We start from the raw sequence: 57114 nt of genomic DNA, 5'->3' as shown, positions 1-57114 counted from the left end.
AACGGAACAAAGTGAAACGGATGCGTCTGATCGCAACCGAGGCCTGCCGCCGCGCCAAGAATTCCCGCGAATTCATCCGACAGGTCAAACGCGAAACCGGGCTGACGCTTGAAATCATCCAACCCGAAGAAGAAGCCCGTTTGGCGGTGATTTCCTGCGCCCCGCTGGTGTCCACCAAGACCGAACAGCTGTTGGTTGTCGATATTGGCGGCGGTTCGACCGAGCTGGTCTGGATCGACATTTCGTCTGTCCCTCGCCGTGACCGCCCGGCTGCGATCATGCGTTTGCATAACGGATTTCACACGGTCGACAGCCCTTTTCCGGCTGCAAAAGTCGTGGACTGGATCAGCGTGCCGCTGGGTGTTGCCACGTTGCGGGATCAGTTCAATGACGTCGAAAACGACGCCGCGCGGTTTGCGTTAATGAGCTGGTTTTTCGAAGAAAACCTGGCCGATTTCGCACCTTACAAAGATGAACAAACCCGTGAAGGTTTTCAGATCGTCGGCACCAGCGGAACTGTCACTACGGTTGCGGCATCGCATCTGGGGCTCAAGCGGTATGACCGGACCAAAGTTGACGGGCTGCGTATGACCAGTGACCAGATTGACAAAGTGATACGCGGGTATTTAGAACTCGGCCCTCATGGGCGCCGCCGGGATCCTCGGATTGGGGAAGACCGGCAGGCCCTGATCATGTCCGGCTCGGCCATTTTGCAGGCATTGTTGCGCTGTTGGCCCACTGATCGCCTTTCCGTGGCAGATCGGGGGCTGCGCGAGGGCCTGCTTTATGCACAGATGAGCGCGGACGGGGTACTGGAAGACGGACCGTTCTGATGGCGAAGACACCAACTGGCAAAAACAACTCGGGGCGCGGGCAACGTGACCTGAAGGTAAAGGTAAAAACCGCTCGTGGTCGCAAGCTGAGTTCGACCCGCTGGCTCGAACGGCAATTGAACGACCCGTATGTCAAGCGCGCCCAGACCGAAGGATACCGTGGGCGGGCCGCGTATAAGATCATGGAACTTGACGACAAGTTCCGCTTTCTCGTACCCGGAGCACGGGTTGTTGATCTGGGATGCGCACCCGGTGGCTGGTGCCAGGTTGCAGTCAAACGGGTAAACGCGCTTGGTGAAAAATCGGGGAAACGGATCGGAACGGTGCTGGGCATCGACTTACAGGAAGTCGAACCGGTTGCGGGTGCCGATACCCATGTGCTGGACTTCATGGAGGATGACGCCGACCAGAAGGTCAAGGACTGGCTGGGTGGCAAGGCGGATGTTGTAATGTCGGACATGGCCGCAGCGTCCTCGGGTCACAAGCAGACCGACCATCTGCGGATCATCGCGCTGTGTGAAACTGCGGCCCATTTCGCCTTTGACGTGCTGGAAGAAGGTGGCACATTTGTAGCCAAGGTTCTTGCTGGCGGCGCCGAGGGCGATTTGCAAAAACTTCTGAAGCAGAAATTTCAGAAAGTGGCGCATGTGAAACCGCCCGCATCCCGTTCGGACAGCTCCGAGAAATTCGTTATAGCAACCGGGTTTCGCGGCTGAACTTAATCTTCCAAACGGATACGGTTTCCGGTCAGACGTTGTTCACGCAACGACGTGGCCGCCATACCCTGCAACATCAGAGTATCCCCGTGCGAAACATATACAGGCTCGCGATTGCGCAGCTCTTCAATGCGCTGCGCCAGCGTAGCAGGGTTCGGCCCGGTTGCTTTCTGTCTTGTTGACTCAGTGGACATGCATCACCTCAAAACAACAGTTCTGAAATGCTGTTAGCGTAAAATCTTGCCGTGAAGATGGAACAAATCGGGCAAGCCTGTGCCGGATCAGGGGCCCAGTTGTTGCAACAATTGCAGCAAGGCCGGGTCATCGGGCAACCTGATCAAGGCTTCGCGTAAGGCGATACGTGCGGCTTCCGGGCCGCTGTTGATCTGAGCCAGCTGTACCACCATGGGCCACGCTTCGGCGCGCTGAGGGTCCAGCGCGACAACCTCGCGAAAGGCCCGTTCGGCGGCCGGGGCGTTGCGCAGCGTCAACGCCATGCCCCCCAGAACCAGATGCGTTTCAGGGGCATCCAGCCTGTTCGAGATCGCCGCCTGCCACTCGGCCATACCCTGCCCGGCCAGACCCTGTTGCTGAGGCGTCAGAGCTTGAGGAGGGATACTCAGATACTCCTTGGCGGCGGCAATGCGAACGTTGCGAAAAGGATCAGACAAAAGTGGCTCTAACCTTTGCGCACGATCCGTAGGGCTCGCCTGACGCTGCAAGGCTGCTGCATTTGCGCGTATCAGCGGATCGTCTTCCTGCAACAGTGGCGCTGTGCGCGCGGCAACTTCGGGCGAGCCAAAAGGTTGCAGCAAATACGCCGCTGTTGCGCGCACGATAGCGGGTTGCGAGGGATCCGTTGCGACAGAAATCAAACCCTCTGGCGTATTCAACTGACCATCGGCAGCAGCTTTGAATACCGTACCAAAATGTGCGCCCCGATTGGCTGTGTCAGGAAACCACCCTTTGATCCGGCTGGCAGCCCAGACCTGATCCTTATTCTGGTGGCAATCAGTGCAGGCATCAGCCCCTAATCCCAAATCCGGTCGCGGCACGCGAAAGCTGTGATCCCGGCGACCGTCCACTCCCATATAAGTGCGTTCGATCATGTGGCAGCTTTTGCACTGGGCACCCGCGCTATCCATAACGTGATGATGGTGACTGGGGGTATCGTATTCCTGTTTCGCTAGCGTCGGGAATTCAGGGTTTGCGGCCGTGGAATGACATTGCGTGCAAATACCGTTGCCTTCGGCCTTCAACTGCGCGCTGTGTGGCTCGTGGCAGTTCATACACCCGACCCCTCGGGCATACATTTTGGATTGCAGGAATGAGCCGTAAACGTAGACCTCATCAAGTATTTGCCCGTCCGGATGATACGAACCGGGCCGCAACACAGCCAGGTTATAGGCATCATGATACGGGGTTCCCGGCAAAGGATTTCCGTTGCCGTGCGCCTCGCGCCGCGAATGACATCCGGCGCATTGCTGGATCTCGGCCTCGGTCTGGCCCTTGCCCCAGCTCATCGAAAAGCCTCTATCACTCAGACCCCCGGCAACGCCCTGCCCTTTGGTCCAATCGATATGTGCCGACCCCGGTCCATGGCAAGCTTCGCAGCCAACTCCAATCTCAGCCTGTCGGGAAGAGTATGTTCTGGATTGCGCGTCGTAGTTCTTTTCAAACCCTGTGGCGTGACATTCGGCGCAGCGCGCGTTCCAGTTCTTGTAAGGGCCCGTCCAGTGCAGCCCGTCTTCTGGCGGCAGATCCTGATCGGGGTATAAGTGATACCAGCGCTTCTGCTCGGTATCCCAGACCACATCAAAACTTTGCAACCGCCCCGGTTCGGTTTCAAACAGAAATTGTTGCAGAGGCGTAATCCCAACGACGGAATGCACATCATATGCCGTCGTCGCACCGTCTTTTTCAGTTACACGAGCTGTGAACCTGTCTGCCTGTTTAGTAAATTCAACCGTCATCCCGTTCTGCACGAACCGGGTTCCATCGAAATCGGCGACCAGATGGCCGTCGCCAACTTCCGTCCAGGCCAAGGCATGATGAGACGAAGCCCATGCCTCGGCCTCGCGTTGATGGCAGTCCGAACATTGATCCGACCCGACATATTCCAGTGACTGCGCCTGCCCTTCACTTGCGAGGGTTAAGCAAGCCGCCAGAATGGCAAATCTCATGCCATATCTCCTTCAGCGGCGTTCCGAAGGTCGATTAATGCGCCGTTGTATTCAGCGCCAAGGATCAGCATCGCAGAACACAGATACAGGAAGATCAGCGCAGCCATTGCCCCGGCCAAACCCGCATATGTGGCACTGTAGGTGGCGAACTGGCTGATATAGACTGAAAATGCCCATCCGCCAGCTGCCCACAAAACCAATGTCAGTATGACGCCGGGCAGGATCTGGGTCAGGCTGTGCCTGCGGGTTGGCAGGATTAGATGAGCCAGCAGGACGGTGCCTGCCGGAACGGCCACGGTAAACGTCCACCGCAGGCGATCTACGGACAGCCAGTCCGCTACCGGAGCTTCGGTATGCTCTGCCACCAGTTTCGTGTAGACCGGCAAGACCACCTCGACCGTTGCAATAACAAGGATTGCCGAACCGCCAAGGATAACCAGAACCAGACACAAAAGCCGGGTCTTCCAAAAAGGCCAACTGTCCTGATCGTGATAGGCCTGATTCATCGCAGCGCGAACTGCGGCAACCCCGTTGGAGGCAAAGTAGATCGCAAGTAAGCCACCCAGCGTAATCACACCCGACCCTGCCCCGGCCAGAACGGCACGCAATTCGGCCACGATAGGGTCCGCAACATCCTTGGGCCATGCCCCGAACAGCAGATCAATCAACTCATCAGTGACATAGTCCTGCGACAATGCCCCGGCCAGCGCCACGGTGAACAACACAAAGGGAAACAGGGCCATCATCAGCGACATGGCGACGTGGCTGCTCATGACAGGTCCGTTTTTCCTGACGAACCGGCGAAGTGCCAGCCACAGTGCCTGAAGCGGGCGGCCAAACGGGGGAATCGTGGGCTTTGTCATCCTGCAACCCTAACCTGCCGAAATAAAACACAGAACCCGTCATCGGTATCAAAGTGACAAATGCCGATCTGCAAACGGCTGACTGCATTGCTAAAAACGGATTGCAGGTGCAGGATTGGAAAAAGCGGGGCGATCACCAGCCTGCGTAAGAACAGATAAACAGGATACTGAATGATCCCGGATCAGGAAGATTTCACGGCTCGCCCCAGGCTAAAACTGTCTGTTGTCCGCGACACCTGCATTATCGCGACGCTGATAGTGTTGGGGCTTTATGCTGGGGCGAACTTCCTGATCCCGCTTGCCATGGCGCTGCTGGTCAACGTTCTGATCATTGCGCTGAGCGACCGCGTCGTCGCGCTAACCCGCGCTCCAGTCTGGCTGGCAAATATCGCTGGTGTGACCATCGTTCTGGCGGGTTTGTTCATGATCATGTACGTGCTGGGCAGTCAGGCAACGCAGTTTGCACGGTCCGTCAGCACATACGAAAACCAGTTCGACGGGGCGGTTGAGCGCATAACCGGTCTTGTCGGCAACGACGTCACCACTTTCATCCGCGACAATCTGGTCAGCATCGACATGACCTATGTCGCACGCCTGTTGCTGGGCAGCGCTACGTCCCTACTGAACCAGTTCTTTCTGATCAGCCTCTATGTCGCGTTCCTGATGGCCGAGCGTCTGGCCTTTCGCAAGAAAATTCAACTTGCGGCTGGCGACCCCCAAACCGGCGCAGATTTTGCGACCATGCTTGATGCCATATCGATCAGCCTGCAACGATATGTTGGGGTAAAGACACTAATCAGCCTGATCACAGCGGGCATCAGTTATTTTGTATTCAGGGCCCTTGGTTTGGAATATGCGGAAACCTGGGCCGTTTTGACCTTTGCTTTGAACTTCATTCCTTCGATCGGGTCGATCATAGCGGTGTTTTTCCCAGCCATGATCGCGCTTGTTCAGTTTGATACGATCGTACCGTTTCTGATCATCTTGTTTGGGTGCGGCACCCTTCAATTCCTGATCGGTAACTTCCTTGATCCGGCCATGCTGGGCCGTTCGCTGAACATGTCGACATTCCTTGTCATTCTGGCGTTGACCTTTTGGACAACTGTCTGGGGCCTGATCGGTGCTTTCCTCAGCGTACCGCTGACGGTCTGCATCCTGATCGTGTTCAGCCACATCCCCGCTTTGCGCCCGGTTGCAATCCTGATGTCTCTGGACGGCCAATTGGGCGAGGAGGACAGTCAGGCGCGTGCGAAAAACTGAACCGCGGCGTGGCGTAGGCTTAAGTTCGTCGGGTGCCGTACGCAGCGGCCAGCCTGTCCGCGTATGTTGGACCGCATGCCGGTGTCGCTACCCGAAACCTCAGGTCTGACAACTGGCTATCAATGCGCCCCGATCCAGCAGTCGAACCCGGCCATACCCCAGTTCGATTAACCCCAAATCCACAAGCCGGTGAAGGTTCCTGTGCAAAGTCGGCTGCGATACAGCAATCATCGCCGCCAGATCGTCTTGGGAAACATCAATCCAGCCCTCGGTTTTCGAGGTTCCTTCGTCCAAGTGAAGCAACCGCAAAACCAGCCGCTTTTCCGTTCCCGTCACGGCCAGATTTGCCATGATGCGCAAAGCGGTCCGCATATTCTCATGCGTTAACGCATAGAAATCCCGGATGTAGTCAGGATTGTTCTGAATCAACCGCGAGATGCTCAGGTTAGGGAAAAACAAGGCTTGAGTGGCTTGCGTCGTGACAACACTGACCAGACGCAGTGCACCTGCAAACAATGCAAGATCGCCAATCCAGAACCCAGCGCCATCGCGGTGCAAAACAAACTCCTGACCGTCATCCGCGGGGGCCGTTATCTGCACACCACCGCTGAGAATCGCGTAGATTCCATTTGCCGGATCACCGTAGTGGTACAGCGTCTCTCCTGCTTCTACCGATTTCGCTATGCCAAGGGCTGCCAAATCGGCCTGAAACTCTGAAGAGCGTTCACTGAACCATCCGGTGTTTCTTAATAGCGTCAGATTATTCATTTTGTTTCACATTTGTACTTTGAGATATAATCATATGATGAGTTTCCGACGCAAGAACTGACCTATGCTGGAAACGTTCGATTCCCGGAATCTGATATTTTCGACATGGGAATCAACACATTGCTGCCGTGTTGTTCATGCGTTTGAACGCCGGAGATTTTATTTTCCAAGGGTCACAAAGATCCTATCAGATCAGGAGCAAACCATGTTACCTCCATGTTCGCCATCCGGCACCTGGCGCAGTAACTTGCGCCGACTTGCCGTGGTAACCGCCACATTGACACTGGCCATACCCGCCTGGGCGCAGGACCAGAAACCGAATATCCTTGTGATCTGGGGCGACGATGTCGGCCAGTCCAACATCTCGGCCTACACGCGGGGTCTGATGGGGTATCAGACACCCAATATCGACCGTATTGCCGAAGAAGGCATGATGTTCACGGATTACTACGGTGAACAGTCGTGCACGGCTGGGCGATCATCTTTCATCATGGGGCAATCCGTTTTCCGTACGGGCCTGTCCAAAGTTGGCCTGCCGGGCGCTGAGGAAGGCATGCAGATCGAAGACCCGACCATTGCGGGCCTTCTGAAAGCGGAAGGCTACGCCACGGGTCAGTTCGGAAAAAACCACCTGGGCGACCGGGATGAACATCTGCCGACAAACCACGGTTTTGACGAATTTTTTGGCAACCTCTACCATCTCAACGCCGAGGAAGAGCCGGAAAACATCGACTATCCCAATGATGCTGTTCTGCCCGATGGCAGAACCTTCCGACAGGCTTTTGGCCCGCGCGGTGTAATCAAGTCGACAGCGGGTGGCGAGATCGAGGATACCGGCCCGCTGACCAAGAAGCGTATGGAAACGGTCGACGATGAAACCGCGGCGGCTGCGATTGAATTCATCCGCAAACAAGAGGAAAGCGGCACGCCGTGGTTCGTCTGGTGGTCAGGCACCCGGATGCATTTCCGCACGCATGTTTCCGAAGAGAAATGGGCAAAGGCCAATGAAATCGTCGGCAAGCAGGTAGATGAGTATACGGCTGGCATGATCGAACATGATATGCATATTGGCGACTTCCTGACTGCGCTGGATGAGCTGGGCATCGCCGACAAGACCATCGTGTTTTACTCGACCGACAATGGTCCGCACATGAATACCTGGCCAGATGCCGCGATGACCCCGTTCTGGGGTGAAAAGAATACCCAATGGGAGGGCGCATGGCGCGTACCTGCCATGGTTCGGTGGCCCGGCAAGATTACCGAAGGTGCTGTGTCGAACGAGATCGTGCATCATATGGATTGGTTGCCGACATTCCTGGCTGCAGCTGGCAACGAAACCGTGAAAGAAGATCTTCTGGAAGGTGTCACCGTGGCCGAAGTTGGCGGCGGGCGCGACTATCGCGTGCATCTGGATGGCTACAACATCTTGCCGTTGCTGACCGGCGAAACAGACAAGAGTCCGCGCAGGGAAATCTTCTATTTCACGGACGATGGTGACCTTGCGGCACTGCGCTTCGGTGATTGGAAAATCACCTTCCTGGAACAGAAGGCATGGGCAACTTTGCGCGCCTGGATGGAGCCACTGACCCCTCTGCGCGTGCCATTGATCACCAACTTGCGACGCGACCCGTACGAGCGTGGCTACCGCACATCGAACACCTACTATGACTGGATGCTCGACCGTGCCTACATGCTGGTACCTGCGCAGGCCTATGTCGCGCAGTTCCTTGAAACCTTCAAGGAATACCCACCCCGACAGGAAGCGGCGAGCTTCAGCCTCGACAAGGTGATGGAGAAGTTGACGTCACCTCCGGGCGCACCGTGAACCTGACTGTTTGATCCAAGACACAGCAAAGCCGGAGTCCCGATACCGGGGCCCCGGCCCTTCTCATTAGCGGTTGAAAATTGAGGAATAATCCGTGCGTCTGTTTTTGATATTGTGCAGTGTGCTAGGAGCGACGGTCGCCATCGCTGACCCCTTGCCGTCATGGAACAATTTAGAATCCAAAGCGAAAATCGTTTCGTTTGTTGACGAGGTAACCGACCCTGCCTCAGCTCATTACGTGACGCCTGATGATCGGATCGCCGTATTCGACAATGACGGAACGCTTTGGGCCGAACAGCCGGTGTATTTTCAGTTCCTTTTCGCCATGGATCGTCTGGCCGATCTGGCCAAGCGGGACCCGTCGATCCTGACAACTCCTGCTCTGGAAGCTGCTGCAAAGGGTGATCTAGCGACCGTTCTTGAAGGCGGGCATGAGGCGCTGATCGAAGTTGTCAACGCATCGCATTCTGGCACCAGCGTCGAAGACTTTCAGGCAGCTGTTGCGCAGTGGCTGGAAACCGAACGCCACCCCAACACCGGCCTTCGTTATGACCAGATGACCTATCAGCCGATGGTCGAGTTGCTGCGTTATCTACGTGACGAAGGTTTCAAGACCTACATCGTATCCGGCGGCGGCATTCATTTCATGCGCGTCTTTGCCGAGGATGCATATGGTATCCCGCCGGAACAGATATTGGGGAGCTTTGCTGACAGCACCTATAAGGTGATCGACGGCAACCCGACGATCATCAAGGCACCGGGGTTAGCCTTCATCGACGACAAGGAAGGCAAGCCGATCAACATCGAGCGCACGATTGGCAGACGCCCGATTCTGGCCGCAGGCAACTCAGACGGAGATTTCGCTATGCTGGATTGGACAACGTCGGGTGACGGCCCGCGTTTGGGAATTCTGATCCATCACACGGACGCCGAACGCGAATGGGCCTATGACCGCGAAAGCCCGATAGGAAAGCTGGCAGACGGGCTGGATCAGGGTCCTGACAAGGGATGGATCATTGTCGATATGGCGCAAGACTGGTCACGCATCTACACTGGGGAAAACTAAACGGCCCGAAAGATGTAAGACCCCATGTGGACAGCGCTGGTATCTATCTTTGTATTCACGTTGTACGTGGCTGCATTTGTGTTCTCGATCCGAGCAGCACAAACCGCGCGAACACCGCAAGGTGCAGTTGGGTGGGTGGTCTTTCTGGTATCAGCACCTTTCCTGGCGGTGCCGTTGTATCTTTTTCTGGGACACCATCGCTTTCACGGGTATCGCATCGCGCGCCAGAAAAGTGAGCGGGTCGTTGAAGGGATCAAAACCTTTGCCGATTACTCAAGGCCCGATCCCTCGTCTATGTCGATCAATCCGCGCCCGTTCGAGTTTCTTGCGCATCTTCCTGTGTCCAGCGGAAACGGTGCCCGGCTACTGGTTGATGGGCAAGCCACATTCGACGCCATTTTCGACGCCATCGACAAGGCCAAGAACTATATCCTCATTCAGTTCTACATCATCAGAGACGACGCACTGGGCCGCAAACTGCAATCCAAGCTGATCGAGGCGACGAAACGTGGGGTTCACGTCCGTTTCATGACCGATGCAGTCGGCAGTTACGGATTGCCGCGCGCGTATCTGGATACCATGCGTGAAGCCGGAATTGATGTAGCCGACCCGCGTCAGCAACGCGGCCCGAATTTCCGGTTTCAGCTGAATTACCGAAACCATCGTAAAACTGTCATTATCGATGGCGAGACAGGCTTTATCGGTGGCCACAATGTTGGCGAGGAATATCTGGGCAAACATCCGCATTTCGGTCATTGGCGCGACACTCACATAATGATGTCCGGTCATGTCGTCCGGCAATTGCAGCTTATCTTCACTGAAGATTGGCATTGGGCGCATAACGAAGACCTGATTGATGAACTTGACTGGGCGGGCAGTGAATCCGAACAGAACATGAATGCCCTGCTGGTCGCGACCGGACCCGGAGACGAAACCGAAACTGGCGCCATGATGTTTTTTGCAGCAATCGCCGAGGCAAAAGAACGGTTGTGGATTGCGTCGCCTTACTTCGTACCCGACATCGATGTCATGACAGCGCTGCAACATGCCGCGATGCGCGGTGTGGATGTGCGCATCCTTGTTCCTGACATGATCGACCATCGCCTGCCATGGCTGGCCGCGTTTGCCTATTTCGATGAAATCCGCGACTGTGGCGTGCGCGTATTCCGCTATACCGGCGGGTTCATGCATCAAAAGGCGTTCGTTGTCGACGATACGCTGGCCGCTGTTGGAACAACAAACCTCGACAACCGATCTTTCCGCCTCAACTTCGAAGCAATGGCGCTGTTCTTTGATGCCCGGGCTGCCCAGGCCGTCGACCAGATGCTACAAGAAGATTTCGAAACCAGTTTCGAATTGACCCGTAGGTTGCGTCAACAACCGGCCCACATCCGCTTTGGTGCGCCGCTGGCACGGTTGTTTGCACCGATCCTTTAGGAAAAGAACTTCTCCTGAAAAACGCGGGTCATCAATGCGACCAGATACGCGGTCGACAATCCAAACGCCAACAGCCCGGTGACCGAAGCAAACGAGCCGAAAATGCGCAGCCCTTCACCCAAAACGATGTCGCCGTATCCGAGCGTCGTAAACGTCACCAACGAGAAATAGATGGCCGAGTTCCAGTCCGGCAGAACATTTAGCAACACCCAGACGATAGCCCAGATCCAGACCTGAATGGTGTGCGTTGCGATAATGAAGCCCAAGGCAACGGCAATCGGCCCCGCGGTTGCCACAAACACCCCGCGTGTGACCCATTTTTTGTCCATCTTGATAATGGACATCGTGCACCAGGTCAGAAAGAGAATCTCGATCAGGATGCAAATACCCAGAAAGGTACTGCCCCAAACGATCTGATGCAGCAACGTCATGTATTTACACCCTGATTTTCGGCCACGAACTGTCAGGGCACAATGACCTTTCAAAACGCAAGGCACAACCCCGCCACCGGATAAGGTAGCCTGCGGCGAAAGGAACCGGAGTAAGGTCTGCACTGGACAGTTGGGAAGTCCAACGCACATCCTGTGCAAAAAAGGGCGCTTCATGCTGTTGATCATCGACCGAGTTCAGAAAACCTACCCCGGCGGGCGGCCCGTTCTGCGCGATGTGTCTCTGACACTGGATCAGGGACAAACGCTTGCTCTGACCGGTGAAAGCGGCAGCGGTAAGAGCACCTTGCTGAATCTGGCCGCCGCCCTGGACAGTTTCGACAGAGGCGAGATTACGCTGGATGGCACGCCCCTGTCCCCTTTGGATGATGCGGGCCGGGCCGGGTTGCGGCGCAGAAAGGTTTCGCTTGTGTTCCAGCAGTTCAACCTGATCCCATCGCTGACCGTGGGGCAAAACCTGTCCTTTCATGCCCGCCTTGCAGGTACCGAAAATGCCCAATGGTCCGGGCAATTGGCAGACCGGCTTGGGCTTTCGGATCTGCTGGACCGCTACCCCGAAAGCTTGTCGGGCGGACAGCAACAGCGGGTGGCCATCGGACGCGCCATGGCAGCGCGCCCGAAACTGTTGCTGGCGGACGAACCGACGGGCAATCTTGACGAAACCGCCAGCGCCAAAGTGCTGGACCTGATGCTGTCACTTGTGTCTGATACTGGCGCAGCTTTGCTGCTGGTGACGCATTCCCCGCAGATCGCGGCCCGTCTGGACACGCACCTACGCCTGAGCGGCGGGTGCATCCAATGACATCTGCCGTCGTCCAGGCCCTGCTGTCCCATTGGCGGGTGCATTGGTTGCAACTGGCAACGCTGCTGACCGGTATCGCACTGGCAACTGGTCTGTGGTCCGCTGTACAGGCCATCAATGCCGAGGCCCGCGCCAGCTATTCCCGTGCCGACGCCCAGCTGGCACTTGGGCAGTTTGACGAATTGCGCGATCCAGCCGGTTTCATCCCCATGTCCCGTTATGTCGACCTGCGTCGCGCAGGATGGCAGGTGGCCGCCGTACTGGAAGGCCCTTATCGGGTCGCTGGACGTACGTTGCGTTTGATGGGCGTGGATATGGTGGCCTATCCCGCCTTGCCCGCAATTACCGAGGCCCAGCAAAGCGGTGCGCCGCCCGACCCGGCGGACATATTGACTGCTCCGGGCCGCCTGCTGGTTTCGACAGAGTTGGAGCACTTGTTGCGCGGTCACGATACTCTGCCCCCGGTTCTCAGTACCTCAGCGCTGCCGCCGGATGTGATCCTGACGGATATCGGCGTTGCCGAACGTCTTCTGAATCAGCCCGGTTCAGTCTCGCGGCTCATTATTCTGCCCGATCAACCCCGCGGGCTTCAGCCCCTGACCACGATCGCGCCAGAGCTGGAACGCATCAGCCCGTCACAAAAGATCGACACTGCTCGGCTGACCGACAGTTTCCACCTGAACCTGTCAGCCTTTGGATTGCTGTCCTTTGCAGTCGGCCTTTTTATCGTGAACGGCACAGTCGGGCTGGCATTTGCCCAACGCAGGGGCATTATCCGCACGCTGCGGGCACTGGGTGTTTCGATGCGATTACTGGTCTGGCTGATCCTTGCCGAGCTGACATTTCTGGCCTTGATCGGTGGGCTCGTCGGGTTGCTTTTGGGCTTCTTTCTGGCCGGAGCACTTCTGCCCGATGTCGCGGCCACGTTGCGTGGCCTTTACGGCGCACCAGTAACAGGGCAACTGACGCTGCAACTGGAATGGTTTTTGGCTGGGATTGCCATGGCAGTCTTTGGCACATTGCTGGCCAGCGGCCACGCATTGTGGCGCCTGTCGCGTATGCCCCTGCTGACAAGTTCGGGCGTTCAAGCGTGGCGGGGCGACCCCCGTGCGCGCCATCTTGCAGCGGCATTCGGATTGGTGATGATCCTGGGTGGCGGTTTGGCCTATGTCAGTTTCGGGGGGCTGATCGCCGGGTTTACCCTGTTGGCTGGCTTGCTGACCGGTGCAGCGCTGATGCTGCCTGCGCTTTTGTCAGTAATGCTTTCATTCTGCGCCAGCACAGCGCGGGGGCCTGTTGCCCAATGGGTCTGGGCGGATATGCGGGCACAACTGCCCGGATTGTCACTTGCCCTGATGGCCCTGTTGCTGGCCTTGGCAGCGAATGTCGGCGTAGGCACAATGGTATCCAGTTTCCGGCTGACATTCGTCGGGTGGCTTGACCAGCGCCTGACGTCAGAACTCTACCTGACTGCCAGCGACGACGATCAGGGGCAGGAGATTACCGACTGGCTGCGCCCTCAGGTCGAAGCCATTCTGCCAATCCGAAATGTGGAATTGTCGCACGAAACGGGGCCTCTGTTTCTTTACGGTGTCGTGGATGATCCGGTCTATCGGCAGAACTGGCCGGTGATCACCTCAAGCCCGAATGCATGGGATGACGTCATGGCCGGACGTGCGGTTCTGATCAACGAGCAACTGGCCCGGCGTGCCGATCTCTGGCCCGGCGGTGCTTTGGCCTTATCGCGGGACCACATCCTGACCATCGCCGGGGTCTATTCGGATTATGGGAATCCTACCGGGCAAGCCATCGTCTCGATGGACCAACTGAACCGGATCGCTCCGGGTACGGAGGCCCGCCGCTTTGGCATTCGTCTAAACCCCGAAAACGCAACCGAAATGGTGCAAACCTTAAGGGAACGGTTCAATCTTCCACGTCAGTCTGTCGTACAGCAAGCTGCAATGAAGGCGCAGTCGTTGTCGATATTTGAGAAGACTTTTGTCGTGACCTCGGCCTTGAATGTGCTGACCCTCGGCGTGGCAGGATTTGCCATTCTCACCAGTCTACTGACCCTGTGGACCCAGCGCCTGCCACAGATCGCACCGGTCTGGGCGCTGGGGCTAAACAGGGCGCAACTTGCAGGGCTGGAACTGTTGCGCAGCTTATTGCTGGCGGCATTGACCGCCTGTCTGGCGTTGCCACTTGGGCTTGTTCTGGCATGGGTTCTGCTGACGGTGATCAACGTTCAGGCTTTTGGTTGGCGCCTGCCGATGTTCGTCTTCCCCTGGGATTGGCTGCGGCTGTTTCTACTGACCCTTCTTGCTGCCCTGCTTGCCGCCGCCCTGCCCGCGCTACGGATGCTGCGCCTGCCACCCGCCGATCTGCTGAGAGTGTTCGCCAATGAACGTTAGGACCCTCCTGTTCCTTCTTATGTGGCTCTACCCGATACCGCTTTGGGCGCAGGGCTACGCAGGTCTCGGCGGGTCGGCCGAAGGCTTTGACGTGCCAGTAGCCGGGTTTGAGTTTGATTTCCCAAGGGACCACGGCCCCCACCCGGCCTACCGCATCGAATGGTGGTATCTGACCGCCAATCTCCAAGGGGACGACGGCCTGGACTATGGCATTCAATGGACCCTGTTCCGGTCAGCCCTGAAACCCTATGACAGCGACGGGTGGCAAAGCCCGCAACTTTGGATGGGTCATGCTGCTGTTACGACCCCCAAGGCTCATTTTTTCACCGAGCGATTGTCACGCGGGGGGATTGGGCAGGCCGGTGTAACTGCACAACCGTTTGAGGCCTGGATTGATGAATGGCGCATGGCCGGATCGGATTTGGACAGCCTGTCGCTGACGGCAAATGGTGAAGACTTCGGCTATGACCTTTCGCTGACTGCGCAAGGGCCATTGGTTCGTCACGGCGACGCGGGCTATTCGGTCAAATCTTCTGATGGGCAGGCAAGTTACTATTACTCGCAGCCCTTCTATACAATCGAAGGCGTGCTGCATTTGCCGGATAGTGAAGTCCGTGTAACCGGTCAGGGTTGGCTGGATCGGGAATGGTCCTCACAACCTTTGGCGACGGATCAAAGGGGCTGGGATTGGTTCTCGCTCAGTTTTGAGGACGGCGACAAACTGATGGCTTTTCGCCTGCGCGGGGATCGTGGCGATTTCACCTCGGCCACCTGGATCAATTCAGACGGCAGTACTGAAGCCATCCCCAACGGCTCAATCAGCCTTTTGCCGCTGAGTACCGATGAGGTCGCCGGACGCAATATCCCGACACACTGGCACGTCAATCTTGCGGACCGGGGCATAGATATTCAGGTCTCAGCCCTGACACCTGATGCGTGGATGGGGACCAGTTTCGAATACTGGGAAGGTCCTGTCACCGTAACCGGCAGCCATGAAGGCGTTGGCTATCTTGAGATGACAGGCTACTGAACCCACCCGATATTTGTTCACGACCAGCGACGCGATCTTTTGCGTGCTGGAAAATCAGTCAGCGAACGACATACACCGAGACGTTGGAATGCCGCACCACTCGCGCTGCATTCGGACCAAGCAGATAGTCCTTAAAATCCGGCTTATGCGCGCCAATCACAATCAGATCGGAACCGGCGCTTTCGGCGGTTTTCAGAATCTCCTGATAGGCTGTGCCTGTCGCAACGACATGGCGGATGCTTTCATTGCGCTCGGCCCCCAATGCCGAAACACACAGCGCCGTCAGTTTGGCCTGCGCCTCGGCCAACGCCTTGTCGTGAAAATCGGATTCAAAGAACCCGGACACCCAGCTTTCCCCGAAATCGGGCAACACTGTCACAACATCCAACTGTGCCCCTTCCATATCCGCCAAAGCGGCGGCTTTTTGCAGGACCGGAGCATCAATCTCGCCATTGCTGATATCAATGGCACACAGAACAGAACGTGTCATGCGGGCACCCCTTGTCTGGCGGCACGGCCGCGTTGCAGGAACGCGATGAGACCCAAAAGGACCATCGCTGGGATATACACCAACTGCTTGGGCAGCTGGTCGGACGGTAAGCTGACCGAGGCCAGGCGTACGGGTTCATCGCCATAGTAGTCGAAGATGCCCAGATCGTCGGCCACCGGCGTGCCGAACAGCGGCTCGTCAAGCTTGACCAACCCGTCCTCGGGGACCAGCAGCAAGCCCATCGCCTCGACTCGCGCGGCCCCTCCTTCTTCGTCGCCCACAGTGACAACAACGGTTGTATCCACCATCTCGAGCGTATCGAAATCGGGGCCTGCGACGACCAGACGTACATCTGTTCCCGGCCGTGTCTGACCAATGGTCTCTTCGAATGCAGCGGGTTCAACCGATTTGAACGGAGGCGAGATGCGATCCATGAAATAGTCCGGTCGGAACAGGGCAAATGCCACCAGAACGAGCGCGACACTTTCATAGATACGGCTGCGGGTCAGGAAATACCCCATCGTACCTGCCGTGAAGACCAGAATCGCTATGGTCGCGAAAACGGCCACCGTGATCCCTTCAAGCCATGTAACGTCGATCAAAAGAAGATCAGTGTTGAAGATGAACACAAAAGGCAGTGCCACGGTGCGCAGGCTGTAGAAAAACGCCGTGAAACCGGTTTTGATCGCATCACCGCCCGACACAGCAGCCGCCGCAAAGCTTGCAAGCCCAACAGGCGGTGTAACATCGGCCATAATCCCGAAGTAAAACACAAACAGGTGCACAGCGATCAACGGTACAATCAGCCCGCTTTGCGCGCCCAGTTCAACGACTACCCCGGCCATCAACGAGCTGACTACGATATAATTCGCCGTGGTCGGCAGACCCATGCCCAGAATCAGGCTGAGCAGCCCAACCATGACCAGCATAAGGATAAGATTGCCGCCTGAAAGGAACTCGACCAGGTCAGCCATTACCTGACCAACACCCGTCAAAGTCACTGTGCCGACGATCACGCCCGCAGTGGCAGTTGCCAGCGCGATACCGATCATGTTCCGTGCACCATCAATCAACCCCTGCCACAGGTCAGCGACGCCATCGACAAAGGTGTTCTTGAGATTGCTCTGCCCCCGGAAAAGAGCCTTGAGCGGTTTCTGCGTCAGCAGGATTACGAACAGCAAAGCGGTCGCCCAGAACGCCGACAGTCCCGGCGATTTCTGTTCGATCATCAGGAAGTAAACCAGAACGATGATCGGCAGCAGGTAATGCAAGCCTGCCTTATAAATATCAGCGATAACAGGAAGCGTGACCTCTTTTGCATTCGGGTCGTCCGGCTCAAGGTCCGGCACCTGAGCGGCCAGATAGAGCAATCCGACATAAACCGCGCAGACGATCAAGCTCAGCACCAGGCCTGCCGCAGACGGTACCCAGCTTGTTACAGCATCGACCGGGAATTGCGAGCCGTAACAAAGCCCTGCAAACACCAGGAAGAAAGCCAACATACCCACAACGGTTCGCGCCAGATGCACGTCACGGTCGCCCAAAGTCGGCATGTTTCGCTTCACAGCTTCCAAATGCACGATATAGACCAGCGCGATGTAAGAAATCGCCGCAGGGAGGAAGGCGTGGGTGATCACCTCGACATATGAGATGCCCACATATTCCACCATCAGGAAGGCAGCCGCGCCCATCACAGGTGGCATGATCTGACCGTTGACCGATGAGGCCACTTCGACCGATCCGGCCTGTTCACTACTAAAGCCCACACGCTTCATCAGCGGAATGGTGAATGTCCCGGTTGTCACAACGTTGGCAATCGACGAGCCCGAGATCAGGCCGGTTGCGGCAGAACCAACAACGGCCGCCTTTGCCGGACCACCGCGCAGATGCCCGAGCGCACCAAAGGCCATCTTGATGAAATAGTTCCCTGCCCCTGCCTTATCCAGCAGCGCACCAAACAGCACGAACAGGAACACGAATTTGGTGGAAACGCCCAAGGCGATGCCAAACACGCCCTCCGACGTGATCCACATATGGCTCATGGCCTTTTTCAGACTTGCACCCTTCCATCGGATTACTTCCGGTACCCATTCGGATGCGCCAAAGAAGACATAGGCCAAAAAAATCGTCGCGATAATTGCCATGGCCGGGCCAAGCGCGCGTCGCGCGGCCTCGAACAGTAGCACCAAGCCAAGCAACGCGACCCATTTGTCCGTATCGTCGGCCAAACCGCCCGCATTAACGATCTTGTCATAGAAAAAATAGCCATAAAGCGCGACGAACGCACCGACCAAGCCCATGATCCAATCCTGAACCGGAATATAGCCGCGCGGGCTGGACTTTAGTGCCGGATAAGCCGCAAAGGCCAGAAACAGAGCGAAGGCAAGGTGGAATTGCCGCGCATTGTTTACCACGCTGCCCGGCAACACGTAGTTTGCGAGCGGCGACGCCAGGATAACCTGAAAAATCGACCAAATCGCAGCTACAATCGCCAGGAAGACACCTACATTCCCGACCGGATTACGCCCGCCCGCGTCAGATGATGCGACCAGATCCTGAAGCTCTTCTTCGGAAAGCGGACGATTGGATTGAGTGTCGGAATTCATAAAATGTCTCCCCGTCGCGACCATTTTTGGCCTTCTGAATTACCCGCTTTGTGCGGGTTTGGGTTGCAGGGCGCCCTTAGGCGCCCTGCCCTAGGTCTGGCTTACTGAATCCAGCCTTTTTCTTTGTAATACTTCTCGGCACCCGGATGCAGCGGTGCCGACAGGCCATCTGCGATCATCTCTTCGGGCTTGAGGTTGGCAAACGCCGGATGCAGCTTTTTGAAGTCTTCGAAGTTTTCAAAGACAGAGCTGACCACCGCATATACCGCGTCGTCCGACACATCTGCCGAAGTTACGAAAGTCGCGCCTACGCCGAATGTCTGGGTGTCGCCGTCAGAACCACGATACATGCCACCGGGGATGGTTGCAGTGCGGTAGAACGAATTGTCATTGACCAGCTTGTCCACGGCTTCACCGCTGACATTCACCAGAACCGAGTCACAGGCTGTGGTGGCTTCCTGAATCGAACCCGACGGGTGACCAACGGTATAAACCATAGCATCGATCTGGTTGTCGCACAGGGCAGCCGATTGTTCAGCCGCTTTCAGCTCTGTCGCCAGTTCGAAATCATCGGTGGTCCAGCCCATTTCGCTCAGAAGAACTTCCATGGTGCCCCGCTGACCGGAACCGGGGTTCCCGATGTTCACGCGCTTGCCTTTCAGGTCTTCAAAGTTTGTGATGCCCGCATCGGCGCGGGCCACAACCGTAAATGGCTCGGGGTGGACAGAGAAAACGGCACGCAGCTTTTCGAAGGGACCTGCCTCTTCAAATTTAGAGGAGCCGTTATACGCGTGATACTGCCAGTCGGACTGGGCAACGCCGAATTCCAGCTCGCCTTCGCGAATGGTGTTGATGTTGTAGACCGAGCCACCGGTCGATTCGACCGAGCAGCGCACGCCGTGCTCTTTCCGGCCCTTGTTCACCAGACGGCAGATCGCGCCACCTGTCGGATAGTAAACACCGGTCACGCCGCCGGTACCAATTGTAATGAACTCTTCGGCATAGGCCGCCGGAGCCAACATGGCTGCGGTTACAAACGCGCCGAGGCTCATTTTGCTGCTGTTTTTCATTTCAATACTCCCACATATTTTTGTCTGGCAGTTGGAATTCAAATCGATGACCTGCCCATGAAACTGTGCCGATAACGATGATCGGCATGCCTCACAGCAGGTGCAACCTGTTGAATTTTCCAGTTTCTCCCAACCTCTTTGAGGGTTCATCCAGATACATTCAATGTCAAGGCCAGCACCGGCCTGACTCGCATCTATCCGCATATATGAGCGTAATTTTTGAATTTTCCCCTCTGGCACACAGGAAAACCCGCCTGATCGGTCTACTTTATCTTTGCGCCCATTTTTGTTCAGGTTTGTTCAACAGCGGATCGTATACGGCACCCTCATCCGGGATGAGGGTGATACCAGAGGCAGGAAAAGAACCAGACCAGAACGAAGAATTGAGAGTTAAGTGCCCAAGCACTCGAAAATCCCGAAAAGAAAAAACAGGAAGCAGGTTCCCCTAACCCCCTGTTTTTACTTTGGTACCCAAGGCCGGACTCGAACCGGCACGGTATCACTACCGGGGGATTTTGAATCCCCTGCGTCTACCATTCCGCCACTTGGGCCACGGACACTGGATTAGCGCCCATCAAAGGGAAGGTCCAGAGGCAAAAATCATCCATTATTCCATTTGTTACTGCCGTGATGGTTGACGGGCCGTCAGGTGCGTGGTTTGGCTTTCCCGGGTCGAGAACGGGATTTGAGTGCTAAATGTTGCGATCGCTTTATGACTGGACAATTCGTCTGGCGGAACACCCTCATGCGCTGTGGGCGCTAGCCGTAGTGGCTTTTGTCGAAAGCTCGTTCTTTCCAATCCCCCCCGACGTTCTGATGATTCCAATGATCCTAGCGCGCCCGTCGCGCGCCTGGCTGATTGCAACCGTTGCCCTGGTGGCTTCGGTTCTGGGCGGGATGCTGGGCTACGCGATTGGCGCGTTTTTCTATGAAAGCCTTGGGCAGCCCATTCTTGAATCCATGGGCAAGGCCCATGCGATGGAAGAATTCAACACCCGCTTCAACGATTTCGGGTTCTGGGCGGTACTGGCCGCCGGAGTGACGCCTTTCCCCTACAAGGTCATCACCATCATGTCCGGCTGGACAGGAATGCCGCTTGGAACATTCATCGCAACGTCGATACTGGCACGCGCGCTCAGGTTCTTCCTTGTTGCGGCCCTGCTTTGGGGCTTTGGCGAGCCGATCCGTGAATTTATCGAAAAACGCCTGGGGCTGATGTTCACCTTGTTCATCATCCTGTTGTTTGGCGGCTTCCTGGTGGTGAAATACCTATGACGAGACGTTCACAACTTATCGCACTGGCAAGTCTTGGGTCCCTGGCCCTTCTGCTGGCAGCTTTCGGCTTTCAATATCTGGGCGGCCTTGCCCCCTGTAAAATGTGTATCTGGCAGCGCTACCCGCATGGGGTCGCAATCGCGATTGGCGTTTTGGCGTTGGCCTTACCAAGGCTAAGTTTCCTGCCCCTCTGTGGCGCAATGGCCGCCGCCGCCACTTCGGGCATCGGGTTCTATCACGCCGGCGTTGAGCAGGGGTGGTGGGAAGGTCCGACCAGTTGCACATCCGGCAGCATCACTGGGATGTCGAATGACGATCTGTTCGATCAGATTATGTCCGCGCCTTTGGTTCGCTGCGACGATATTCCGTGGGAAATGTTCAACATCTCGATGGCTGGGTGGAATGCCATTGCCTCGGCTGTTCTGGTGCTGATCTGGCTCGCGGCGTGGAAGTCAGAGCGGGCCTAGAATTCGTCCAGCTCCGCGTCCCAATACAGAAAATCGATCCAGCTTTCGTGCAAGTGATTGGGGGGGAATTTCCGACCAACATTGCGCAGTGCTTCGGCGTCAGGCTGGCGCGGCGGCTTACGCAGGTTCATTCCTGCCTGACGCAGTGATTTCGACCCTTTGCGCAGGTTGCAAGGGCTGCACGCCGCCACAACGTTCTGCCAACTGGTCACCCCGCCAGCGGCGCGTGGCACCACATGATCAAAGGTAAGATCACCGCGACTGCCACAGTACTGGCATCGGAACTCGTCCCTCAGAAATAAATTAAAGCGCGTGAAGGCCACGCGCTTTCTGGGTTTTACATAGTCTTTCAAAACAACGACCGAAGGTATTCGGATCTGCGTACTCGGGCTGCGAACCACTTCGTCGTATTCGGCCACGATGTCGACCCGATCCAGCCAAGCGGCCTTGATCGCCTCTTGCCAGGGCCACAGGGACAACGGGTAATAAGACAGGGGGCGATAATCGGCGTTCAAAACCAATGCGGGATGATGCTTCAGCGCACCAGGCTCCCTGACAAATTCGGTCCTGAAGTCTCCGTCCATATCAGAATCGCTCCTCGCTCTGCTCTGCCTGTTTTTGACATCAGAGCGGGGAACACCCGCCCCGGCCTTAGTATAACTATATATCGTGTTAATACTCTGACAAGCCCTGATTTTCCACAATATGTCGCAAACTGGGTAATGCGAATCCGTAACAAGCGCATGACAGTTATCCACAGCTTGCGCGGGGTGCACTCTTCGGGGTATGCGCACGTCATGTCCTGGTTCATTCGCTTCAACAAACCTTATGATGTGCTGCCGCAGTTCACCGACCGCGACAATGCGGATACTCCGCGCAGTACACTGTCCGATTTCATCGATCTGCCCGGGGTTTATCCCGCCGGTCGACTGGACCGTGACAGCGAAGGTTTGATGCTGCTGACTGACCACGGCAAGTTACAGGCGCAGATCTCGGACCCCAAGCACAAGATGGCAAAAACCTATTGGGTTCAGGTCGAAGGTATTCCGGACGAAACCGCCCTGAAAGCGCTGCGAAACGGCGTCGAGTTGAAAGACGGCCTGACCCGTCCGGCGAAGGTGCGGCAGATCGACGAGCCGGACGACCTGTGGCCCCGCACCCCGCCAATCCGCGAACGCGAGACTGTACCAGACAGTTGGATAGAACTGTCCATACGCGAGGGCAAAAACCGTCAGGTGCGTCGAATGACGGCCGCCGTGGGCCTACCGACCCTGCGCCTGATCCGCTGCCGCATCGGTGACTGGACATTGGACGACCTGGCACCTGGCCAGTGGGACAGCCTGCCCATGCCGTCCCTGAACACCACAACGCAACGAAAACGCGACCGTCGACCGCGCCGGTGACATACCCTGCCCTGATCTGCTAAACTCGGGTCATGAAACTAACTCCCGGAATACCGGCCCCTTCGGCGATTCTGGAAGCGTCGCTTTATGTCGATGATCTGGACGCAGCGGAACAGTTTTACGGCGAAGTACTGGGCCTGGAACGCATTCAGCGCGTCGCCGACCGCCACGTGTTTTACCGAATTGGCGGATCGGTCCTGCTGATCTTTAACCCGGAACAGACGGAACAGCCGCCCCTCAACCCGGACATGCCTGTTCCGTCCCACGGCGCCCGTGGTGCAGGACACGTGTGTCTTGTGCTGACCCGAGATGAAATCGCGGTAATGCGCAAGCACCTTCTGGACTGGAATGTCCCCGTAGATGCAGAATTCGACTGGCCCGGAGGCGCACGTTCCTTGTACGTGCGCGACCCGGCCGGAAACTCAGTCGAATTTGCGGAAGCCCATCTTTGGTCTTGAGCCAATACAGAACGACCGTGTTCCGTTGAACTGACCTTACTGGCTAAAGGCTCAGCTTGTCGCGCATGAAGGCCAGGGCCACACTCAGCCCGTCCGGGGCGATTCCGTGCCCGGTGCCCTTCATGACATGAGCATAGACCTCTTTGAAACCGGCGGATTGCAGGGCCTCTGCCGCTTCGGGCAAGGATTGCGGCGGGACGACGTCGTCGGCATCGCCATGCACCAGCAGTACAGGCATCCGGCTGACGGTTTCGTCTGCCAGAAGGTCCGCCTCTAGCAAACGGCCTGAGAAAGCGACAATTCCGGCCACGGGGTCTTCACGGCGGGGCGCGACATACAGGCTCATCATCGTGCCCTGGCTGAAACCAAACAGGACAACCTGTTCTGGCAACAGGTCTTCATCCACCATCAGAGCATCCAGAAAGGCGTTGAAATCCTCGACCGCCATTTCCATGCCCCTGCGCGCCTCTTCTTCGGACGACCCGTCAATCCAGGGAATCGGAAACCACTGAAAACCATTGGGCATTCCGGGGATCTGCTCGGGCGCGTCCGGGGCCACGAACAATGTGTCGGGCAGATGTTCACCCAGCGGGTCGGCCAAACCCAGCAGATCGGCACCGTTTGCGCCATAGCCATGTACGAAAACCACAACCGAGCGCGTGTCGCCCGAAACAGGCTCTTTCCGGAGCGCATTCAAAACCCGTGTCATCTGATCCCTTCTCTTTGCTTTGCAACCCGGTAATAGGCCCACAGCACCCGCGCCGCAACCGAGCGCCAGGGCGACCAGGCCTCGGCCATCTTGCGCAGTTCTTTATCTGTTGGGCGGTTGGGCAGGTCATAAAGGATGCGCGCGGCCTCTTGCAGCGCCAGGTCGCCGGGGGCGATCACATCAGCACGACCAAGTGAGAACATGGCGTATATCTCCGCAGTCCAGACGCCGATGCCAGACACCTGCGTCAACGTGGCCACAACTTCTGCATCAGGAGCATCACGCAACGCTTTGTAATCTATACGCGCTTCTGCCAACGCCTTTGCATATCGGATCTTTTGACGGCTTAACCCTACGGCCCGCAGATCGTCATCCGTTGCCCACATGATCTTTCGCGGACCCGTCAATTTGGCATCTTGCAGGCGTTTCCATATTGCATTGGCCGAAGCCACACTGACCTGTTGGCTGACAATGGCACTCAGCAGTTGCGCGAACCCGTCGGGACGGCGACGTAACGGCAATGGGCCAGTCTGTTCCATTGCATAGGCCATGCGCGGACAGCTCTGGGCCAGCCATTCAGCCCCTTCCGCCACACAATCCGGCGTTTCGATGATGCGGCCAACGGGCATCTGTTCTCCCTGCTCGGTTGCTACTGGCACGTTAGGCGCATGTGCCGCAGATGCAACCGGCTTGTGCCGCATACACTTAGCCGATAACCATTCCGCCATGACCATGATCTCGACCCTTCCCGATGACCGTCAGGCCAAACGCAACGTTGCCGTCTTGGTGGCGGCGCAGGCCATTCTGGGCGCGCAGATGCCAATGATGTTCATCGTCGGAGGGCTGGCAGGTCAGTCGCTGGCGACCAATCCCTGCCTGGCAACATTGCCCATTTCGCTGATTGTTCTGGGATCGATGCTGGCAGCCACGCCAATCTCGGCCATCATGCAAAAATGGGGGCGTCGGGTCGGGTTCCTTGTTGGCGCGACATCCGGTGCGTTGGGCGGGCTGATCGGAGCCTATGGCCTGTTTCTTGGCTCTTTCCCCGTCTTCCTTGTCGGCAGCCTGTTAACAGGCATCTACATGAGCGCCCACGGATTCTACCGGTTCGCCGCAGCGGACACGGCATCGGACGAGTTCCGCCCCAAAGCGATTTCCTATGTCATGGCTGGTGGATTGGCAGCTGCCATCATTGGCCCGCAGATCGTAAAGCTCACGTCCGAAGCCTACGTCATCCCGTTTCTGGGCACCTATCTGGCTGTCATTGGGATCAATGTTCTGGGGTCCGCCCTGTTCTTCTTCCTTGATATCCCAACGCCTGCAAAACCCACCGGCACCGAGCCCAAGGGGCGGTCGCGACTGGAATTGCTGAAAACACCCCGCATCGCCGTGGCCATCATATGTGCCATGGTATCTTACGCACTGATGAATCTTGTGATGACTTCGACGCCGTTGGCCGTGGTAGGTTGTGGTTACTCGGCTAATGACGCGGCTGACATCGTCACCAGCCACGTGCTGGCCATGTATGTGCCCAGTTTCTTTACGGGTCACCTGATCGCCCGGTTTGGCATCGAAAGGATTGTGGCGCTGGGTCTGGCAATTCTTGCAGCCGCTGGACTGGTCGCCTTGCAGGGCGTTGATTTAGGGAACTTTTTCGTCGCTCTCATTCTTCTTGGTGTTGGGTGGAACTTTGGCTTTATCGGCGCGACCACGATGCTGGCCGCATCGCATGAGCCGCAGGAGCGCGGCCGGATGCAGGGCCTCAACGACCTGCTGGTGTTTGGCGGAGTGACTATGGCCTCGCTGGCTTCGGGTGGATTGATGAACTGCTCGGGCGGTTCCCCGGTCGAAGGGTGGACAGCAGTCAACCTTGCAATGATCCCATTGCTGACACTGGCAGGCGGGGCCCTGTTGTGGCTGGTTCTGCGACCGGCCGACCCGGAACGGGCCTGATCACCAGCGCCCGCTGCCCGCAGTCCACATCAAGGACAGTCGTTGCCGTATTTCTCCCGGTGCAAGCGCACCTGTGGCAACACGTTCTGGGCTAGCTATGGCTTGCTTCAAAATCCGTTCGGCCAACCAACCGGAATATAATGCCGGCCGTGCCTTGGCCGAAATCTCAGCCCGATGCGATCTGGCTTTTTGCAGGCGATTCAAGGCGGTTCCGGCCAAGGCACGCACCCCTTCAAGGGTACCGTCCAAAAGCGGTATCCGCCCGCGTTGTTCCAGTTCAGGAATAGCCCTAAGCCAATTCGCCACCCCAACCGCATATCCAAAGTCACGCAACACAGTTTCATCGGCCACCCCCAGCGCCTGGGCTGATGCAACAACCAATGAGCCCGTGCTGTGATCGATGTAGGCGTCAAAGTGCTCCTGATCCTCGAACGGATCACGATATATATCCCAACGCCTTACGGCCACATATTCATCCAAAACACCAGCCAGATGGGGCGAAAGAACCTGTGACAAGGGTGTTACTACCTCGTGCCGCCGTACGGTTGCCCCTTCAGCAATTTCCTGTAGCGCGTCACGCCACCATTGCAGCCGCATCTCGGCGATCATCGGCTCTTGCGTCACCCAGGGCGCGCGGGCAACTTCGACGTTCAACGCGTAAATCGGGAACAGGACTGCACGGTCTGCCACCGGTGCAGCCATCGCTGCGCGGAAACGATCTGGATCAGCCCGTTGCACAAGTTCCGCGCAGGCCTTGACGTCTTGGTCAAAGACCACGCTCACTCGGCTGCTGCCTTTTTCGGATCACAATCGCGCACCAGTTTCCATTGAATCGCATCCAGAAGCGCCTCGAAAGACGCATCGACTATATTCGCGCTGACGCCCACGGTGGACCAGCGCCGCCCCTGCCCGTCTTCGCTGTCGATGATGACACGCGTGACCGCTTCGGTGCCGCCTTGCGTAATCCGCACCTTGAAGTCGACCAGACGCATATCTGACAACACCTGTGAATACTGGCCCAGATCCTTGGCCAAGGCTTTGGCTAGGGCGTTCACCGGCCCCCTGTCGCTGCCTGACTCGTCCATGGATTCGCTGACAGACAGCTTCTTTTCACCATCCACTCTTACGACAACAACGGCCTCGGACAGGCTGACCATCTTGTTGTATTTGTTCTTACGCCGTTCAACGGTGACTTTGTAACGCTTGACCTCGAAGAACTCAGGCAATTGACCCAGCTCTTCCCGCGCCAGCAGTTCAAAACTGGCCTGAGCGGTGTCATAGGAATATCCATCCGCCTCGCGTGCCTTTATCTGGTCAAGGATGCGGCCAAGTGCGGGGTCACCTGCCTCAACACGCAAACCAGCCTCGGTCAAACGCTTGCGCAGGTTTGACTGACCAGCTTGGTTCGACATCGGAATGATGCGGGTGTTCCCGACGCTTGCGGGGTCCACATGCTCATATGTCGATGGGTCCTTGAGGATCGCGCTGGCGTGCAGTCCGGCCTTATGTGCAAAAGCCGACGCCCCGACATAAGCCGCCTGCTTGCTGGGCACCCGATTCAGGACATCATCCAGCATCCGGCTGATCCGGGTCAAACCAGCCAAAGCCTCACGGCTGACACCAATATCAAACTGCGACGCATAGGGTTCCTTCAACAACAGCGTCGGGATCAAAGCGGTCAGGTTCGCATTGCCGCAACGTTCGCCCAAACCATTCAATGTACCCTGAATTTGCCGTGCACCGGCCTCAACAGCAGCCAGAGAACAGGCAACGGCATTTTCGGTATCGTTATGGGTGTGAATGCCCAGCCGATCACCGGGCAGCCCGGCTGCGATCACCTCGGATACAATCCGCCCGACCTCGGACGGCAAAGCGCCACCATTTGTGTCGCACAGGACAACCCACCGCGCGCCAGCCTCAAGCGCTGCGCGACAAACATCCACGGCATATTCCGGATTGTCCTTGTAGCCGTCAAAGAAATGTTCCGCATCAAACAGCGCTTCTCGCCCCTGCGCGACGATATGCGCGACCGAGGCGCGCACGTTTTCTGTGTTCTCTTCCAGTGAAATACCAAGCGCGTGGGTGACGTGATAATCATGCGACTTGCCGACCAGACAAACAGCCTGCGTTCCCGCATTCATCACGGCTGCCAGCACATCGTCATTCTCGGCTGATCGTCCTGCGCGTTTGGTCATGCCGAACGCCGTCAACCGGGCCGCGGTCTTTGGGGCCACCTCGAAAAACGCGCTATCGGTCGGGTTGGCGCCGGGCCAACCGCCTTCGATGTAATCCACGCCCAAAGTGTCCAGCGCCTGCGCGATCTGCACTTTTTCTGCGGTCGAAAACTGCACGCCCTGCGTTTGCTGCCCATCGCGCAGGGTTGTGTCGTAGAGGTAGAGGCGTTCCTTAGCCATCAGACCTCCTCCAGCTTGGCAGCATCAAAACCGGCGCCGGGCACCAGTTCGACACTGTCCTTGCTCATTCGAACCTCAAGCCCCGCCGCTACATATGCTGCCTTCAAGCGATCAACTTCTGAGAAGTCCTTGCTTTGCATCGCGATTTCGCGTGCCTTCGCTAAACGGTCCGCATGAGAGGTCAAATCGACAGATGCGGTATCTGCCCAGTCGCTCATCTCAGGTAAAAGCAAACCCAGCAGTTGCGCACTGGCCAGCAGACCTGCGGCGTCACCGTCTGAAGCCAGACGATAAAGCTCGCTCATGGCACCTGCCGTATTCAGATCGTCACTTAGTGCTGCGATGACTTCAGGTGCCGCGCTGGCTGCGGGCTCGATGCCCGCTGTCAGCGCCCGCCACTTGCGCAGCGTCGCCTCGGCCTCACGCGCCTTCTTCTCGGTCCAATCCATTGGCTTGCGATAATGCGTCTGCAGAAAGACGAAGCGGATTACCTCGCCCGGCACGCCCTGCTCCAGCAAATCGTGCACGGTAAAGAAATTGCCCAGCGATTTGGACATTTTCTTACCTTCGACCTGCAACATCTCGTTATGCAGCCAGACCCGCGCGAATTCACCGTGCGGGTGAGCGCATTTGCTCTGGGCGATCTCGTTTTCGTGGTGCGGGAACATCAGGTCATTGCCACCCCCGTGGATATCAAAGCTCTCGCCCAGCAATTCATAGCTCATGGCCGAGCATTCGATGTGCCAGCCCGGACGTCCCCGGCCCCATGGGCTGTCCCAGCCCGGCAGATCATCAGTCGAAGGCTTCCACAAGACAAAATCCATCGGGTTCTTCTTGTATGGCGCGACCTCGACTCGCGCACCTGCGATCATGTCATCGACCGACCGGCCAGACAGTTTGCCATAGCTTTCTTTCCAGCTGTCGACCGCGAACAGAACATGACCTTCGGCGGCATAGGCGTGACCCTTTGCAATCAGGCCCTCGATCATCGCGATCATCTGGGCGATATACTGGGTCGCGCGTGGCATCTGGTTGGGTTCCAACGCTCCCAACGCGCCCATGTCGTGCAAGTACCAGTCGATGGTCTCGTCCGACCGCTCCTGCACCAGTTGCTCAAGCGTGCCTTCTGCGCCCGCCTGTTTGCGCGCCAATGCCGTTGCGTTGATCTTGTCGTCCACGTCGGTGAAGTTGCGCACATAGGTCACGTGATCTGCGCCGTAGACGTGACGCAACAGGCGGTAGAGCACATCGAACACAACCACCGGGCGGGCATTACCCAAATGGGCACGATCATAGACCGTTGGGCCACAGACATACATCCGCACGTTTTCAGGATCGATCGGTACGAAGTCTTCCTTCGTCCGCGTCCGTGTGTTGTGCAGCTTGATCGTCGTCATCGGTCGGGCTCCTAAGAAACAGCAAAGGCTTGCGCGTTGGCGCGGGCTTAGCAACTTGTCTCAGGGATGAAAACGAAAGAAACCGGCCCGCTTGATAAATCAGCAGGTAATGCAGCAGATAATAATGATGCAGGTCACCGGGTTCATGGGACATCGGTTAGCATGGGATCATTCCCAAGCCAAGTGTTGAGTTTGCCATCCCCGTTCGGCACAGTGCCGAACATGGACCGAGATTTCGTCAATTCCATCTGCAAAACGCTGCCCGGCGCTGAACTGTCCGATCCCTGGGGCGGTGGCCATGACGCCTGGAAAATTGGTGGCAAAATGTTCGCCTGTATCGGGATCGCAAATGACGGTGTTTCCGTAAAAACGCCCGATATCGAAACGGCGCAGATGCTGATAGACACTGGGATCGGCGTAAATGCCCCCTATTTCCACCGCAGCTGGGTGCGTCTTCCGTTTGACACCGGTGCAGACGAAATGCGCCATCGTTTGACTGTGTCCTATGACCTTGTCCGCGCATCATTGACCAAAAAACTTCAGGCCTCGATAGCGCCGCGAAGCTGATTGACAAACGCCTGCCGCTCTGTCCCATTCAGCGCAGAGTAACCGAGGCCCTTGTCATGGAATTGTCCAAGCGCATCACGCAGGTCACCGGCGGCAGCGACGGGTGGGAGGTGTTCAATCGGGCCCGACGGATGCTGAATGAAGGGCATGCCGTGACAGAATTGACAATCGGCGAGCATGACGTTCGTACCGACCCGTCGATCCGGCACGCTATGGACCTGTCGGCCCGCAACGGTCACACCGGTTATGCCACGGTGCCCGGAACAGATTTGCTGCGCGATACGGTTGCTGCCCGGGTTCAGTCCCGCACAGGTATCCCAACGACGCGTAACAATGTACTGATCACGCCCGGTGGGCAGTCCGCCCTTTTCGCCGCGCATATGGCGGTGTGCGATCCCGGCGACACCGGGCTGTATCTGGACCCGTATTATGCCACCTACCCCGGAACGATTCGCGGTGCCGGGGCCATTGCCCGCGCTGTTCGAACCACCGCAGAAGATGCATTTCAACCGCGCGCAGATTTGATTGATGCAGCGGCGGAAGGCGCGGTTTCGCTGTTGATCAACACGCCGAACAACCCGACCGGAGTGGTGTATTCCCGTCAGTCACTTGAAGCCATTGCCGATGTTTGCCAACGCCGTGACCTGTGGCTGATATCAGACGAAGTCTATGACACCCAGATCTGGGAGGGCGAGCACCTGTCTGCCCGCGCGCTGCCCGGAATGGCCGACCGTACCTTAGTGGTTGGATCAATGTCCAAATCACATGCCATGACCGGGTCCCGATGCGGGTGGATCGTTGGTCCGGAATACGTGATCCGTCACCTGATAGATCTGGCTACTCATACAACCTATGGCGTTCCGGGGTTCATTCAGGACGCGGCCAGCTTTGCACTGACCGCAGGACAGGAACTTGAAAACAAGATCGCCGCGCCATTCCGTCGCCGCCGTTCATTGGCGATAGACGTATTGGCGGCACAGAACACAGTGGGGCTCGTCCCGGCGCAGGGTTCTATGTATCTGATGCTGGATATACGGGCGACCGGGCTGACGGGCGAAGGGTTTGCGAACGCCCTGCTGGACACTCATGCGATTGCCGTCATGCCGGGCGAAAGCTTTGGCAAAGCCGCAGCGGGTCACATTCGGGTTGCCATGACCGTGGATGATGAGAAATTTGTCAGTGCCTTGAGAACCCTGTGCATGTTTTCAGCGCAGCTCGCCAAGCGACACGCGGCTGAATAGCTGCATCTAAAACCGAAATGTCGTACGCAGGTTGAAAACATTGGTGTCCAGACTGCCGCTGGATCGGGTGACATCGTCGAAATTCTGCCGCAGTGCCTCACCGCTGATAACGAAATTCTCGCCAATCGGATAGGCCAATCCGATTCCGTAAACCGCTGCCGTGTCACTGTCGACCGACGTATCAGCCCGCGCCGCGCCTACGACCACGTATCCCAGAGCGTTACCGAATTCATATCCGCCACGCAGTTTCAAGCTGGTCATGCTGTCGAGACTGCCCTGAGACTGGCCAAGGTTCAGGGACAGCCGGTTATATTCCAACTCACCGCCCAGAACGAAATTCCCAAAGTCCTGATCATAGCCCAGATGCGCACCAAAGGCCGTATCATCGCCATTCGCACCGCCCGGACCGTCGGCATCTGCAAATCCAAAACTGAACCCTGCATACCCGCCAGTCCAATCCTCAGCCGCAACAGGGCTAGCTCCGGCGATCAATATCGCAACAACAAGGACGGAAAAAGGGTTCATAGTCGGGCTCAATGCAACACCGCTCTGGTTTCGATCAGAGGCATGACTTCAATTCAATCTGTGACCTGCTGGTCATAATTCAACTCCGCTCAGCAGACCTTGGAAGTAAGTGAATGCAGTATAACAGATTTCTTCCAAAACGGGTGAAAATCTCGGCGTTTGGTTCTTTGACCCCAAAAGCCCTAAGAATTGTTCATGTGAATAATTATCAAAGGTCGCAAATAGAACAGATTGTGTCGCCGCGTTTTGGAATGGTCGCGCAAGACGTTGAGGGGCAAAATGGCAGACGACGACTGGAAAATCAGCCTGATCAGCCGCACCATTGGGGCAGATCGCGGCCGTGCCGCACGGGGACGGCCGTAAAGGTGTGCTTGCTGACACCTTAAGACATCACTCAACGACCGGATTCTTGAAATGAACGACCAACCCCGCAATTCATCGCGCAGTGGCGGCCGCGCCGCGCGCCGTGCTGCCCGTGCAACCGCACTGCCCGAGCACCTGCGACCTGTCCGCCCCGGAATGGAAGGCGGCGTCCTGAATGTACTGACACAGGCGCAGATCGAACGCATCCACGAAGCAGCACTGACCGCGCTTGAAACCATTGGCCTGGCGGACGCCCCGCAAAGTGGCATTGACTATCTGGTCGGTGCAGGCTGCACCTTGGGCGACGATGGCCGTATCCGTTTCCCGCGTGCCCTTGTCGAGGACACGATTGCTAAGGCGAACCGCTCGGTCACTTTGTACAGCCGGGATGGAAACACCGATCTGGAATTGTCCGGCACCAAAGTGCACTACGGTACGGCCGGAGCCGCCGTGTCCATGGTTGACGTGCACGGTCGGGAATATCGTCATTCCACCGTGCAAGATCTGCACGATGCCGCACGTATCTGCCAACAGCTTGATAACATTCACTTTGTGCAACGGCCAATGGTTTGTCGTGACATCGCCGACAACCTCGAAATGGACCTCAACACGATTTACGCCTGCTGTTCGGGGTCCTTCAAACATGTCGGGACATCCTTCACCGAGCCAAGCCACGTCGCTCCGGCGATGGAGATGATCTATATGATTGCGGGCGGTGAAGACAAATTTCGCGAGCGGCCCTTCGTTTCGAATTCGAATTGCTTTGTTGTTCCTCCAATGAAATTCGCGACAGAAAGTTGCGAAGTGATGGAAGCGTGCATCAAGGCCGGAATGCCAGTCTTGCTGCTATCTGCCGGTATGGCCGGAGCTACAGCGCCGTCAACCATCGCCGGTGCGATCACGCAAGCAACGGCGGAATGCCTTGCGGGATTGGTTTATGTTAATGCCGTAAGTCCCGGTGCTCCGGCGATTTTTGGCACCTGGCCATTTGGTCTGGACCTGCGGACCGGTGCCATGTCGATTGGTTCAGGGGAACAGGCCCTTCTGACCGCCGGATGTGCCCAGATGCACCGGTTCTATGACTTGCCGGGCGGTGCTGCGGCTGGCGCATCGGATTCGAAACTGCCCGATATGCAGGCCGGCTGGGAACAGATGTGTTCGAATGTCATGGCAGGTCTGTCCGGTCTGAACATGGTATATGAGGCGGCCGGGATGCATGCCTCGTTGCTGGGGTTCTGCCTGGAAAGCCTGATCCTCAGCGACGATCTGATCGGACAGGCGCAACGCTGTGTACGTGGAATCGAAGTGACGGATGACACGCTGGCACTGGATCAAATGGCGGCGGTCTGCATGGGCGGCCCAGGCCACTATCTGGGGACTGACGCAACGCTGAGCCGGATGCAGTCAGATTACGTCTATCCGACATTCGGAGATCGCTCCTCGCCGAAAGAGTGGGTTGAGCTTGGCAAGCCCGATCTGGTGGAAAAAGCTGTGGCAAGGAAAGAGGAAATCCTTTCCACCCCTTCCCCAGCAAGGTTCGACCCGGTTCTGGACGCCGAACTTCGAAAAAAATTCAAAATCCATCTTCCCGCTTAAGGTGATGGAAAAGGCGGCCCGAAATGGACCGGGCCGCCTGTTCATACGATGCCTACCCGTCACTGGGCGGCAGCAATCCTGCCTCCTGCGCGATCGCGACCTCGTCCGCATCCAGCGCTCCGTCACCATTGGCATCCATGGCCGAGAAGGTGTCTGCGTTGACTTCCGGTACGACCGCCTGAATTTCCTCGATGGTCAGCAGACCATCGCCGTTGGTATCGGCTGAGGATTGGGCCGAAGCAACGCCGGGCAAGCCCAGAACGGCCATGGAAAGCCCGATCAAATAATGCGATTTCATTTCAGTGCCTCCTGAAAGGTGTGTTTGTGTTTACGTCCGGACAGCGCCCAGAAGCACATGGACGCCCCTACGCGTCACGCGTTTTGGTAGAACTTCGTGATTTCACGCCAATCTTTGCGTGTTTGCTCGAGTCGGGTTTGCGGTTCACCGCCTGAAGAAAACCATGAAACCGTTGTCGGCGGCTCTTGCCCGACAGGACCACCTCAATCCGGCAATGTGGCGCTTATCCGGGACGACTCGGTGGGTAAAAAAGAAAGGGGGCCGAAGCCCCCTGTCAGTTTCGCCTTCCAGGCTCATTTCGTTGACCGCCCGGTGTTTTTTTGCCTGCGGCCTGGACTGCGCGTGGGGCGAGCGCACCCGCCCCGTGAAAGAGTGGGAAGGAGCAAATATTCCGCCCCACCCTGTTCCCGGCCAACACGGGCATGTCGGCCGAGTGGAGAAAGGTCAGTCGGTAAGTCTCAGACCTGTTCTCCGTATTCGTCGGGGTCAGTTACTTAGGGCAGCGTCCGACCCCTACGCCCCGGGGTGCCGGGGCGTTAAAGTCAGCTACACCCGCTTGTCGCGCCGCAGGTGTTGCACTTCATGCAAGTGCCGTTACGCACCAGCGTGTAGTTTCCGCATTCGCCACAGGGGTCGCCCTCATAGCCCTGCATCTTGGCTTTGGTGCGGGCGTCCATTCCGGTTGCCACTGCCGTTTCGGTGGCAGGCGCTTCGAACACAGTTGCTGTTTCCGACATTCCGGCCACGTCGCCATAACTGCCGTTTAACACCATCAAATCCTGCGGCAGACGCTTGCGCAGATACCCGGTCGAGCTGATTTGTTTCAACACTTCCAAAGACTTGGACGCCGCAGTTTCACTGATTTCCGAGACATTGGAAACGCCTTCCTCTTCTCCGCGGCCAAGATCATCAAAGGTAGCACCCTCGGGTTTCACATGGGCGAGATCGGTACGGTCCAGATAAGACACGGCCAGTTCGCGGAAGATGTAATCCAGGATCGAAGTCGCGTTCTTGATCGAGTCGTTGCCCTGCACCATCCCTGCCGGTTCGAACTTGGTAAAGGTGAAGGCGTCGACAAACTCCTCCAGCGGCACGCCATATTGCAGGCCGACCGACACGGCGATGGCAAAGTTGTTCATCATCGCCCGGAAGCCAGCGCCTTCCTTGTGCATGTCGATGAAAATCTCGCCCAATTGACCGTCTTCAAACTCACCCGTGCGCAAGTACACCTTGTGGCCGCCAACGATTGCCTTCTGAGTATACCCCTTGCGGCGATGCGGCAGTTTCTCGCGATGGCTGCGGATGATTTCCTTGACCACAACTTTCTCGATCACCTTCTCGGCGAGAACGACGGCTTTTTCCTGTGCAGAGCCGCTTTCCAGCACCTCGGCCGCCTCGTCATCATCCTCGACCAGCGCAGCCGCAAGGGGCTGAGACAGTTTCGAGCCGTCGCGGTACAGCGCGTTGGCCTTTACACCCAGCGACCAGCTAAGCTCATAGGCCTTCTGGCAATCCTCGATTGTCGCATCATTCGGCATGTTGATCGTTTTGCTGATCGCGCCCGAAATAAAACTTTGTGCCGCCGCCATCATGGTGATGTGGCTGTCAACCCCAAGGAAACGCTTGCCTTTCTTGCCGCACGGGTTGGCGCAGTCGAAGATCGCGTAGTGTTCTTCCTTCAGATGCGGTGCACCTTCCAGAGTCATGGTTCCGCAGACATGATCGTTCGCCGCGTCGATATCCGCCTTGGTAAAGCCCAGATGGCGCAGCAGATCAAACGTTGGGTCATTCAGCTTGGTCGCTGGAATGCCCAGAACACCGGTGCAGAAATCTTCGCCCAGTGTCCACTGGTTGAAGACGAACCGGATGTCGAAGGCGCTTTCCAGCGCGGCATCCACCTTGGCCAACTCGTTCGGGCCAAAGCCATGACCCGTCAGTGAAGTGTGGTTGATCCCCGGCGCGTTGCCGATGGTGCCGTGGCCGACCGCATAGGATACAATCTCTTCGATCTGCGACGAGGAATAGCCAAGCTTTTCCAGCGCAGAAGGTACCGAGCGGTTGATGATCTTGAAGTAACCGCCGCCTGCCAGCTTCTTGAACTTCACCAGCGCAAAATCGGGCTCGATTCCCGTGGTGTCGCAGTCCATCACCAGACCGATGGTGCCGGTGGGGGCAATCACAGTGGCCTGTGCGTTGCGGTAACCGTTCTGCTCGCCAAGGCTCAGCGCCTCATCCCACGCCGACATGGCCAGATCGACCAAACGCTTGTCGGGGCAGTTACCATGGTCCAGAGGCACCGGCTTGACGGCCAGCTTCTCATACCCCTCGGTCACACCCTGCGCCGCGCGGCGATGGTTGCGGATAACGCGCAGCATATGGTCGGCATTGCGCTTGTATCCCTTGAACGGGCCAAGCTCACCGGCAATTTCAGCTGAAGTGGCATATGCCACACCGGTCATGATCGCGGTCAGGGCACCGCAGATCGCCCGCCCCTCGTCCGAGTCATAGCTGTAGCCCATGTTCATCAGCAGGCCGCCAATGTTTGCGTAACCCAGGCCCAGAGTGCGGAAGTCGTACGACAGCTGCGCGATTTCCTTTGACGGGAATTGCGCCATGGTTACCGAGATTTCCAGCGTCAGGGTCCAAAGGCGCGAGGCATGCATGTAGTCGGCTGCCTGGAACTCACCATCCTTGAGGAAGGTCAGCAGGTTCATCGAGGCCAGGTTACAGGCCGTGTCATCCAGGAACATGTATTCCGAACACGGATTCGATCCGCGAATTTCACCATCTTCGGGGCATGTGTGCCATTCGTTGACCGTGTCGTGGAACTGGATACCTGGATCGGCACAGGCCCATGCAGCGTGGCCGACTTTCTCCCACAGGTCCCTCGCCTTGACCGTCTTGGCAACCTTGCCATCGGTGCGGTTGATCAGCTCCCAATCGGCGTCTTTCTCAACAGCGGTCAGAAACGCATTGGTCACGCGGATGGAGTTGTTCGAGTTCTGGCCCGAAACCGAGCTATAGGCTTCCGAGTCCCAGTCCGTGTCATATGTCGGGAATTCGATGCTGTCGTGACCCTGCTTGGCATAATCCAACACACGTTTGATGTAAGTCTCGGGGATTGCTACCTTTTTCGCCTCGCGGATCGCCTTTTTCAGCGCTTCGTTCTTGTTGGGATCATAGGCATCCTCGGCAGCACCGTCCCATGAGCGAATGGCCTCGAAAATACCGTTCAGCATCTTCTCGTGCATCTTCGATCCGGCAACGATCGAGGCCACTTTCTGCTCTTCGATTACCTTCCATTCGATGAATTGTTCGATATCGGGGTGATCCGCATCGACAATAACCATCTTTGCTGCCCGACGGGTTGTCCCGCCTGATTTGATCGCGCCAGCGGCGCGGTCGCCGATCTTGAGAAAGCCCATCAGGCCCGAGGATTTGCCGCCACCCGACAGTGCCTCACCTTCCGCACGCAGATGGCTGAAGTTGGTCCCGGTGCCCGAGCCGTATTTGAACAACCGTGCTTCGCGCACCCACAGATCCATGATGCCGCCTTCGTTCACCAGATCATCATCGACGGACTGGATGAAGCAGGCATGTGGCTGCGGATGTTCGTAGGCGGATTTGGATTTGGTCAGTTTGCCGGTCTTGTAGTCGACATAGTGGTGCCCTTGCGCCGGACCGTCGATTCCATAGGCCCAGTGCAGGCCAGTATTGAACCATTGCGGGCTGTTTGGGGCGGCGCGCTGAGTCGCCAGCATGTACCGCATTTCGTCGAAATAGGCGCGCGCATCCTCTTCGGTCGAAAAGTAGCCACCTTTCCACCCCCAGTATGCCCACGCACCGGCCAGCCGGTCAAAGACCTGCTTGGAGGAAATTTCGCCGTCGAATTCAGCATCTTCAGCGGGAACCGACCGCCAAAGGAATTCGGGTACGTCTTTTTCCTTAACTTTCTTCAGTTTGGACGGAACACCAGCTTTGCGAAAGTACTTCTGGGCGATTACGTCACTGGCCACCTGCGACCAGGATGATGGAACTTCGATCCCTTCCAGACGGAATACAATGGTTCCATCAGGATTGCGGATTTCAGATGTCGCAGACACAAAATCCAGTTCCGAATAGGCATCCTGATCTGGTTTGGTGAATTTTCTTTCAATCTTCATGTCCGCAGCCCTAGTTAAATTCCGCCTAATTTTCGGTTCACGGCACTACATTTTGAGTTGCGGAGCACCACCCGCAACGCCGACAGAAGCGCGCAAAGGTACTGGTCGCTGTTTTGGACAGCGAAAAAGCCGTTACAACGGCTGCACGTTAATAGACTGTGCTTATCCGACCCTCGCCTGTTGCCGTCCCGGCTTGAACACCAGATATTGTGGCAATCTCTTCGGCTCATACAATTTGACGTATATTGCCATAGAAGGTCAACGCCCTTTTTCAGCCAAATTTGAAATCTTTTTTGTTGACCAGACCCAGACACGAGGGGTGTGAAACTCAAGGTCCGATTCCTCCACAGGCTCGCCTTCGGCAAATTCTCGGTCACATCTCGAAGTCTCAAATCGAATTACCGTTTTTACCAGCATAGTTATCTGTATTTGATCAACCAACGCCGCGCTGGTTAGGCTGTAAAGGAATCATCTTCGCCGGGTCTGTCGAACCCACGCTGAACGACCAAAGGTTCACTTCGGAATGAGAAAGGCCAAATGAATGAAGTTGCTTCGCTTTATCCCCGCGTTGGCCTGTATCGTGGCCTGCACGCCACAAGAAACGCCCACCCCGTCACGTAGCGCGCTGTTCGAAACGCAGCCTCAAAGGTTGTTTGAGGCATTTGAATCCAGTTGTTCTGGACCCGGCAAGGTATTTGAGAAAATCGGCAAACAGGCTTTTGAGTGCAGCGAATACCTGCCCCCAAAAGCGGCAGCCTATTTGATTCTGAACTATGACGGATTTCCGCAGGACCTGCCCCAAAGTGTCATGCGCCTGACATCGTCAAAAACAGGTTCCGGCTATCGCGTCGACGCACGATCGTACTTTAAAGTGCCGCAGAAAACCGGAGCAATCGTTGAGGTTCCACTGGAAAGTGACGCGCTGGATCAGGCGATCAGCTCGTTGTATCTGGCGATGGGCGGAACGCCCACATGAGAATGTGAAGGAAGTGGTCGGGGCGGCAGGATTCGAACCTACGACCCCCTGTACCCAAAACAGGTGCGCTACCAGACTGCGCCACGCCCCGGACCGTGCGCCTTCCTAACGATGACAATCTGATTTGAAAAGCCCTAACAGGGCCAAATCGCAGGACCTTGCGAAAAAATTTCGTGCTGCATCTGAGTGCCGACGCCGATAGAGTAGCGCGCGGACAATCCGGCATTGATTTCCAGCACCGCAAAAACGGCATCCCCACCTTCAATCGGTGTCAGATCGCCGGGAATCGCACTCTCATGCACGTGTGACACTGTGCCCGTACGGTCCAGAAATATCATGTCGAGCGGAATCAGTGTGTTCTTCATCCAGAACGCGACAGGTTGCGGTGGATCGAACACGAACAGCATACCGGATCGATTCGGCAACGACTCGCGAAACATCAACCCTTTTGACCGTTCCTGAGGCGTAACCGCCAATTCCACGTCAAATCGGATTGTCGAGCTGTCGTTTCGGAGAGTGATATGATCAACGCTGCACGCAGCAAACGCCCCCCCTGTCCACAGTGTGATCAGAAGTGTCCAGAATACCAGAAAACGAGTCATCGAAGTGTCAGCCGTCCAGCGCGGCTTCCCAGGCGAGAACCTGCGCCGCCATTCGGCCGCGCTTGCCATCAATTACGCGCATCGCAAGCGCCTCTCCGGGCTGGAGGTCAGCAAGCCCCGAGCGCCGCAACACTTCGATATGCAAGAACACGTCTTCACCGCGCCCAAAAACATTTGCGAACCCGAAGCCCTTGCCTTTGTCGAACCACTTCACCCGCGCGGCCTCCAGAGGGGCTTCTGCGATAGCGTCTGGATCCAACTCGGCGAAATCGGCCAACATCATCGACTCGGCGCGCGCTGGCGGGTCAATTGCAACAACCTCAACCGCCTGAACACCTCTGTCCGTGCGGTGTGTCATGATCTCGATACCCGCTCCGTCCGCGACGGAACTTTGGCCGAAATTGCGCAATACGTTCACGTGCAACAGAATATCCGGGCCGCCTTCGTCAGACACAACAAAGCCGTATCCCTTGGCGGGATCGAACCATTTCACGTGTCCACGGACGCGATACATGTTGTTCAGGTCTTCTGGCACGGTTTTCCCATCGCGAATTTTAGCAGTTCGTTAAGGGTCTGTTGTTTATGGGATTGGCGGGCAAATTCAAGCTGAAAAAATCGTTTACTTTCTGCCTGTTGCATTTCACGACACGTGAACGTCATGGATTCAACCTTTCAACATGCCATGCCGATCCCGGCTCAATTCGTTTCCATCTGAACCGGTCATGCAAGCGAAATGCTCCATCAGCCCAGAACTCAATCTCTGTCGGCGTTAATCGGTACCCGCCCCAGAATGGAGGACGAGGTGGATTCGGCCCAAGTTTAGCGGTCACTTTCGCGACCTCTGCCATCAAAGCTGTCCGACTTGAAAGCGGTTGTGACTGCTTTGAAGCCCAGGCACCCAACCGGCTTTTCAATGACCTTGATGCATAATACGCATCAGCCTGGGGCCCGTTTTCACGACATACTGTACCACGAACACGAAGTTGACGCCGCAAAGATTTCCAATGCATTACAAATGCAGCTTTTTCCGACGTATCCAGCTCACTCGCTTTGACGCTTTCGTAGTTTGTATAGAATACAAATGAATCCGCTTCGATTTCTTTCAGCAGAACCATGCGTGCATTTGGCAAACCATCCGGGTCAACGGTTGCAAGCGCAATCGCATTCGGATCATTCAATTCAGTTTCTTCAGCCTCAGCTAACCACCGGGCCGCAATTTCAAACGGATCGGAGCCAGCAAAGATGCCATCACGCTCGGTCATTTCCATCCCCTGGAAAGTATTAATGACGAGCCTAAGGCGAGAACCCGCTGCGAGCAAGAGCGCACGGCCTTGATGCAGCGCTACCAATGGCATAAACCATGCCAATCTAACGCGAAGACAGGCGGAGAACCAAACATGTCAAATCAGTTGATGGCCGGCAAACGTGGCCTCATCATGGGACTGGCCAATGACAAATCAATCGCATGGGGAATCGCCCGCGCCTTGTCCGAAGCCGGAGCTGAACTTGCCTTTTCTTATCAGGGTGACGCTTTAAAAAAACGTGTGGACCCGCTGGCTGCGCAATTGGGCAGCGAAATTGTTCTGCCCTGCGACGTGAGCGATGAGGCTTCAATTGATGGGCTTTTCTCGGCGCTGGAAGAGAAATGGGGCAAGCTGGACTTTATCGTTCACGCCATCGGGTTTTCTGACAAGAACGAATTGCGTGGACGTTATGTGGATACCAGCCGGGCCAACTTCACGCTGACAATGGATGTCTCCGTCTATTCGTTCACCGCGGTTATGCAGCGCGCGGAAAAGATGATGTCCGAAGGCGGCAGTGCCATAACACTGACCTATTACGGAGCCGAGCAGGTGATGCCCCACTATAACGTGATGGGTGTTGCCAAGGCCGCTCTGGAAGCGTCGGTCAAATACCTGGCCGAGGACCTGGGCAAGGACGGTATTCGCGTGAACGCGATCTCGGCCGGCCCGATCAAAACCCTGGCTGCCAGCGGCATTGGCGATTTTCGCTACATCATGAAATGGAACGAGTACAACTCTCCGCTGCGCCGCAACGTGACCATTGACGATGTCGGCAAGTCGGCCCTGTACCTGCTGTCGGACCTCAGCAGCGGCGTCACCGGAGAGAATCTGCACGTGGATTCGGGTTACCATATTGTCGGAATGAAGGCCGTTGACGCCCCTGACGTGGAAAAAGGTTAAGAACATGAGCGCTAAGGACCGCCTGCCGCACGAAAAAGGATTTCACATCAGCTGGGACCAGATCCACCGCGACTCGCGCGCATTGGCGTGGCGTCTGGACGGGCAAGGCCCCGATGATGGCAGCTGGCGTGCTGTTGTGGCGATCACCCGTGGCGGCATGGCCCCTGCGATGATCGTCAGCCGGGAACTGGATATTCGTACCGTCGACACGGTCAGCGTGAAATCCTACCACCATCAAGCTCAGGGTGAGGCGGAAGTTCTGAAAGCACCCGATGCCAAGTTAATGGGCGACGGAACCGGAATTCTGATCATCGACGATCTTGTGGACAGCGGGAAAACCCTGGAACTGGTTCGAGAGATGTATCCGAACGCGCATTTTGCGACGGTTTATGCCAAGCCCAAGGGACGCCCTATGGTGGATACGTTCATCACCGAAGTCAGTCAGGACACATGGATCTTTTTCCCGTGGGACATGGCCCTTCAATATGTCGAGCCCTATCGCGGCACCGATTGAAATCAGATCAGTAGGCAGCACATGACGCTCAGCCGCACCGCCGCAACATTCGCGCCGCCAGTGATGGAAGCGCGCCGATGGCTCGAGGGTGTTACGTTCCCGCCCGAACGTCCGTTGATCAACGTCAGCCAGGCGGCGCCGGTTGACCCGCCGCCGCTGGCGTTGCGCGAGGCTATGGCCGAATTTACCGTGCGCGAAGACCATGCGCATCTTTATGGCCCTGTGCTGGGAAATAATGATCTTCGCGCGGAACTGGCTGCGCAGATCAGCGCGCATTACGCAGCAAGTGTTGAGGCATCTGAGGTTGCAATTACCTCAGGCTGCAATCAGGCGTTTTCAGCAGTGATTTCGGCCATCACCGGCGAAGGGGATGAGGTTATTCTACCAACCCCTTGGTATTTCAATCACAAAATGTGGTTGGATATGTCCGGTGTCCATGCAGTTGGCCTGAAGACCGGCGACGACTTACTGCCCGACCCTGAGAGCGCACGCGCGCTGATCACGGACAAAACACGTGCCATCGCTCTGGTCACGCCCAATAATCCCGGCGGCGTTGAATACCCGGCAGACCTTGTCCGCGCCTTCTTTGAGCTGGCGCGCGAAACCGGAATTTACCTGATCGTCGACGAAACCTACCGTGACTTCGACAGTCGCAGCGGGCCGCCACATGACCTGTTCCAGCAACCTGACTGGGATCAGACGCTGATCCACCTTTATTCCTTCTCTAAGGCCTACAGGCTGACGGGTCACAGGGTCGGTGCCATTGCAACGGGCCCTGCGCTTTTGGCTGAGGTCGAAAAGTTTCTCGACACCGTTGCCATTTGCCCTGGTCAGATCGGACAGTTCGCCGCGCTTTGGGGTATGCAATACTTGTCGCAATGGCTGGCAGGGGAACGCGACGAAATACTCGACCGTCGTGCTGCCATCCTTGAGGGTATGCCCGCGCTGGAATCCGAAGGTTGGCGCCTTTTGGGACTTGGGGCGTATTTCGCCTATCTGGAGCATCCGTTTGACATTCCGTCTGACGAGCTTGCCCGGCGTTTGGTGCGTGAAGCCGGTGTTCTGTTATTGCCCGGTACCATGTTCATGCCCGCTCACCACCCGGACGGGAAACGGCAAGTGCGCATTGCATTCGCCAACCTCGACCGCACAGGTTTGGGCCAATTGTTCAAACGATTGCAGGGCCTGTCCTTCTAAGCTTGCCCCCCGGCGGTGTGCGTCGTATTCAAGGCGGCAACCGACAGGGCAGAACGCTGCCGAAATAACAAGAGGGCACCATGGCCGCAGGCGCTAAAAGTCTTTCGAAAACCTTTGTCTGGATTCTGATGGGCATGCTGATGCTGGGGCTTGCGGGGTTCGGCGCGGTCAACCTGAGCGGCACAGTCCGTACTGTGGCGCAAGTTGGTGATGAAAGCATCTCGATCGATGATTTTGTCCGCGAGTTACAGCGCGAGATCCGCGCGGTTGAGGCGCAATCGGGTCAGCCCCTGCAAATGTCGCAGGCACGCGATCTGGGGCTGGATCGCAATGCGCTTGCCCGCCTGACGGCCTTGGCGGCGTTGGACAACGAGGTGAGCCAGCTCGGGATTTCCATAGGCGATGAGAACCTGCAAAAAGAGATCGTGTCAGTTCCGGCCTTTCAGGGCGTAGACGGCAGTTTCGACCGCGAGGCATACCGCTTTCAGCTTGAACAGGTCGGCATGACGGATTCCGAGTTCGAGACGGACCTGCGCAAAGAATCCGCCCGTACGATCGTTCAAGGTGCGATCATGGGGGGTGTGGAAATGCCTGCCACCGTGACAGAAACGATGGCCAACTACATTGGCGCCCGTCGCAGCTTTACCGTTGCGACGGCAGGGGCCGAGTCATTGGAAACCCCCGTGGCCGAACCGACTGACGCGCAGATTCAGACCTTCTATGACGAAAACGCTGAACAGTTCACCCTGCCCCGTACCAAACAGCTGACTTATGCGATTCTGTCTCCGGCTATGTTGGTGGACACGGTTGAGGTTGACGAAGATTCCCTTCGCAAACTTTTTGAAGAGCGGTCGGACGAATATAATCAACCGGAACGCCGTCTGGTTGAGCGCCTGAATTTCCCGGATGAACAAGCAGCCAACGACGCCAAGGCGCAACTTGAGGTCGGCGGAACGACCTTTGAACAACTGGTTCGTGACCGTGATCTGGAACTTTCCGATATCGATCTCGGCGACCTGACGCGTGAGGATCTGGGCGAGGCCGCCGACGCCGTGTTCGCGGCAGAGCTTGATGCTGTTGTCGGCCCTCTGCCATCGGTATTTGGCCCCGCCCTGTTCCGTGTCAACGGATCCCTGGCTGCAAACAGCGTTCCCTTTGAGGAGGCCGAACCGGCCCTGCGCGAAGAACTGGCGACAGAACGCGCCCGCCGCCTGATCGAGTCTCAGTCCGAAGACATAAACGACATGCTGGCTGGCGGTGCGACTCTGGAAGAACTGGCAAATGAAACCGAAATGGAACTGGGTCAGATCGACTGGACCCGAGACAGCGCCGAGGACATAGCGGCCTATGACGGGTTCCGCGCGGCGGCCGAAGCCGTGCAAGAAGGAGATTTCCCTGAAATCGCATTTCTCGAAGATGGATCGATCTTTGCCTTGCGCCTGAACGACGTTCTGCCGCGTCGCCCTGAACCACTGGAAAGCGCACGCGACCGTGTCGCCGCTGCCTGGGTACAGGCAGAGACCAACAAAGCCTTGCTGGACAAAGCAAACGCCGCACTGAGCCAACTGGCCACTGATGGTGACTTCGCTGCGACTGGCCTGCCCTTCCGCGTTGAAAACGCACTGACGCGTACCGCGTTTCTTGATGACGTCCCCGCCAGTTTCATGAATGAAGTGTTCCAGATGGAACTCGGTGAGTTGCGCGTCATTGGAGGAAATGGTGCAGCCTTGCTGGTGCGTCTGGACGAGGTTCTGCCCCCCGAGGATTCCGACGAACTGCGCCGGTTGCGCGACGCACTGGCAACGCAGATGGATCAGGCGCTGTCGCAGAATATTTTTGACGCATACGTACGGGACGCTCAGACCCGCGCCCGCCCGGTCGTGGATCAGCAGGCGCTAAACGCCGTGCAGGCGAGCTTTTAAGCGAGACCAAGATGGCCCTGACACCCGATTTCGATACCTTCGCGCGCGCCTATGAAGCGGGCGAAAACCAGGTGGTTTACACACGTCTCGCCGCCGACCTGGACACACCCGTGTCGCTAATGCTCAAACTGACGGGAGCGCAGAAAGATGCGTTCATGCTGGAGTCGGTTACGGGCGGTGAGGTGCGTGGCCGCTATTCGATCATCGGCATGAAACCGGACCTGATCTGGCGCTGCCACGGTGAAACGTCCGAGTTGAACCGTTCGGCGCGGTTCGATGCCGACGCCTTTGCCGCGCAGGACGGCAATCCGATGGACAATCTGCGTGCCTTGCTAGCCGAAAGCCGTATTGAACTGCCAGACGACCTGCCTCAGGCTGCCGCCGGGCTGTTTGGATATCTGGGCTATGACATGGTCCGGCTGGTCGAATGCTTGCCGGGCGTGAACCCCGATCCGCTGGGACTGCCAGATGCGATCATGTTGCGCCCGTCTGTTGTCGCAGTATTGGATGGCGTCAAAGGCGAGGTGACGGTGGTTTCACCCGCCTGGGCCAGCGACGGTCAATCTGCCAAAGCTGCCTATGCGCAGGCGGCCGAGCGTGTGATGGATGCGGTCCGCGATCTGGAACGCGCGATGCCCGCCGAAACCCGTGATCTGGGCGACGCGCGCGAAATTGCGGCGCCGGTGTCGAACTTCACCAAATCCGGCTATTTGGAAGCGGTTGAAAAGGCCAAGGAATACATCCGTGCTGGCGATATCTTCCAGGTAGTTCCAGCGCAGCGTTGGACGCAGGAATTTCCGCTGCCGCCTTTTGCGCTTTATCGTTCGCTGCGGCGCACCAACCCCTCGCCGTTTATGTTCTACTTCAACTTCGGCGGTTTTCAGGTCGTTGGGGCCAGCCCCGAGATTCTGGTGCGGGTGTTCGGCAGCGAAGTCACCATTCGCCCGATTGCAGGCACACGTCCCCGTGGCGCGACCCCCGAGGAAGACAAAGCGAACGAGCTTGACTTGTTGGCCGACAAGAAAGAGCTGGCCGAACACCTCATGCTTCTGGACCTCGGGCGCAATGATACCGGCCGCGTGTCCAAAATCGGCACTGTACGTCCCACCGAAGAGTTCATCATCGAACGCTACAGCCATGTGATGCACATTGTCTCGAACGTGGTGGGTGAATTGGCGGAAGACAAAGATGCGTTGGACGCCTTCTTTGCCGGGATGCCTGCAGGCACCGTCTCGGGCGCGCCAAAAGTGCGCGCGATGGAGATCATTGACGAGCTTGAGCCGGAAAAACGCGGCGTCTATGGCGGAGGTGTCGGCTATTTCAGTGCGGGCGGTGACATGGACATGTGCATTGCCCTGCGCACCGCCATCGTGAAGGATCAGAAACTCTATATTCAGGCTGGCGGCGGTGTTGTCTATGACAGCGACCCCGAGGCCGAGTTCATGGAGACTGTCCACAAGTCAAACGCCATTCGGCGCGCGGCGGAAGATGCCGCTCGGTTCACCGGAAACGGCAACAGTTAAAAAACAAGGGCGGCTGATCAATTGATCACCGCCCTGTCTCAAGCTGTCACTGTACCTGTTTCATCAAGACGGCCGAGATCGGCGCCATCGCTACCCGGCTGCCGCGATCCTCAAGACCCCACAGCAACAGGGCCGAGATTGTCTCGGGCCGCACCCGCCCCAGCATGACAACGGTTCCTTCCTGACCTGCCCGGAACGCGGCTTGATCCAGGAACCGGCGCATGATTCTGGGATCCTGTCGCGCCCCATCGATATCGCGGAACACAACGCTGGACGGAATGCCATTGCGAACCGCCAACTTCTGGACAGTATTCAGCCCATTGTCCTGAGTGATCAACCCTCGTCCGGTTCCGGCGGCAATCGCCGCGACCTGATCGGCCAGCTTGCGATTTCCCTGAATGCCGCTGTTCACGCCTTCCAGAATACCCACTGTTTCAGGCAATGTATCCAGCCACACAGACAGCGAAACTTCGGCATCCTGCGCGCTTGCTGCCTCGGGCAAGTCCGCAAGGGCCAGAACTTCGAACCCGGCCGCGCGGTGCCGTGCCATCTTTTCCGCCGCATCCGGATCAGACGGGTTCACGGCAAAGCTGATCGGGTAAGGGAAATCCTGCAACGCTTCAGCGCCGAATGCGCCTTCGTCATCAATCAGAATGATCGACATCAGCGGCTTAGATTCCGGGTTCTCGAACTTGGCGGCAAAACGTTCAATCGGTTTTTCCGCAGATGGCTGTTCGGAAATCGCCTGTTCTGCAACAGGCTCATCATCTCGTTCCGTCAACGGCAGGATACGTTTTCCGACGATCGAACTGGTACTTTCTTCCTGTTCTCCCCCGATCTGAGGCAGCGCAGCAATGCGCGGAAGCTCGCGGGGCAAGGTGTCTTCATCCCCTTCCACCGCAATCGGACTGCTTTCAAATGAATTATCAGTCGTGGCGTCATTTGTTTGTGGATCAGCCTCGACCTGTGGCAACGGATTTGGTTCGGGCTCAAGAACTGCGACCTCGGTTGTGTCAGACTCGGTCGGCGGTGTGGGGGTTTCATCAATTACAACCGGCAACGACTGTTCCTGCTGAACTGCGGGCACCTGGCTAGGCTCGGGCGGCGCAGCGGGGGCTTCGGTCATGACAGACACTTCGGTCGCCACCGTTGCAGTGGGCTCGTTCGGGGCCTCAGCCGCTTTACCAACCTCGGGCTGCGGCTCGGATGACGCTTCCAGCCCGGACAGGTCGGCCAGATCTTCGCTGGCATTATCGGCGGCTTCTGGCGCACGCGGGGCCAGTTCCACCAGATCGGCATCAGAAACGTCCTCGGCAAGTTCACTAGGCGCCTCTGGTGTTTCTGAAATCGTCGGCGCTGGTGCTTCGGTCGCAACAACCGGCGTATTGACCATCGGCGTGTTGAGCGACACGACCGCACCCAAGATCAAAACAACGATCGCCCCTGCGACCATTCCTCCGAAAAATCCGCCCATATTTCCTGCCTTTCGCCTCTTTTCCCTGCCTCGCCCTGCTCTGCGCCATCTGGTGTGGCGCTCGGTCAATTGGAGGCGTCAGAAACCGTATGTCCTCTTGACGCTGCCGCCCAAGCCTGAGCATGTATGTGCGGACATTATACCGTGGCCCGGGGTTGCATCGCCAGCCCGAAATGCCCAAGCGAAGATAAGTGCCCATATGCTGCTGCTGATCGACAACTACGACTCGTTTACCTACAATTTGGTACATTATTTGGGCGAACTTGGTGCCGAAATGGTCATTCGCCGCAATGATGCGCTGGATGTGCAAGAAGCAATGGCCATGAACCCGGCTGGGATCCTGCTAAGCCCCGGCCCCTGCGACCCGGATCAGGCGGGCATCTGTCTGGCTCTGACCGAAGCCGCCGCCGAGACCAAAACGCCCCTTTTGGGGGTTTGTCTTGGGCATCAGACCATCGGACAGGCATTCGGTGGCAAGGTGGTACGATGCCACGAAATTGTGCATGGCAAGATGGGCATCATGCACCACACCGGAAAAGGCGTCTTTGCTGGCCTTCCATCGCCCTTTGAAGCCACACGTTACCATTCGCTGGTGGTCGAGCGTGAGACGCTGCCCGACTGTCTTGAGATCACAGCCGAGCTGGAAGACGGCACGATCATGGGGCTGCAACACAGGGAACTGCCTATTCACGGTGTTCAGTTCCACCCTGAATCGATTGCGTCCGAGCATGGTCACGCCCTTCTCAAGAATTTCCTGCAAGAACTGAAAGTCCCCGCATGAGCGACGCGCTGAAACCGCTGATTGGAGCAGCCGCCGATCGTCCGCTGACCCGTAAAGAGGCCGAGACTGCCTTTGGCATCCTGTTCAACGGCGAAGCCACGCCAAGCCAGATTGGCGGGCTGTTGATGGCCATGCGTACAAGGGGGGAAACGGTTGATGAATATGCCGCGGCCGCGGCTGTGATGCGCGCCAAGTGCAATGCCGTGCGGGCGCCCGAAGGGGCGATCGACATCGTTGGCACGGGCGGAGACGGGAAAGGCACCCTGAACATCTCGACCGCGACTGCATTTGTCGTCGCAGGCGCTGGCGTGACAGTCGCCAAACACGGCAACCGCAACCTAAGCTCCAAATCCGGCGCAGCGGATGCACTGGGGCAAATGGGTATCAACGTTATGGTTGGACCGCAAGTTGTTGAAAGTGCTCTGAAAGATGTCGGTATCGGTTTCATGATGGCACCGATGCATCACCCGGCCATTGCGCATGTTATGCCCTCGCGGCAGGAACTGGGAACGCGCACGATTTTCAATATCCTGGGCCCGCTGACCAACCCTGCCGGTGTCAAACGGCAACTGACGGGTGCCTTTAGCCGCGAGCTGATCCGCCCCATGGCTGAAACACTAGGCTTGCTTGGGTCAGACCGCGCGTGGTTGGTACACGGATCGGACGGGACTGACGAGTTGACGATCACCGGTATCAGCTGGGTCGCCGCTTTGGAAGATGACGTGATCAAAGAGGTCGAGCTGCACCCCGAGGATGCTGGCCTGCCTGTGCACCCTTTTGATGACATCCTTGGTGGAACCCCTGAAGAGAACGCCATCGCATTTCGTGCGCTGCTGGACGGCGCCCCGTCCGCGTATCGTGACGCAGTGTTGCTGAACTCTGCCGCCGCATTGGTTGTCGCTGATGCGGCAGGTGATCTGCGCGAAGGTGTGGTCATGGCCGCCGAGAGCATCGACAGCGGCGAAGCCAAAAACAAAATCACGGCCTTGGCCGCCAAGACTCAGGAGGCCGCATGACCGAAACCGTTCTGGACAAGATCAAAGCCTACAAACTGGAAGAAATCGCAACAGACAAGGCTCAGAAGTCCTTGGAAACGCTGGAAAGTGACGCACGTGCCGCTTCGGAAACCCGCGGGTTTGCCGCAGCGCTTCAAGCTGCGTCCCGGCAAGGTTACGGCCTGATCGCTGAGGTCAAGAAAGCCAGCCCTTCCAAGGGTTTGATCCGGCCTGATTTTGACCCGCCTGCCTTGGCCAAAGCTTATGAAGAAGGCGGTGCTGCGTGTTTATCCGTGCTCACCGACACGCCCAGCTTTCAGGGTGCCAAGGAATATTTGACACAAGCGCGTAACGCGACATCTCTGCCCGCTTTGCGTAAGGATTTCATGTATGACCCTTATCAGGTGGTCGAGGCACGTGCTTTGGAAGCCGACTGTATTCTGATCATCATGGCATCCGTCAGCGATGATCAAGCAGCCGAGTTGGAACAGACCGCTTTTGATTGGGAGATGGATGTTCTGATTGAGGTGCACGACGAAGCCGAGCTTGAACGCGCAGCCCAACTGAAAAGCCCATTGATTGGCATAAATAACCGCAATCTCAAGACCTTCGAGACAACTCTTGATACAACACGACGCCTGTCCAAACTGGTACCGGCAGACCGTACTATCGTGTGTGAAAGCGGGTTGGGCAGCCCGGAAGATTTGCGGGATATTGCGCGCTATGGCGCCCGGTGCTTTTTGATCGGCGAAAGCCTGATGCGCCAGGACGATGTCGAAGCGGCCACGCGCCACATCCTGTCCAATCCGCTTATCCCCGGAGTGATGTGATGCCGCTGACCCATTTCGATGCTCAAGGTCAGGCGCATATGGTCGACGTCTCGGGCAAAGAGGTCACAGATCGCATAGCCGTGGCTGTGGGTTACGTGAAGATGGCGCCGGAAACCTTTGAAATCATTTCAGAACAACGCGCGGCAAAGGGCGATGTTTTGGGCGTTGCCCGCCTGGCCGGTATCATGGGTGCAAAGAAGACACCGGATCTGATCCCGCTCTGCCATCCTTTGCCAGTGACCAAGGTTGCCGTTGAGCTGACCCTCGACCCGGATCTGCCGGGTGTTCAGATCGAAGCGACAGTCAAGACGTCAGGTCAAACCGGTGTTGAAATGGAGGCCCTGACCGCCGTTTCCACCGCAGCCTTGACTGTGTACGATATGACCAAAGCCGTCGACAAAGCGATGGAAATTGGCGGCATTCATGTAAGCCTCAAAGACGGCGGAAAATCAGGGCGTTACGAAGCGAAATGATTACCGTCGAAGAAGCGCGCGCCCTGCTGTTCGATCTTGTCAACCCTCTACCTTCGGAACAGGTTCCTCTGGCCCAGTCTGCGGGACGTATTCTGTCACACGAGGTTGTGGCAACGCGCGACCAGCCGCCATTTGCCGCATCATCGATGGATGGCTACGCCGTCAAAGCCGACGAAGTCGAGCTTCATGCCATGTTCAAAGTGGTGGGAGAATCCGCCGCGGGCCGTCGTTTCGACGGCTCAGTAGGCCCCGGTCAGGCCGTACGTATCTTTACCGGCGCTCCGGTTCCTGAGGGCTCAGACTTCGTTGTGATTCAGGAAGATACCGACCGGCGTGGCGATCTGATCACGATCACAGACGACCCCGGCCCCAAAACGAACATCCGCCCTGCCGGTGTGGATTTTATGGCAGGCACACCCATCACGGCACCGCGTTTGATCCGCGCCGAAGACGTTGCCCTGATGGCTGCGATGAATATCGCGCAGGTCCCGGTTTCTCGAAAACCCGTGATTGCCCTGATCTCGACCGGCGACGAACTTGTCATGCCCGGCGAAGAACCGGGACCGGACCAGATTATCGCGTCGAACACGTTTGGATTGCGGGCATTGCTTGAAGGGCTCGGTGCTGTGGTTCGTGTCCTTCCGATTGCACGGGACACGGTTTCATCGCTTGAGACTGCGTTTGATCTGGCGCGAGGGGCCGATCTCGTCGTGACAATTGGCGGTGCGTCGGTTGGTGACTACGACCTTGTGTCTGATGTATCGCAGGGTTTGGGGATGGATCGGTCTTTCTACAAGATCCGAATGCGCCCCGGAAAACCCCTGATGGCTGGTCGCATGGGTGGCACCGCGATGGTCGGACTTCCTGGGAACCCGGTCAGCGCGATGGTCTGTGGCTATCTGTTCCTTGCCCCGATGGTGCGCCGGATGCTGGGGTTGGAATTGGTTCTGCCGCCCTTTCGGTCTGCCCACTTGACCGAACCACTGACAGAAAACGGCCCGCGCGAGCATTACATGCGCGCGGTTCTGGGCGAAACGGGTATCCGGGCCTGTGCAGATCAGGACAGCTCTCTCCTTAGCGTTCTGGCGCAGGCAAACGCCCTATTGGTCCGTCCCCCGAACGATCCCGCCCGCAAGACCGGGGAAACGGTTCAGTACCTGCCGATCTGAACTTCTCCCAAATTCATTGACACAAAACGTGAACATGCGTAGAACAAAAGAAAACGCATGAGCGACGAGGTGTGAGCAATGCTGACCAAGAAGCAATTGGATTTGTTGAAATTCATCCAAAAACGCGTGCAGGCGGACGGTGTTCCGCCCAGTTTCGATGAAATGAAGGCCGCGCTTGACCTGCGGTCGAAATCCGGCATCCACAGGCTGATCACTGCACTGGAGGAACGTGGCTTTATTCGTCGCCTCGCGCATCGTGCCCGCGCGATTGAAATTGTGAAACTTCCCGAAAGCCTTGGCGGCGAACCAACTGCCGGTTTTTCACCCCGCGTGATCGAGGGTGACAGGCCCAAGGGCCCCCGCCCGACCAATATTGAGCCAGTTGCTGTGGATGCGCTGGAATTGCCGGTGATGGGTCGGATCGCGGCGGGTGTCCCCATTGAGGCGATCAGCCACGTGTCTCATCACGTAGCGGTCCCCGGCACCATGGTTTCCGGGAAGGGCCAGCACTATGCGCTTGAGGTTCGCGGCGACTCGATGATCGACGCGGGCATCAATGACGGGGATGTGGTCGTCATCCGCGAAACCGCGACTGCTGATAACGGTGATATCGTGGTTGCACTGGTAGAAGATCAGGAAGCGACGCTGAAACGCTTTTTCCGCCGCGGCAACGCTATTGCACTCGAAGCGGCCAACCCGGCTTATGAGACGCGCGTTCTTCCCGAAGAAATGGTCAAGGTTCAGGGTCGCCTAGTCGGTCTGATCCGGACCTATTAATCTTGCTTCAAACGACGGTCCCCGGCGGGCTTCGGGGACCAGAGCCGTTGGCCTGTCAGTTCTGCGCTGGAAGTCAGCTTTCCGTCCGACAATGACAGGCTGCCGGTTTCGCTCAGGTGATCCGGATCGAAGATGGCGCACGCGCCCGCAAGGGGCAGCGCGACCGTCGAAACAATGATCTGGTTGTGTTTGCATTCGTCGAACGCGCGCGCAGCCTTTTTGCCCGAAATATGGATGATTTCCATATCCTGATAAGGGTATCGCTGAACGGTGCTGCTATCCGGCCATCGGCCTGCTGCCGCAATCTGATCAACACCGTCACCGTCATTCTCCAGCCAGACGCTGGCGACAAACCCACTGCCTTTGCTTTTACTCAGGGCCCGACCCTGAGAGGTCATCACGCCGACCAACCCCCCGTTTTCTGCAATCAGAACATCTGGCCTGTGGCCCGAATTCCAAAGCAAAAATGAAAGAATGACGGGCCCGACCCCGTACCAACGCGCGCGCCCTTGCCACAAGGCCAGCCACAAAGCCCCAACAGCAACAAGTGGCAATACATACCAGGACGGACTGACTACAAAACCCTGAGCACCGCCGAGATGTGACACCCAGTTTGACACCCACAGGATCCAATGCAGAGCCCAGCCCATTACGGTCAGCGGGACAGCCTCCAACCCAAATGGGGCCGCCAGTGCGGCGATAACTGCCGCTGGTACAACAACAAGGCCCATCACGGGCACGGACAGCAGATTCGCCAACAGTCCATAGTGAGACATCGTATTGAAATGCGCAGCGCCAATTGGGGCCGTGGCAAGCCCGGCTATCGCCGAGGACATAACCACGCCAGCAATCGGTTTTAACCAATTCGGGCCCGGTAACGGACCCACCTTTTGCAATGCACCGAAGACGGCGACCAATGCTGTCGTTGCGGCAAAGGACATCTGAAACCCTGGGCTAAGCAGCGACTCGGGCCAAAGAACCAGAACGATCAGCGCAGCAACAGAAACCGCACGCAATGAAATCGCACGCCTGTCGATCAACACGGCCCCCAGCATGACACTGACCATGACATAGGCGCGTTCGGTTGCGATATTCCCGCCGGACAACAGCAAATAGAGCGTTGCCGCGATCAGCGCGAACACAGCCGCAACTTTTCGAACAGGTAGCCTCAATGCCACGTAGGGGATCAGTGACAAACCAATGCGACAGGCCACAAAAACAAAACCCGTCAGTAACCCCATGTGAAGTCCGGAAATGGCAAGCAAATGCGCCAGGTTCGACGCGCGCAGGGACAAGAGCGTCTCTTGCCCCATACCACTGCGATCACCTGTGGTGACGGCAGCAGCAAACCCACCGATTTCTCCGGGCAGGATTTGTTTCACTCGCCGCGATATCGCCATTCGGATTGCGGTAATCCGAACACCGCCAATACCGTCTTTGGCTGGCGCAATCGTCAAAACAGGAACGCGGGTATACCCGACCGCACCCAACCCCTGAAACCAGGCATGGCGACGAAAATCGAACCCGCCAGGTTCAACCGGGCCCTGCGGCGGCGAAAGATGCGCTGTGGTCATGATCCGTTGGCCAGGCGCAAAAGGGTCTGTCGTGCCATGAACAGAAAGACGGATGCGTCGCGGCCTGCGCTCATTCGGTACGTCCCCTACGCGCACCTGATCGAGCGTCAACCGCAACGCATCCGAGGCAGACCGATCCATGGCGACGACCCTCCCCTCGACAGGGCCATAGTACCGCCAGGACAGAACCGGTTCTGCCACCATATGGGCGCGAGTACCTGCCAGTATTACACCGACCGCAATCAGCGCCCCCCCGGTCGCTAACGTTCCCACCCCCGGTGGCAGCCGGCGGCTTAAGGCAAAAAGAGCCAGGAACAAGCACGACAGACCTGCATATACCGGCCAGCCGGGCTCGCTCCGGGCACCGAAATAGAGACCGATCCCCGTTGCCAGCATGACTGGCGTCCACGGAAACAGGTAACCTGTCTGGTGCAGCAGCGCGGCCTCGACCCGTGCAAGAACACGCATGGTTGCCCCCGTCCTTCGGGCTCGTTAGACAGGCGTCAAACTATGCCAGATACGGTTACCAAAAGGTTAATCCTCAACATGTCCGAACAGGTCGTCACACGTTTTGCCCCCTCGCCCACAGGTTTTCTGCACATCGGTGGCGCGCGCACCGCATTGTTCAACTGGCTTTACGCCCGCGGACGTGGTGGAAAGTTCCTGCTGCGGATCGAAGACACCGACCGGGAACGCTCGACCCCCGAGGCGACCGCCGCGATCCTTCAGGGTATGGAATGGCTGGGACTGGATCATGATGGCGATGTAATCAGCCAGTTCGAAGGAGCTGCCCGGCATGCCGAAGTCGCGCACCAGCTTCTGGCCGAGGGAAAGGCATATAAATGCTTCTCGACGCAGGACGAAATTGCCGCCTTTCGGGAACAGGCGCGGGCCGAGGGCAAGTCGACCCTGTTCCGCAGCCCCTGGCGTGACGCTGATCCTTCGGCTCTTCCCGAACTGCCATTTGTCATTCGCATCAAGGCTCCGCAGGACGGTACAACAGTGATCCGCGATCAGGTTCAGGGCGACGTGACCATTCGCAACGACCAACTGGACGACATGGTTCTGCTGCGTTCCGACGGGACACCGGTCTACATGCTGGCAGTGGTGGTCGACGATCATGATATGGGTGTTACCCATGTCATTCGCGGCGATGACCACCTCAATAACGCGGCGCGCCAGATGATGATCTATGAGGCAATGGGCTGGGATGTTCCGGTCTGGGCCCATATTCCGCTGATCCACGGGCCAGACGGTAAGAAATTGTCCAAACGCCATGGCGCGCTTGGCGCGCAGGAGTATCAGGCCATGGGCTATCCTGCCGCCGGGATGCGCAACTATCTGGCCCGTCTGGGCTGGAGCCATGGTGACGATGAATTCTTTACTGATGCACAGGCAAAGGAGTGGTTTGATCTGAACGGCATCGGCAAAAGCCCTGCCCGGTTTGATCTGAAAAAACTGGAAA

The 57114-nt window shown here is 57.2% G+C and carries 52 protein-coding genes and 2 tRNA genes (2 of these 54 only partly in view); 30 read left to right on the top strand and 24 right to left on the bottom strand.

Annotated features, from left to right (window positions below; genetic code table 11):
* Both ACR0CE_RS02805 and ACR0CE_RS02800 read left to right on the top strand, forming a co-directional pair.
* A protein-coding gene (locus ACR0CE_RS02805) for a Ppx/GppA phosphatase family protein (RefSeq protein ID WP_267365936.1) crosses the window boundary here: on the top strand, positions 1-833 show its 3' portion. 280 nt of this gene lie to the left of the window's left edge; 833 of the gene's 1113 nt are visible here — the last part of the coding sequence; the start codon falls outside the window, past its left edge; its stop codon occupies positions 831-833.
* A complete protein-coding gene (locus tag ACR0CE_RS02800) occupies positions 833-1549 on the top strand; it encodes an RlmE family RNA methyltransferase (protein ID WP_267365935.1) in 717 nt (238 codons plus the stop codon). The genes ACR0CE_RS02805 and ACR0CE_RS02800 overlap by 1 nt, the downstream gene beginning before the upstream one ends.
* 2 nt (positions 1550-1551) lie before the next feature.
* On the opposite strand, the gene ACR0CE_RS02795 is transcribed toward ACR0CE_RS02800, so the two are convergent.
* From ACR0CE_RS02795 to ACR0CE_RS02785, 3 genes are all read right to left on the bottom strand, one after another.
* Positions 1552-1743, bottom strand: coding sequence for a hypothetical protein (locus ACR0CE_RS02795; protein ID WP_480480831.1), 192 nt, complete (start codon positions 1741-1743; stop codon positions 1552-1554).
* A gap of 87 nt (positions 1744-1830) precedes the next feature.
* Positions 1831-3732 (bottom strand): multiheme c-type cytochrome, encoded by a 1902-nt coding sequence (locus tag ACR0CE_RS02790; protein WP_480480829.1) that lies wholly within the window; start codon positions 3730-3732, stop codon positions 1831-1833.
* Positions 3729-4595, bottom strand: a complete 867-nt coding sequence (locus tag ACR0CE_RS02785) for a YihY/virulence factor BrkB family protein (protein ID WP_480472895.1) — start codon at positions 4593-4595, stop codon at positions 3729-3731. Before ACR0CE_RS02785 ends, ACR0CE_RS02790 begins: the two co-directional genes overlap by 4 nt.
* Positions 4596-4766: 171 nt before the next feature.
* Here ACR0CE_RS02785 and ACR0CE_RS02780 point away from each other — a divergent pair, with 171 nt between their 5' ends.
* A complete protein-coding gene (locus tag ACR0CE_RS02780) occupies positions 4767-5855 on the top strand; it encodes an AI-2E family transporter (protein WP_480830823.1) in 1089 nt (362 codons plus the stop codon).
* A gap of 99 nt (positions 5856-5954) precedes the next feature.
* Here ACR0CE_RS02780 and ACR0CE_RS02775 read toward each other — a convergent pair whose 3' ends face one another.
* Entirely contained in the window at positions 5955-6623 is a 669-nt protein-coding gene (locus ACR0CE_RS02775; RefSeq protein WP_480830821.1) for a Crp/Fnr family transcriptional regulator, read from the bottom strand.
* Between the two features lie 205 nt (positions 6624-6828).
* Between ACR0CE_RS02775 and ACR0CE_RS02770 the strand changes: the two genes are divergently transcribed.
* From ACR0CE_RS02770 to cls, 3 genes are all read left to right on the top strand, one after another.
* Positions 6829-8448, top strand: coding sequence for an arylsulfatase (locus tag ACR0CE_RS02770; protein ID WP_480830820.1), 1620 nt, complete (start codon positions 6829-6831; stop codon positions 8446-8448).
* A 94-nt stretch (positions 8449-8542) separates the two neighbouring features.
* Entirely contained in the window at positions 8543-9514 is a 972-nt protein-coding gene (locus tag ACR0CE_RS02765; protein WP_480830818.1) for an HAD family hydrolase, read from the top strand.
* A gap of 24 nt (positions 9515-9538) precedes the next feature.
* Complete coding sequence (cls, locus tag ACR0CE_RS02760) at positions 9539-10951, top strand: cardiolipin synthase (RefSeq protein WP_480472905.1); 1413 nt, start codon at positions 9539-9541, stop codon at positions 10949-10951.
* Here the strand turns inward: cls and ACR0CE_RS02755 are convergent.
* Positions 10948-11382 (bottom strand): ion channel, encoded by a 435-nt coding sequence (locus ACR0CE_RS02755; RefSeq protein WP_480472907.1) that lies wholly within the window; start codon positions 11380-11382, stop codon positions 10948-10950. The two genes, cls and ACR0CE_RS02755, sit on opposite strands and share 4 nt — an antisense overlap.
* Positions 11383-11554: 172 nt before the next feature.
* On the opposite strand from ACR0CE_RS02755, the gene ACR0CE_RS02750 reads away from it, so the two are divergent.
* The 3 genes from ACR0CE_RS02750 to ACR0CE_RS02740 are packed head-to-tail and all read left to right on the top strand — an operon-like array spanning position 11555 to position 15643.
* Positions 11555-12202, top strand: coding sequence for an ABC transporter ATP-binding protein (locus ACR0CE_RS02750; RefSeq protein WP_480545559.1), 648 nt, complete (start codon positions 11555-11557; stop codon positions 12200-12202).
* Complete coding sequence (locus ACR0CE_RS02745; protein WP_480830815.1) at positions 12199-14613, top strand: FtsX-like permease family protein; 2415 nt, start codon at positions 12199-12201, stop codon at positions 14611-14613. The genes ACR0CE_RS02750 and ACR0CE_RS02745 overlap by 4 nt, the downstream gene beginning before the upstream one ends.
* Entirely contained in the window at positions 14603-15643 is a 1041-nt protein-coding gene (locus tag ACR0CE_RS02740) for a lipocalin-like domain-containing protein (protein WP_480830814.1), read from the top strand. Before ACR0CE_RS02745 ends, ACR0CE_RS02740 begins: the two co-directional genes overlap by 11 nt.
* Positions 15644-15701: 58 nt before the next feature.
* Here ACR0CE_RS02740 and ACR0CE_RS02735 read toward each other — a convergent pair whose 3' ends face one another.
* From ACR0CE_RS02735 to ACR0CE_RS02720, 4 genes are all read right to left on the bottom strand, one after another.
* A complete protein-coding gene (locus ACR0CE_RS02735; RefSeq protein WP_480830812.1) occupies positions 15702-16133 on the bottom strand; it encodes a universal stress protein in 432 nt (143 codons plus the stop codon).
* Positions 16130-18739 carry a TRAP transporter permease gene (locus ACR0CE_RS02730; protein ID WP_480830810.1) on the bottom strand — a complete coding sequence of 870 codons (2610 nt, stop codon included), beginning with the start codon at positions 18737-18739 and terminating at the stop codon, positions 16130-16132. The genes ACR0CE_RS02735 and ACR0CE_RS02730 overlap by 4 nt, the downstream gene beginning before the upstream one ends.
* A 101-nt stretch (positions 18740-18840) precedes the next feature.
* Positions 18841-19809: a TAXI family TRAP transporter solute-binding subunit gene (locus tag ACR0CE_RS02725; protein ID WP_480505077.1), complete on the bottom strand. Its 969-nt coding sequence runs from the start codon at positions 19807-19809 to the stop codon at positions 18841-18843.
* A 465-nt stretch (positions 19810-20274) separates the two neighbouring features.
* A tRNA-Leu gene (locus tag ACR0CE_RS02720) sits at positions 20275-20360 on the bottom strand.
* A gap of 145 nt (positions 20361-20505) precedes the next feature.
* On the opposite strand from ACR0CE_RS02720, the gene ACR0CE_RS02715 reads away from it, so the two are divergent.
* Entirely contained in the window at positions 20506-21084 is a 579-nt protein-coding gene (locus ACR0CE_RS02715) for a YqaA family protein (protein ID WP_209503842.1), read from the top strand.
* On the top strand, positions 21081-21551 hold the full coding sequence (locus ACR0CE_RS02710; protein WP_480537932.1) for a disulfide bond formation protein B: 471 nt from the start codon (positions 21081-21083) through the stop codon (positions 21549-21551). Before ACR0CE_RS02715 ends, ACR0CE_RS02710 begins: the two co-directional genes overlap by 4 nt.
* On the opposite strand, the gene ACR0CE_RS02705 is transcribed toward ACR0CE_RS02710, so the two are convergent.
* Positions 21548-22135: an HNH endonuclease gene (locus ACR0CE_RS02705; RefSeq protein WP_480485548.1), complete on the bottom strand. Its 588-nt coding sequence runs from the start codon at positions 22133-22135 to the stop codon at positions 21548-21550. The genes ACR0CE_RS02710 and ACR0CE_RS02705 overlap by 4 nt on opposite strands.
* Before the next feature lie 213 nt (positions 22136-22348).
* On the opposite strand from ACR0CE_RS02705, the gene ACR0CE_RS02700 reads away from it, so the two are divergent.
* Both ACR0CE_RS02700 and ACR0CE_RS02695 read left to right on the top strand, forming a co-directional pair.
* Positions 22349-22954 carry an rRNA large subunit pseudouridine synthase E gene (locus tag ACR0CE_RS02700; protein ID WP_480830807.1) on the top strand — a complete coding sequence of 202 codons (606 nt, stop codon included), beginning with the start codon at positions 22349-22351 and terminating at the stop codon, positions 22952-22954.
* Between the two features lie 32 nt (positions 22955-22986).
* Complete coding sequence (locus tag ACR0CE_RS02695; RefSeq protein ID WP_480545553.1) at positions 22987-23412, top strand: VOC family protein; 426 nt, start codon at positions 22987-22989, stop codon at positions 23410-23412.
* Positions 23413-23455: 43 nt separating this feature from the next.
* On the opposite strand, the gene ACR0CE_RS02690 is transcribed toward ACR0CE_RS02695, so the two are convergent.
* The gene (locus ACR0CE_RS02690; RefSeq protein WP_267364470.1) at positions 23456-24121 is read right to left on the bottom strand and encodes an alpha/beta hydrolase; all 666 of its coding nucleotides are present in this window, start codon (positions 24119-24121) and stop codon (positions 23456-23458) included.
* Complete coding sequence (locus ACR0CE_RS02685; protein WP_267364472.1) at positions 24118-24750, bottom strand: DNA-3-methyladenine glycosylase family protein; 633 nt, start codon at positions 24748-24750, stop codon at positions 24118-24120. Before ACR0CE_RS02685 ends, ACR0CE_RS02690 begins: the two co-directional genes overlap by 4 nt.
* A gap of 97 nt (positions 24751-24847) precedes the next feature.
* Between ACR0CE_RS02685 and ACR0CE_RS02680 the strand changes: the two genes are divergently transcribed.
* On the top strand, positions 24848-26074 hold the full coding sequence (locus ACR0CE_RS02680; protein WP_480480803.1) for an MFS transporter: 1227 nt from the start codon (positions 24848-24850) through the stop codon (positions 26072-26074).
* Here ACR0CE_RS02680 and ACR0CE_RS02675 read toward each other — a convergent pair whose 3' ends face one another.
* From ACR0CE_RS02675 to cysS, 3 genes are read right to left on the bottom strand one after another with little or no spacing between them, the layout of a single operon-like run.
* Entirely contained in the window at positions 26075-26851 is a 777-nt protein-coding gene (locus ACR0CE_RS02675) for a squalene/phytoene synthase family protein (protein ID WP_480831215.1), read from the bottom strand.
* 2 nt (positions 26852-26853) lie between these two features.
* On the bottom strand, positions 26854-28488 hold the full coding sequence (gene cimA / locus ACR0CE_RS02670; protein WP_480830805.1) for a citramalate synthase: 1635 nt from the start codon (positions 28486-28488) through the stop codon (positions 26854-26856).
* Positions 28488-29885 carry a cysteine--tRNA ligase gene (cysS, locus tag ACR0CE_RS02665; protein ID WP_480830803.1) on the bottom strand — a complete coding sequence of 466 codons (1398 nt, stop codon included), beginning with the start codon at positions 29883-29885 and terminating at the stop codon, positions 28488-28490. Before cysS ends, cimA begins: the two co-directional genes overlap by 1 nt.
* A 222-nt stretch (positions 29886-30107) precedes the next feature.
* On the opposite strand from cysS, the gene ACR0CE_RS02660 reads away from it, so the two are divergent.
* Together ACR0CE_RS02660 and ACR0CE_RS02655 are read left to right on the top strand one after the other, a co-directional pair.
* The gene (locus ACR0CE_RS02660) at positions 30108-30452 is read left to right on the top strand and encodes an MmcQ/YjbR family DNA-binding protein (RefSeq protein WP_480830801.1); all 345 of its coding nucleotides are present in this window, start codon (positions 30108-30110) and stop codon (positions 30450-30452) included.
* A 56-nt stretch (positions 30453-30508) separates the two neighbouring features.
* Complete coding sequence (locus ACR0CE_RS02655) at positions 30509-31693, top strand: pyridoxal phosphate-dependent aminotransferase (protein ID WP_480830799.1); 1185 nt, start codon at positions 30509-30511, stop codon at positions 31691-31693.
* A 6-nt stretch (positions 31694-31699) separates the two neighbouring features.
* On the opposite strand, the gene ACR0CE_RS02650 is transcribed toward ACR0CE_RS02655, so the two are convergent.
* Positions 31700-32218, bottom strand: a complete 519-nt coding sequence (locus ACR0CE_RS02650; RefSeq protein ID WP_480485535.1) for an outer membrane protein — start codon at positions 32216-32218, stop codon at positions 31700-31702.
* 414 nt (positions 32219-32632) lie between these two features.
* On the opposite strand from ACR0CE_RS02650, the gene ACR0CE_RS02645 reads away from it, so the two are divergent.
* Positions 32633-34177, top strand: coding sequence for a trimethylamine methyltransferase family protein (locus ACR0CE_RS02645; RefSeq protein ID WP_480830797.1), 1545 nt, complete (start codon positions 32633-32635; stop codon positions 34175-34177).
* 52 nt (positions 34178-34229) lie between these two features.
* Here the strand turns inward: ACR0CE_RS02645 and ACR0CE_RS02640 are convergent, their stop codons facing one another.
* On the bottom strand, positions 34230-34475 hold the full coding sequence (locus ACR0CE_RS02640) for an EF-hand domain-containing protein (RefSeq protein ID WP_209596397.1): 246 nt from the start codon (positions 34473-34475) through the stop codon (positions 34230-34232).
* 542 nt (positions 34476-35017) lie between these two features.
* On the bottom strand, positions 35018-38638 hold the full coding sequence (locus ACR0CE_RS02635; protein ID WP_480830796.1) for a vitamin B12-dependent ribonucleotide reductase: 3621 nt from the start codon (positions 38636-38638) through the stop codon (positions 35018-35020).
* A 541-nt stretch (positions 38639-39179) separates the two neighbouring features.
* Between ACR0CE_RS02635 and ACR0CE_RS02630 the strand changes: the two genes are divergently transcribed.
* Positions 39180-39614, top strand: coding sequence for a hypothetical protein (locus ACR0CE_RS02630; RefSeq protein ID WP_267365347.1), 435 nt, complete (start codon positions 39180-39182; stop codon positions 39612-39614).
* A 14-nt stretch (positions 39615-39628) separates the two neighbouring features.
* Here the strand turns inward: ACR0CE_RS02630 and ACR0CE_RS02625 are convergent.
* The 4 genes from ACR0CE_RS02625 to pdxH form a co-directional block, all read right to left on the bottom strand.
* Positions 39629-39705 (bottom strand) — tRNA-Pro (locus tag ACR0CE_RS02625).
* A 43-nt stretch (positions 39706-39748) separates the two neighbouring features.
* Positions 39749-40216, bottom strand: a complete 468-nt coding sequence (locus ACR0CE_RS02620; RefSeq protein ID WP_480830793.1) for a DUF192 domain-containing protein — start codon at positions 40214-40216, stop codon at positions 39749-39751.
* A gap of 7 nt (positions 40217-40223) precedes the next feature.
* Entirely contained in the window at positions 40224-40730 is a 507-nt protein-coding gene (locus ACR0CE_RS02615; protein ID WP_245220458.1) for a cold-shock protein, read from the bottom strand.
* 142 nt (positions 40731-40872) lie between these two features.
* The gene (gene pdxH / locus ACR0CE_RS02610) at positions 40873-41478 is read right to left on the bottom strand and encodes a pyridoxamine 5'-phosphate oxidase (RefSeq protein WP_480830792.1); all 606 of its coding nucleotides are present in this window, start codon (positions 41476-41478) and stop codon (positions 40873-40875) included.
* 135 nt (positions 41479-41613) lie between these two features.
* On the opposite strand from pdxH, the gene fabI reads away from it, so the two are divergent.
* The 5 genes from fabI (at position 41614) to trpE (ending at position 47576) form a co-directional block, all read left to right on the top strand.
* On the top strand, positions 41614-42420 hold the full coding sequence (gene fabI, locus ACR0CE_RS02605) for an enoyl-ACP reductase FabI (RefSeq protein WP_267365343.1): 807 nt from the start codon (positions 41614-41616) through the stop codon (positions 42418-42420).
* Positions 42421-42424: 4 nt separating this feature from the next.
* Positions 42425-42934: a xanthine phosphoribosyltransferase gene (gene gpt, locus ACR0CE_RS02600; RefSeq protein WP_267365342.1), complete on the top strand. Its 510-nt coding sequence runs from the start codon at positions 42425-42427 to the stop codon at positions 42932-42934.
* Positions 42935-42955: 21 nt separating this feature from the next.
* Positions 42956-44131 carry an aminotransferase gene (locus tag ACR0CE_RS02595; RefSeq protein WP_480830790.1) on the top strand — a complete coding sequence of 392 codons (1176 nt, stop codon included), beginning with the start codon at positions 42956-42958 and terminating at the stop codon, positions 44129-44131.
* A gap of 80 nt (positions 44132-44211) precedes the next feature.
* Positions 44212-46053 carry a SurA N-terminal domain-containing protein gene (locus ACR0CE_RS02590; RefSeq protein WP_480830788.1) on the top strand — a complete coding sequence of 614 codons (1842 nt, stop codon included), beginning with the start codon at positions 44212-44214 and terminating at the stop codon, positions 46051-46053.
* An 11-nt stretch (positions 46054-46064) separates the two neighbouring features.
* The gene (gene trpE, locus ACR0CE_RS02585; RefSeq protein WP_480830786.1) at positions 46065-47576 is read left to right on the top strand and encodes an anthranilate synthase component I; all 1512 of its coding nucleotides are present in this window, start codon (positions 46065-46067) and stop codon (positions 47574-47576) included.
* A 46-nt stretch (positions 47577-47622) separates the two neighbouring features.
* Here trpE and ACR0CE_RS02580 read toward each other — a convergent pair whose 3' ends face one another.
* Entirely contained in the window at positions 47623-49050 is a 1428-nt protein-coding gene (locus ACR0CE_RS02580) for a divergent polysaccharide deacetylase family protein (protein ID WP_480830784.1), read from the bottom strand.
* A 199-nt stretch (positions 49051-49249) separates the two neighbouring features.
* Between ACR0CE_RS02580 and ACR0CE_RS02575 the strand changes: the two genes are divergently transcribed.
* The 6 genes from ACR0CE_RS02575 (at position 49250) to lexA (ending at position 54075) form a co-directional block, all read left to right on the top strand.
* Entirely contained in the window at positions 49250-49831 is a 582-nt protein-coding gene (locus ACR0CE_RS02575) for an anthranilate synthase component II (RefSeq protein ID WP_209503818.1), read from the top strand.
* The gene (gene trpD / locus ACR0CE_RS02570) at positions 49828-50847 is read left to right on the top strand and encodes an anthranilate phosphoribosyltransferase (protein ID WP_480830782.1); all 1020 of its coding nucleotides are present in this window, start codon (positions 49828-49830) and stop codon (positions 50845-50847) included. The genes ACR0CE_RS02575 and trpD overlap by 4 nt, the downstream gene beginning before the upstream one ends.
* A complete protein-coding gene (gene trpC / locus ACR0CE_RS02565; protein WP_480830781.1) occupies positions 50844-51656 on the top strand; it encodes an indole-3-glycerol phosphate synthase TrpC in 813 nt (270 codons plus the stop codon). The genes trpD and trpC overlap by 4 nt, the downstream gene beginning before the upstream one ends.
* Complete coding sequence (gene moaC / locus ACR0CE_RS02560) at positions 51656-52129, top strand: cyclic pyranopterin monophosphate synthase MoaC (protein WP_480830779.1); 474 nt, start codon at positions 51656-51658, stop codon at positions 52127-52129. Before trpC ends, moaC begins: the two co-directional genes overlap by 1 nt.
* Positions 52126-53298: a molybdopterin molybdotransferase MoeA gene (locus ACR0CE_RS02555; protein WP_480830778.1), complete on the top strand. Its 1173-nt coding sequence runs from the start codon at positions 52126-52128 to the stop codon at positions 53296-53298. The genes moaC and ACR0CE_RS02555 overlap by 4 nt, the downstream gene beginning before the upstream one ends.
* A gap of 78 nt (positions 53299-53376) precedes the next feature.
* Complete coding sequence (gene lexA / locus ACR0CE_RS02550) at positions 53377-54075, top strand: transcriptional repressor LexA (protein ID WP_480830777.1); 699 nt, start codon at positions 53377-53379, stop codon at positions 54073-54075.
* Here lexA and ACR0CE_RS02545 read toward each other — a convergent pair.
* Positions 54072-56117: a ComEC/Rec2 family competence protein gene (locus ACR0CE_RS02545; RefSeq protein WP_480830775.1), complete on the bottom strand. Its 2046-nt coding sequence runs from the start codon at positions 56115-56117 to the stop codon at positions 54072-54074. The two genes, lexA and ACR0CE_RS02545, sit on opposite strands and share 4 nt — an antisense overlap.
* Before the next feature lie 78 nt (positions 56118-56195).
* Here ACR0CE_RS02545 and gltX point away from each other — a divergent pair, with 78 nt between their 5' ends.
* Positions 56196-57114 carry the 5' portion of a glutamate--tRNA ligase gene (gene gltX / locus ACR0CE_RS02540; protein WP_480831213.1) on the top strand. The gene runs 482 nt beyond the window's last position, so only the first 919 of its 1401 coding nucleotides appear in the window; it begins with the start codon at positions 56196-56198; its stop codon lies off the right edge, out of view.

The organism is Ruegeria sp. L11, from assembly GCF_056531755.1.
Note: the sequence above shows the minus strand (reverse complement) of the source record. Positions and strands in the feature narration are given on the sequence as shown.

Excerpts from the sequence above, each read along its gene's own strand:
- ACR0CE_RS02800 (WP_267365935.1), top strand. The coding sequence starts at position 833 with ATGGCGAAGACACCAACTGGCAAAAACAACTCGGGGCGCGGGCAACGT.
- ACR0CE_RS02795 (WP_480480831.1), bottom strand. The coding sequence starts at position 1,743 with ATGTCCACTGAGTCAACAAGACAGAAAGCAACCGGGCCGAACCCTGCT.
- ACR0CE_RS02790 (WP_480480829.1), bottom strand. The coding sequence starts at position 3,732 with ATGAGATTTGCCATTCTGGCGGCTTGCTTAACCCTCGCAAGTGAAGGG.
- ACR0CE_RS02785 (WP_480472895.1), bottom strand. The coding sequence starts at position 4,595 with ATGACAAAGCCCACGATTCCCCCGTTTGGCCGCCCGCTTCAGGCACTG.
- ACR0CE_RS02780 (WP_480830823.1), top strand. The coding sequence starts at position 4,767 with ATGATCCCGGATCAGGAAGATTTCACGGCTCGCCCCAGGCTAAAACTG.
- ACR0CE_RS02775 (WP_480830821.1), bottom strand. The coding sequence starts at position 6,623 with ATGAATAATCTGACGCTATTAAGAAACACCGGATGGTTCAGTGAACGC.
- ACR0CE_RS02770 (WP_480830820.1), top strand. The coding sequence starts at position 6,829 with ATGTTACCTCCATGTTCGCCATCCGGCACCTGGCGCAGTAACTTGCGC.
- cls (WP_480472905.1), top strand. The coding sequence starts at position 9,539 with ATGTGGACAGCGCTGGTATCTATCTTTGTATTCACGTTGTACGTGGCT.
- ACR0CE_RS02755 (WP_480472907.1), bottom strand. The coding sequence starts at position 11,382 with ATGACGTTGCTGCATCAGATCGTTTGGGGCAGTACCTTTCTGGGTATT.
- ACR0CE_RS02750 (WP_480545559.1), top strand. The coding sequence starts at position 11,555 with ATGCTGTTGATCATCGACCGAGTTCAGAAAACCTACCCCGGCGGGCGG.
- ACR0CE_RS02745 (WP_480830815.1), top strand. The coding sequence starts at position 12,199 with ATGACATCTGCCGTCGTCCAGGCCCTGCTGTCCCATTGGCGGGTGCAT.
- ACR0CE_RS02740 (WP_480830814.1), top strand. The coding sequence starts at position 14,603 with ATGAACGTTAGGACCCTCCTGTTCCTTCTTATGTGGCTCTACCCGATA.
- ACR0CE_RS02735 (WP_480830812.1), bottom strand. The coding sequence starts at position 16,133 with ATGACACGTTCTGTTCTGTGTGCCATTGATATCAGCAATGGCGAGATT.
- ACR0CE_RS02730 (WP_480830810.1), bottom strand. The coding sequence starts at position 18,739 with ATGAATTCCGACACTCAATCCAATCGTCCGCTTTCCGAAGAAGAGCTT.
- ACR0CE_RS02725 (WP_480505077.1), bottom strand. The coding sequence starts at position 19,809 with ATGAAAAACAGCAGCAAAATGAGCCTCGGCGCGTTTGTAACCGCAGCC.
- ACR0CE_RS02715 (WP_209503842.1), top strand. The coding sequence starts at position 20,506 with ATGTTGCGATCGCTTTATGACTGGACAATTCGTCTGGCGGAACACCCT.
- ACR0CE_RS02710 (WP_480537932.1), top strand. The coding sequence starts at position 21,081 with ATGACGAGACGTTCACAACTTATCGCACTGGCAAGTCTTGGGTCCCTG.
- ACR0CE_RS02705 (WP_480485548.1), bottom strand. The coding sequence starts at position 22,135 with ATGGACGGAGACTTCAGGACCGAATTTGTCAGGGAGCCTGGTGCGCTG.
- ACR0CE_RS02700 (WP_480830807.1), top strand. The coding sequence starts at position 22,349 with ATGTCCTGGTTCATTCGCTTCAACAAACCTTATGATGTGCTGCCGCAG.
- ACR0CE_RS02695 (WP_480545553.1), top strand. The coding sequence starts at position 22,987 with ATGAAACTAACTCCCGGAATACCGGCCCCTTCGGCGATTCTGGAAGCG.
- ACR0CE_RS02690 (WP_267364470.1), bottom strand. The coding sequence starts at position 24,121 with ATGACACGGGTTTTGAATGCGCTCCGGAAAGAGCCTGTTTCGGGCGAC.
- ACR0CE_RS02685 (WP_267364472.1), bottom strand. The coding sequence starts at position 24,750 with ATGCCCGTTGGCCGCATCATCGAAACGCCGGATTGTGTGGCGGAAGGG.
- ACR0CE_RS02680 (WP_480480803.1), top strand. The coding sequence starts at position 24,848 with ATGACCATGATCTCGACCCTTCCCGATGACCGTCAGGCCAAACGCAAC.
- cimA (WP_480830805.1), bottom strand. The coding sequence starts at position 28,488 with ATGGCTAAGGAACGCCTCTACCTCTACGACACAACCCTGCGCGATGGG.
- cysS (WP_480830803.1), bottom strand. The coding sequence starts at position 29,885 with ATGACGACGATCAAGCTGCACAACACACGGACGCGGACGAAGGAAGAC.
- ACR0CE_RS02660 (WP_480830801.1), top strand. The coding sequence starts at position 30,108 with ATGGACCGAGATTTCGTCAATTCCATCTGCAAAACGCTGCCCGGCGCT.
- ACR0CE_RS02655 (WP_480830799.1), top strand. The coding sequence starts at position 30,509 with ATGGAATTGTCCAAGCGCATCACGCAGGTCACCGGCGGCAGCGACGGG.
- ACR0CE_RS02650 (WP_480485535.1), bottom strand. The coding sequence starts at position 32,218 with ATGAACCCTTTTTCCGTCCTTGTTGTTGCGATATTGATCGCCGGAGCT.
- ACR0CE_RS02645 (WP_480830797.1), top strand. The coding sequence starts at position 32,633 with ATGAACGACCAACCCCGCAATTCATCGCGCAGTGGCGGCCGCGCCGCG.
- ACR0CE_RS02640 (WP_209596397.1), bottom strand. The coding sequence starts at position 34,475 with ATGAAATCGCATTATTTGATCGGGCTTTCCATGGCCGTTCTGGGCTTG.
- ACR0CE_RS02635 (WP_480830796.1), bottom strand. The coding sequence starts at position 38,638 with ATGAAGATTGAAAGAAAATTCACCAAACCAGATCAGGATGCCTATTCG.
- ACR0CE_RS02630 (WP_267365347.1), top strand. The coding sequence starts at position 39,180 with ATGAAGTTGCTTCGCTTTATCCCCGCGTTGGCCTGTATCGTGGCCTGC.
- ACR0CE_RS02620 (WP_480830793.1), bottom strand. The coding sequence starts at position 40,216 with ATGACTCGTTTTCTGGTATTCTGGACACTTCTGATCACACTGTGGACA.
- ACR0CE_RS02615 (WP_245220458.1), bottom strand. The coding sequence starts at position 40,730 with ATGTATCGCGTCCGTGGACACGTGAAATGGTTCGATCCCGCCAAGGGA.
- pdxH (WP_480830792.1), bottom strand. The coding sequence starts at position 41,478 with ATGACCGAGCGTGATGGCATCTTTGCTGGCTCCGATCCGTTTGAAATT.
- fabI (WP_267365343.1), top strand. The coding sequence starts at position 41,614 with ATGTCAAATCAGTTGATGGCCGGCAAACGTGGCCTCATCATGGGACTG.
- gpt (WP_267365342.1), top strand. The coding sequence starts at position 42,425 with ATGAGCGCTAAGGACCGCCTGCCGCACGAAAAAGGATTTCACATCAGC.
- ACR0CE_RS02595 (WP_480830790.1), top strand. The coding sequence starts at position 42,956 with ATGACGCTCAGCCGCACCGCCGCAACATTCGCGCCGCCAGTGATGGAA.
- ACR0CE_RS02590 (WP_480830788.1), top strand. The coding sequence starts at position 44,212 with ATGGCCGCAGGCGCTAAAAGTCTTTCGAAAACCTTTGTCTGGATTCTG.
- trpE (WP_480830786.1), top strand. The coding sequence starts at position 46,065 with ATGGCCCTGACACCCGATTTCGATACCTTCGCGCGCGCCTATGAAGCG.
- ACR0CE_RS02580 (WP_480830784.1), bottom strand. The coding sequence starts at position 49,050 with ATGGGCGGATTTTTCGGAGGAATGGTCGCAGGGGCGATCGTTGTTTTG.
- ACR0CE_RS02575 (WP_209503818.1), top strand. The coding sequence starts at position 49,250 with ATGCTGCTGCTGATCGACAACTACGACTCGTTTACCTACAATTTGGTA.
- trpD (WP_480830782.1), top strand. The coding sequence starts at position 49,828 with ATGAGCGACGCGCTGAAACCGCTGATTGGAGCAGCCGCCGATCGTCCG.
- trpC (WP_480830781.1), top strand. The coding sequence starts at position 50,844 with ATGACCGAAACCGTTCTGGACAAGATCAAAGCCTACAAACTGGAAGAA.
- moaC (WP_480830779.1), top strand. The coding sequence starts at position 51,656 with ATGCCGCTGACCCATTTCGATGCTCAAGGTCAGGCGCATATGGTCGAC.
- ACR0CE_RS02555 (WP_480830778.1), top strand. The coding sequence starts at position 52,126 with ATGATTACCGTCGAAGAAGCGCGCGCCCTGCTGTTCGATCTTGTCAAC.
- lexA (WP_480830777.1), top strand. The coding sequence starts at position 53,377 with ATGCTGACCAAGAAGCAATTGGATTTGTTGAAATTCATCCAAAAACGC.
- ACR0CE_RS02545 (WP_480830775.1), bottom strand. The coding sequence starts at position 56,117 with ATGCGTGTTCTTGCACGGGTCGAGGCCGCGCTGCTGCACCAGACAGGT.